This window comes from Acidaminobacter sp. JC074 (assembly GCF_022496765.1).
Lineage (GTDB): Bacteria > Bacillota > Clostridia > Peptostreptococcales > Acidaminobacteraceae > JABXKX01.
Window position 1 is genome coordinate 57,672 of the sequence record NZ_VANV01000018.1, and the last position, 57,671, is coordinate 115,342.

Annotated in this window: 54 protein-coding genes (2 of these 54 cut by a window edge); 8 read left to right on the plus strand and 46 right to left on the minus strand. The window is 34.8% G+C overall.

Features of this window, described 5'->3' with window-relative positions; all coding sequences use genetic code 11:
• The 14 genes from EZV73_RS19640 to EZV73_RS19705 all read right to left on the minus strand — a co-directional run.
• A protein-coding gene (locus EZV73_RS19640) for a VWA domain-containing protein (protein ID WP_240842117.1) crosses the window boundary here: on the minus strand, positions 1 to 456 show its start. The gene continues 5,577 nt to the left of window position 1, outside the view; the window shows 456 of its 6,033 coding nt (coding positions 1-456); the start codon lies at positions 454 to 456; the stop codon falls past the left edge of the window.
• 33 nt (positions 457 to 489) lie between these two features.
• Positions 490 to 1,197 carry a hypothetical protein gene (locus EZV73_RS19645; RefSeq protein WP_240842118.1) on the minus strand — a complete coding sequence of 236 codons (708 nt, stop codon included), beginning with the start codon at positions 1,195 to 1,197 and terminating at the stop codon, positions 490 to 492.
• A gap of 45 nt (positions 1,198 to 1,242) precedes the next feature.
• A complete protein-coding gene (locus EZV73_RS19650; RefSeq protein WP_240842119.1) occupies positions 1,243 to 1,833 on the minus strand; it encodes an exonuclease domain-containing protein in 591 nt (196 codons plus the stop codon).
• Positions 1,834 to 1,864: 31 nt separating this feature from the next.
• Positions 1,865 to 3,802, minus strand: coding sequence for a hypothetical protein (locus EZV73_RS19655; RefSeq protein ID WP_240842120.1), 1,938 nt, complete (start codon positions 3,800 to 3,802; stop codon positions 1,865 to 1,867).
• A gap of 135 nt (positions 3,803 to 3,937) precedes the next feature.
• Positions 3,938 to 5,113 carry a PLP-dependent aminotransferase family protein gene (locus EZV73_RS19660; protein ID WP_240842121.1) on the minus strand — a complete coding sequence of 392 codons (1,176 nt, stop codon included), beginning with the start codon at positions 5,111 to 5,113 and terminating at the stop codon, positions 3,938 to 3,940.
• Between the two features lie 12 nt (positions 5,114 to 5,125).
• Positions 5,126 to 5,770, minus strand: a complete 645-nt coding sequence (locus EZV73_RS19665) for a GntR family transcriptional regulator (protein ID WP_240842122.1) — start codon at positions 5,768 to 5,770, stop codon at positions 5,126 to 5,128.
• A 57-nt stretch (positions 5,771 to 5,827) separates the two neighbouring features.
• Positions 5,828 to 6,715 (minus strand): thiamine pyrophosphate-dependent enzyme, encoded by an 888-nt coding sequence (locus tag EZV73_RS19670; protein ID WP_240842123.1) that lies wholly within the window; start codon positions 6,713 to 6,715, stop codon positions 5,828 to 5,830.
• Positions 6,715 to 7,884 (minus strand): pyruvate ferredoxin oxidoreductase, encoded by a 1,170-nt coding sequence (locus EZV73_RS19675; protein WP_240842124.1) that lies wholly within the window; start codon positions 7,882 to 7,884, stop codon positions 6,715 to 6,717. The genes EZV73_RS19670 and EZV73_RS19675 overlap by 1 nt, the downstream gene beginning before the upstream one ends.
• Complete coding sequence (locus EZV73_RS19680) at positions 7,884 to 8,183, minus strand: 4Fe-4S binding protein (RefSeq protein WP_240842125.1); 300 nt, start codon at positions 8,181 to 8,183, stop codon at positions 7,884 to 7,886. The genes EZV73_RS19675 and EZV73_RS19680 overlap by 1 nt, the downstream gene beginning before the upstream one ends.
• Positions 8,183 to 8,719, minus strand: coding sequence for a 2-oxoacid:acceptor oxidoreductase family protein (locus EZV73_RS19685; RefSeq protein WP_240842127.1), 537 nt, complete (start codon positions 8,717 to 8,719; stop codon positions 8,183 to 8,185). Before EZV73_RS19685 ends, EZV73_RS19680 begins: the two co-directional genes overlap by 1 nt.
• Positions 8,720 to 8,876: 157 nt before the next feature.
• A complete protein-coding gene (gene tkt / locus EZV73_RS19690; protein WP_240842129.1) occupies positions 8,877 to 10,802 on the minus strand; it encodes a transketolase in 1,926 nt (641 codons plus the stop codon).
• Positions 10,799 to 11,536 carry a GGDEF domain-containing protein gene (locus tag EZV73_RS19695; protein ID WP_240842131.1) on the minus strand — a complete coding sequence of 246 codons (738 nt, stop codon included), beginning with the start codon at positions 11,534 to 11,536 and terminating at the stop codon, positions 10,799 to 10,801. The genes tkt and EZV73_RS19695 overlap by 4 nt, the downstream gene beginning before the upstream one ends.
• Positions 11,529 to 12,278 carry an NRDE family protein gene (locus EZV73_RS19700; RefSeq protein WP_240842133.1) on the minus strand — a complete coding sequence of 250 codons (750 nt, stop codon included), beginning with the start codon at positions 12,276 to 12,278 and terminating at the stop codon, positions 11,529 to 11,531. The genes EZV73_RS19695 and EZV73_RS19700 overlap by 8 nt, the downstream gene beginning before the upstream one ends.
• Before the next feature lies 1 nt (position 12,279).
• On the minus strand, positions 12,280 to 13,221 hold the full coding sequence (locus EZV73_RS19705) for an L-threonine 3-dehydrogenase (RefSeq protein ID WP_240842135.1): 942 nt from the start codon (positions 13,219 to 13,221) through the stop codon (positions 12,280 to 12,282).
• Between the two features lie 181 nt (positions 13,222 to 13,402).
• Between EZV73_RS19705 and EZV73_RS19710 the strand changes: the two genes are divergently transcribed.
• Complete coding sequence (locus tag EZV73_RS19710) at positions 13,403 to 14,122, plus strand: phosphatase (RefSeq protein WP_240842137.1); 720 nt, start codon at positions 13,403 to 13,405, stop codon at positions 14,120 to 14,122.
• A 5-nt stretch (positions 14,123 to 14,127) separates the two neighbouring features.
• On the opposite strand, the gene EZV73_RS19715 is transcribed toward EZV73_RS19710, so the two are convergent.
• The 14 genes from EZV73_RS19715 to EZV73_RS19780 all read right to left on the minus strand — a co-directional run bounded on the left by EZV73_RS19715 (position 14,128) and on the right by EZV73_RS19780 (position 28,792).
• Positions 14,128 to 16,050: an FtsX-like permease family protein gene (locus tag EZV73_RS19715; RefSeq protein WP_240842139.1), complete on the minus strand. Its 1,923-nt coding sequence runs from the start codon at positions 16,048 to 16,050 to the stop codon at positions 14,128 to 14,130.
• On the minus strand, positions 16,040 to 16,807 hold the full coding sequence (locus EZV73_RS19720; RefSeq protein WP_240842141.1) for an ABC transporter ATP-binding protein: 768 nt from the start codon (positions 16,805 to 16,807) through the stop codon (positions 16,040 to 16,042). The genes EZV73_RS19715 and EZV73_RS19720 overlap by 11 nt, the downstream gene beginning before the upstream one ends.
• On the minus strand, positions 16,800 to 17,516 hold the full coding sequence (locus EZV73_RS19725) for a biosynthetic peptidoglycan transglycosylase (protein ID WP_240842143.1): 717 nt from the start codon (positions 17,514 to 17,516) through the stop codon (positions 16,800 to 16,802). Before EZV73_RS19725 ends, EZV73_RS19720 begins: the two co-directional genes overlap by 8 nt.
• Positions 17,517 to 17,610: 94 nt before the next feature.
• Positions 17,611 to 18,606, minus strand: a complete 996-nt coding sequence (locus EZV73_RS19730) for a HAMP domain-containing sensor histidine kinase (RefSeq protein ID WP_240842144.1) — start codon at positions 18,604 to 18,606, stop codon at positions 17,611 to 17,613.
• Positions 18,603 to 19,262, minus strand: a complete 660-nt coding sequence (locus tag EZV73_RS19735) for a response regulator transcription factor (RefSeq protein WP_240842145.1) — start codon at positions 19,260 to 19,262, stop codon at positions 18,603 to 18,605. Before EZV73_RS19735 ends, EZV73_RS19730 begins: the two co-directional genes overlap by 4 nt.
• Entirely contained in the window at positions 19,259 to 21,328 is a 2,070-nt protein-coding gene (locus tag EZV73_RS19740) for a diguanylate cyclase (RefSeq protein ID WP_240842146.1), read from the minus strand. The genes EZV73_RS19735 and EZV73_RS19740 overlap by 4 nt, the downstream gene beginning before the upstream one ends.
• 93 nt (positions 21,329 to 21,421) lie before the next feature.
• On the minus strand, positions 21,422 to 22,453 hold the full coding sequence (locus tag EZV73_RS19745) for a PotD/PotF family extracellular solute-binding protein (RefSeq protein ID WP_240842147.1): 1,032 nt from the start codon (positions 22,451 to 22,453) through the stop codon (positions 21,422 to 21,424).
• Complete coding sequence (locus EZV73_RS19750) at positions 22,454 to 23,224, minus strand: ABC transporter permease (protein ID WP_240842148.1); 771 nt, start codon at positions 23,222 to 23,224, stop codon at positions 22,454 to 22,456.
• Complete coding sequence (locus EZV73_RS19755) at positions 23,218 to 24,030, minus strand: ABC transporter permease (protein WP_240842149.1); 813 nt, start codon at positions 24,028 to 24,030, stop codon at positions 23,218 to 23,220. The genes EZV73_RS19750 and EZV73_RS19755 overlap by 7 nt, the downstream gene beginning before the upstream one ends.
• Complete coding sequence (gene potA, locus EZV73_RS19760) at positions 24,024 to 25,064, minus strand: spermidine/putrescine ABC transporter ATP-binding protein (RefSeq protein WP_240842150.1); 1,041 nt, start codon at positions 25,062 to 25,064, stop codon at positions 24,024 to 24,026. The genes EZV73_RS19755 and potA overlap by 7 nt, the downstream gene beginning before the upstream one ends.
• A gap of 9 nt (positions 25,065 to 25,073) precedes the next feature.
• The gene (locus tag EZV73_RS19765; protein ID WP_240842151.1) at positions 25,074 to 25,613 is read right to left on the minus strand and encodes a helix-turn-helix domain-containing protein; all 540 of its coding nucleotides are present in this window, start codon (positions 25,611 to 25,613) and stop codon (positions 25,074 to 25,076) included.
• Between the two features lie 214 nt (positions 25,614 to 25,827).
• On the minus strand, positions 25,828 to 27,675 hold the full coding sequence (locus EZV73_RS19770; RefSeq protein ID WP_240842152.1) for a beta-galactosidase: 1,848 nt from the start codon (positions 27,673 to 27,675) through the stop codon (positions 25,828 to 25,830).
• Positions 27,676 to 27,746: 71 nt separating this feature from the next.
• Positions 27,747 to 28,637, minus strand: a complete 891-nt coding sequence (locus EZV73_RS19775) for a DMT family transporter (protein WP_240842153.1) — start codon at positions 28,635 to 28,637, stop codon at positions 27,747 to 27,749.
• Positions 28,634 to 28,792, minus strand: coding sequence for a hypothetical protein (locus tag EZV73_RS19780; RefSeq protein ID WP_240842154.1), 159 nt, complete (start codon positions 28,790 to 28,792; stop codon positions 28,634 to 28,636). The genes EZV73_RS19775 and EZV73_RS19780 overlap by 4 nt, the downstream gene beginning before the upstream one ends.
• Positions 28,793 to 28,849: 57 nt before the next feature.
• Between EZV73_RS19780 and EZV73_RS19785 the strand changes: the two genes are divergently transcribed.
• A complete protein-coding gene (locus EZV73_RS19785) occupies positions 28,850 to 29,935 on the plus strand; it encodes an ABC transporter substrate-binding protein (RefSeq protein WP_240842155.1) in 1,086 nt (361 codons plus the stop codon).
• Between the two features lie 139 nt (positions 29,936 to 30,074).
• Here EZV73_RS19785 and EZV73_RS19790 read toward each other — a convergent pair whose 3' ends face one another.
• A complete protein-coding gene (locus EZV73_RS19790; protein WP_240842156.1) occupies positions 30,075 to 31,979 on the minus strand; it encodes a sensor histidine kinase in 1,905 nt (634 codons plus the stop codon).
• A 254-nt stretch (positions 31,980 to 32,233) separates the two neighbouring features.
• Here EZV73_RS19790 and EZV73_RS19795 point away from each other — a divergent pair, with 254 nt between their 5' ends.
• Positions 32,234 to 32,413 (plus strand): hypothetical protein, encoded by a 180-nt coding sequence (locus EZV73_RS19795; protein WP_240842158.1) that lies wholly within the window; start codon positions 32,234 to 32,236, stop codon positions 32,411 to 32,413.
• A 14-nt stretch (positions 32,414 to 32,427) separates the two neighbouring features.
• Here the strand turns inward: EZV73_RS19795 and EZV73_RS19800 are convergent, their stop codons facing one another.
• The 9 genes from EZV73_RS19800 to EZV73_RS19840 all read right to left on the minus strand — a co-directional run bounded on the left by EZV73_RS19800 (position 32,428) and on the right by EZV73_RS19840 (position 43,942).
• Complete coding sequence (locus EZV73_RS19800) at positions 32,428 to 34,635, minus strand: DNA topoisomerase III (protein WP_240842160.1); 2,208 nt, start codon at positions 34,633 to 34,635, stop codon at positions 32,428 to 32,430.
• 217 nt (positions 34,636 to 34,852) lie between these two features.
• Positions 34,853 to 35,206, minus strand: coding sequence for a type II toxin-antitoxin system RnlB family antitoxin (locus EZV73_RS19805; protein ID WP_240842162.1), 354 nt, complete (start codon positions 35,204 to 35,206; stop codon positions 34,853 to 34,855).
• Positions 35,207 to 35,227: 21 nt separating this feature from the next.
• Entirely contained in the window at positions 35,228 to 36,304 is a 1,077-nt protein-coding gene (locus tag EZV73_RS19810) for a type II toxin-antitoxin system RnlA family toxin (RefSeq protein ID WP_240842163.1), read from the minus strand.
• Positions 36,305 to 36,314: 10 nt separating this feature from the next.
• A complete protein-coding gene (locus EZV73_RS19815; RefSeq protein WP_240842164.1) occupies positions 36,315 to 37,220 on the minus strand; it encodes a viroplasmin family protein in 906 nt (301 codons plus the stop codon).
• Positions 37,213 to 38,538 (minus strand): lipopolysaccharide assembly protein LapB, encoded by a 1,326-nt coding sequence (locus EZV73_RS19820; protein ID WP_240842165.1) that lies wholly within the window; start codon positions 38,536 to 38,538, stop codon positions 37,213 to 37,215. The genes EZV73_RS19815 and EZV73_RS19820 overlap by 8 nt, the downstream gene beginning before the upstream one ends.
• 489 nt (positions 38,539 to 39,027) lie before the next feature.
• A complete protein-coding gene (locus EZV73_RS19825; RefSeq protein WP_240842166.1) occupies positions 39,028 to 39,741 on the minus strand; it encodes an HAD family hydrolase in 714 nt (237 codons plus the stop codon).
• 52 nt (positions 39,742 to 39,793) lie between these two features.
• A complete protein-coding gene (locus EZV73_RS19830; RefSeq protein WP_240842167.1) occupies positions 39,794 to 41,542 on the minus strand; it encodes a glycerophosphodiester phosphodiesterase family protein in 1,749 nt (582 codons plus the stop codon).
• A complete protein-coding gene (locus EZV73_RS19835) occupies positions 41,542 to 43,098 on the minus strand; it encodes an amidase family protein (RefSeq protein WP_240842168.1) in 1,557 nt (518 codons plus the stop codon). The genes EZV73_RS19830 and EZV73_RS19835 overlap by 1 nt, the downstream gene beginning before the upstream one ends.
• Positions 43,091 to 43,942 carry a CPBP family intramembrane glutamic endopeptidase gene (locus EZV73_RS19840; protein WP_240842169.1) on the minus strand — a complete coding sequence of 284 codons (852 nt, stop codon included), beginning with the start codon at positions 43,940 to 43,942 and terminating at the stop codon, positions 43,091 to 43,093. The genes EZV73_RS19835 and EZV73_RS19840 overlap by 8 nt, the downstream gene beginning before the upstream one ends.
• Before the next feature lie 120 nt (positions 43,943 to 44,062).
• Between EZV73_RS19840 and EZV73_RS19845 the strand changes: the two genes are divergently transcribed.
• A complete protein-coding gene (locus EZV73_RS19845) occupies positions 44,063 to 45,244 on the plus strand; it encodes a MerR family transcriptional regulator (protein ID WP_240842170.1) in 1,182 nt (393 codons plus the stop codon).
• A gap of 158 nt (positions 45,245 to 45,402) precedes the next feature.
• Entirely contained in the window at positions 45,403 to 46,479 is a 1,077-nt protein-coding gene (locus EZV73_RS19850; protein ID WP_240842171.1) for a transaldolase family protein, read from the plus strand.
• 177 nt (positions 46,480 to 46,656) lie between these two features.
• Here EZV73_RS19850 and EZV73_RS19855 read toward each other — a convergent pair whose 3' ends face one another.
• The 8 genes from EZV73_RS19855 to iolC all read right to left on the minus strand — a co-directional run bounded on the left by EZV73_RS19855 (position 46,657) and on the right by iolC (position 55,760).
• Positions 46,657 to 47,724 carry an enoyl-CoA hydratase/isomerase family protein gene (locus EZV73_RS19855; protein WP_240842172.1) on the minus strand — a complete coding sequence of 356 codons (1,068 nt, stop codon included), beginning with the start codon at positions 47,722 to 47,724 and terminating at the stop codon, positions 46,657 to 46,659.
• Positions 47,725 to 47,874: 150 nt separating this feature from the next.
• Positions 47,875 to 49,254, minus strand: a complete 1,380-nt coding sequence (locus EZV73_RS19860) for an aldehyde dehydrogenase family protein (protein WP_240842173.1) — start codon at positions 49,252 to 49,254, stop codon at positions 47,875 to 47,877.
• Positions 49,255 to 49,262: 8 nt separating this feature from the next.
• Positions 49,263 to 50,273 carry an inositol 2-dehydrogenase gene (gene iolG, locus EZV73_RS19865; RefSeq protein ID WP_240842174.1) on the minus strand — a complete coding sequence of 337 codons (1,011 nt, stop codon included), beginning with the start codon at positions 50,271 to 50,273 and terminating at the stop codon, positions 49,263 to 49,265.
• Between the two features lie 8 nt (positions 50,274 to 50,281).
• Positions 50,282 to 51,184 (minus strand): myo-inosose-2 dehydratase, encoded by a 903-nt coding sequence (iolE, locus tag EZV73_RS19870; RefSeq protein WP_330637175.1) that lies wholly within the window; start codon positions 51,182 to 51,184, stop codon positions 50,282 to 50,284.
• A 19-nt stretch (positions 51,185 to 51,203) separates the two neighbouring features.
• Positions 51,204 to 53,117, minus strand: a complete 1,914-nt coding sequence (gene iolD, locus EZV73_RS19875) for a 3D-(3,5/4)-trihydroxycyclohexane-1,2-dione acylhydrolase (decyclizing) (protein WP_240842175.1) — start codon at positions 53,115 to 53,117, stop codon at positions 51,204 to 51,206.
• Positions 53,118 to 53,120: 3 nt separating this feature from the next.
• On the minus strand, positions 53,121 to 53,912 hold the full coding sequence (locus tag EZV73_RS19880; RefSeq protein WP_240842176.1) for a 5-deoxy-glucuronate isomerase: 792 nt from the start codon (positions 53,910 to 53,912) through the stop codon (positions 53,121 to 53,123).
• Positions 53,905 to 54,744 carry a class II fructose-bisphosphate aldolase gene (locus EZV73_RS19885; RefSeq protein ID WP_240842177.1) on the minus strand — a complete coding sequence of 280 codons (840 nt, stop codon included), beginning with the start codon at positions 54,742 to 54,744 and terminating at the stop codon, positions 53,905 to 53,907. The genes EZV73_RS19880 and EZV73_RS19885 overlap by 8 nt, the downstream gene beginning before the upstream one ends.
• Positions 54,745 to 54,752: 8 nt before the next feature.
• Positions 54,753 to 55,760 (minus strand): 5-dehydro-2-deoxygluconokinase, encoded by a 1,008-nt coding sequence (gene iolC / locus EZV73_RS19890; RefSeq protein ID WP_240842178.1) that lies wholly within the window; start codon positions 55,758 to 55,760, stop codon positions 54,753 to 54,755.
• A gap of 217 nt (positions 55,761 to 55,977) precedes the next feature.
• On the opposite strand from iolC, the gene EZV73_RS19895 reads away from it, so the two are divergent.
• The 3 genes from EZV73_RS19895 to EZV73_RS19905 all read left to right on the plus strand — a co-directional run.
• Positions 55,978 to 56,736: a DeoR/GlpR family DNA-binding transcription regulator gene (locus EZV73_RS19895; RefSeq protein WP_240842179.1), complete on the plus strand. Its 759-nt coding sequence runs from the start codon at positions 55,978 to 55,980 to the stop codon at positions 56,734 to 56,736.
• 76 nt (positions 56,737 to 56,812) lie between these two features.
• The gene (locus EZV73_RS19900) at positions 56,813 to 57,508 is read left to right on the plus strand and encodes a B3/4 domain-containing protein (RefSeq protein ID WP_240842180.1); all 696 of its coding nucleotides are present in this window, start codon (positions 56,813 to 56,815) and stop codon (positions 57,506 to 57,508) included.
• Between the two features lie 24 nt (positions 57,509 to 57,532).
• Positions 57,533 to 57,671, plus strand: the 5' portion of a protein-coding gene (locus tag EZV73_RS19905; RefSeq protein WP_240842181.1) for a TetR/AcrR family transcriptional regulator. Its footprint extends 464 nt past the window's final position; the window shows 139 of its 603 coding nt (coding positions 1-139); its start codon is at positions 57,533 to 57,535; its stop codon lies beyond the right edge, outside the window.

Consider the following 57,671-nt stretch of genomic DNA (forward strand, 5'->3'; position numbering starts at 1 on the left):
ATCTCTACCAAGGATATGACCATTTAAAGATTTGATGTAGTCTTCAATATCGTACATAAAACGCTTGTTTTCATCTTCTGTAAAGTCATCTTTAAAGGCTACTTCTAGAGTGTATTGATCGCCATACCAAAAGTCAGATTGTCTTACAGCAAAATCATCTATATAAGAATAATAAGTTTCAGTTTGTGGACTGAAGTCTATACGCTTATAATTAGACGCCATGTTTAAAGGATTAAAATAGGGTTTATCAATTGACCAGTCTGAATCGTCTTGATCTAAAAACACCCATTTCTTTTCAATGACCTGAACCTCAAATGGCTGCAAGGTAACTTCTTCAGTTTCAACTTCCACTTGCGCCTCTTCTTGATTGATATTAACAGGCTCTGTAGCCTTATTTTCAACTTCATTAGAACATGAAACCAAAAGTAACAAGATTAATAATACCAACTTTTTCATTACAACACCCCAATTCAAATACACAAAAAGACACTATAAAGTGTCTTCTTCGTCTTCTACATCATTAGGTTCTTCAATTTCTTCTTCTACATTATCTGAGAATATTTCTTCAATTTCTTCTTTTTCAAATGTTTGTTCAAATTCCTCAATAACCTTCTTCGTCTCTTCTGACATTTCTTGAACAGGTTGGTCTTCAACTTCTTCTACTTCTTCAACTACCTCTTCAATAACTTCTTCTTCAACAATGTCTTCAACTTCAAGTTCATCTACTTCTTCATCTGCATCCTCAAGCATTTCAGGCTCTTTTGGATTGGCAACGTCTAAGCCAGAGTATTTAAGGTCATAATTAATTTGAAGTACTGGTGCTTCTTCATCTTCACTGTTGTCCTTGAATCTTTTAGAAATACCAGACTGAACAGCAGTACCATCCATCTCTACATGCCAGTGTTTAGGAACTTTAACAGAAATACCCGAAAATCTACCCAGGATATCCAACTGTGAAATGGCATTCTTCATTTTTGATTCTTTAAAGTCTAAGTCCATACCTGAGAACAAGCTGGCAACGGAATCCTTTTCAAAAGGCTCTTCGTTATAAGTGACTTTCTTACCCGCGAAGACTGCCTTCTCATTATAATCATTCATACGTTTACTTAGATTCAGAACTTTCATAATTACTTTTACTGTACCAGCAACCATACCTATAAGTGCCAGTATCTTAACTATTTTCTTAAATGCTTTCATTTCTACCTCCCTATCTAATATAATTATACGCTTAAATTTTCAATATTAAAACCTTTTGCTACTACATGCTTTATACCCATTTTTAAAAAGTTTACCAACTTTTATGTTAAAATGTTCTGCAACTTCATAGGGATCCGATCTTAAAGCACTAGAAGTTTGGATCATAATATTGGCACAAGCACACGCATCATCATAAGCATCATGGTGCTTAAAATCATATCCTAGATATTTAGATACTACATCTAAAGAGTGTCTGGCTAAGTTTGGCCACATCTTTTGAGCGACTTTGACTGTACACAAGTAATCACACGTTGGAAAATCAATGCCATACTCTGTTAGACAGGCTCTTAAAACACTGAAATCAAAAGATGCATTATGGGCTAGTACCAACTGATTTTCTATGTACTTCTTAAAAACATTTTCATATAGAACATCAAACTCTGGTTGATTTTCTACGTCTTCAGGATAAATACCATGAATTCCTATATTCATACTTGCAAAATACATATCTTTAGGCTTAATTAAATAAGCGAATGATTCCACTACACGATTGTCTTCTACAACTGCAATACCCAAAGCACATGCAGATGATCTTTTACTATTAGCTGTTTCAAAATCTATTACTGTATATCTCATAATTTCCTCAAGAAAAGCCAACTAAGTTGGCTTAAAATCTTACTGATCCATCTAATGACCATGAAGCCAATAGACTCAGTTTCTTAACATCCTTTAATTGATGACCTTCTAAATCTAGTAAACCTATGTCACTAGCAAGTGATACACTCGGTCCAAATACATAAACTTTACCTTTTTCAAAAGCTTGTGTTAATTGGTTTTGCTTATTAAGTAAGACAAATGCCAAACCATCAACTGGTCTTACACCAGCAAGCTTACCATGTTTGAAAGGACCTACAAATGCATAAGGTACTGTCCCTTTTGCCTTAATACCATAGTGAAGTTTAAAGTTATATTTTTCTCTGATAACTTTCTTGTCAGTAAACACATGTTTAAGCGTCTCTGATTTTTCTAACTTATCTGCAGAGATATAAGCAATTGTATGGTCACCTGCATTTGTAATCGCACCACCAGCTAATAGTACAGGCATACCAAATTCGATTAAGTCATTTAATGAAGCCTGGTCATTTTCTGTTAAATGTAAATACTGCTTCATATAATGACAATAGTGGCAATAACCTTGATCTGAAATAAAGTCATCTTCAACGTTGTATAAACCTTTAGAATCCACTTTACTACCAGATAGCTTATAACCAAATAAACCTTTTTTAACGTCAAGGCCAGTCTGGCCATAAGTTGATTGACTCGCTGATAAAGCGATAAAAGCTGCTACTTGTTCAAAATCACTTAAAGACTGAATGTTTACAAGCTGACCCTTGGCTTTCTTATCAAAAGACTTCTTAAACTTTTCAACCAAAGCATCTAACTTTTCAAAAGTCAAACTCTTAGAGCCTTTAAAGGCGATTCTAGAAGAATGATTCTTACTAGCCAACTTAAAGAGCTTGTATACAGAAGTATCACCTTTGTTAAGTTTTGGTTGTATATGACTAAGCGCTACATCTAACTCCTGTTTAGTTAATAAGTTTAGGTCAGAGACCTTGGTATCATTTTCAAGAGTATCATAAATAATTGTTCTTAACTTGGTTAACATTAAGAATAACTCATCATTTTTAAACTTGAACTTTTGACATACAATGTCTAAATGAATGTCCCAGTCATTTTCCTTAATAAAGAAACCTATCTCATATGGTACGTCTGTAGACGTCATAGGATTGATGGATCCTTTCAAGTCTTTGAAATCATCGTACATATCAATCACTACTGAAGCATATTGATCTTTTTCTACCCAATCATTCTTAATGAACTTATTCACTAAGACATTAGGGTTTTTCTTTAGCTGATACGATTTTTTACCCTTAGTGTTACCCACTAAGGCCATTTCTTCATTAAAATAGTTTGTCTCAAACTGAAGATCTTTTCTTCTAGCTGCCTTGTAATAAACGCCAACAACACCAGTCATAAACTGCATCAGGGTTAAGTCATTTTCCTTTAAATGCTGGCGTACACGTTTTGTTAGATTTTCATCAAGTGTTAAAAGCTTTTTAAAGCTTGTATATTGACCTGACATAAATGCTGGTTTAAATGACTTATGGTTTGATTCTAGCCACTTTGAGTAAGATGTACTTGTTTGCTTGTACTTGCCTTTGAAGTACTGTTTTTCGATTGCCTTTAAAACATTCTTTACTGATCTCTCATCAAAAATAAATCCATTGAATCTGTAATAAAATCCTCTTAAATTACCGTGAAAATAAATCAACTTGAACTCGGCTGCTGATTTCATAGCCTTCTCTTTTAAGCCACCTAAGGCATCCTTTAAACCCATTTGGTCTAATGTATGAATCTCTTCGAATGTGTACTTGGTATCACCTTCTACCAACTTGTTATCTTTTAAGACCATCTTAAAAGCATCATGAAGGCTGATAACCTCTTCTAAACTTTCAATAAAGTACTTAGTTGACAAATCATTATCATACAGGGCATATCCTTTATGCGTGTAGTTGATTGTCTTGTTTTTAAAATTCTTCTTCATTTTTACCCCTTTTTCTTCTGATAGATTTATTTTACCATTAATTTATCATAAAAGAAATGACTCATTAGAGAGTCTTTAAAGAAAATACAGTGACTTTTTCATATAGACGAAAAAAAGACTCCGAAGAATCTTTGATTAAAGTTCATTTTGCAACAACTGACCTAATCTCTTGATACCAATAACGATATTTTCTTCATTCATATTAGAGAAGTTCAGTCTCATTGTATTTCTTGTGTCTGAATTTGGGAAGAATGATCCACCAGGTACAAAGGCAACCTTCTCCTCTACCGCCTTAACCATCAACTCTTTAGTGTCGATTGTTTCAGGTAGTTCTACCCATATGAAAAGTCCACCTTCAGGTATAATATATTTAGCCTCTTGAGGGAATGACTCTTTCATTGTGTCTAACATCAGGTTACGACGTTTTTTGTAAACTGAAATAATTTTATCGATATGATCATCTAATGAGTAATCATCTAGATAAACAGATAATTCTCTTTGACTCATAGATGAAGTCTGTAGATCTGAACCTTGTTTAACCATAATATACTTGTTTAAAAGTTCATGATCAGCACAAACCCAACCAATTCTTAAACCTGGCGCGAATGTTTTAGAGAATGTACCTAAAAATACAACTCTACCGTCATCATCCATAGACTTAAGTGCTGGTAAGTGTTGGCCCTCATATCTTAGTTCACCATAAGGATTGTCCTCCACAATAACTAGGTCGTATTTCTTAGCTATTTCAAGAAGACCTTTTCTTCTCTCTAAAGACCAAGTCTTGCCAGAAGGATTTTGAAAATCAGGAATAACATAAATAAACTTTACATTTTCATTGTCATTGATGGTCTTCTCTAAGTCTTCAAGAATCATACCATCCTTGTCAGTGGCAACTTCTCTGAACTGACATTCATAAGCTTTAAATGCATTGATAGCACCTAAATAAGAAGGACTTTCACATATAACAATGTCGTCAGGATCTAAAAATACTTTTCCAGAAAAATCTAGACCTTGCTGAGAACCACTCGTAATTAAAATATCTTCAAAAGATGCCTTAATGTTCATTTTCCCCATACGTTTGGCTATATGTTCTCTTAGTGGATTGTAACCTTCAGTCGTAGAATATTGAAGCGCTTCTCTACCTAAGTTTTGAATCACCTTCTGTGATACGATTTCCATGTGTTCTACAGGAAATAGTTCTGGTGCTGGTAAGCCACCTGCAAAAGAAATGATTTCTGGCTGTTGCGTCAGCTTTAAAATCTCTCTTATTTCAGAAGCCTTCATGTTTTCCATACGTTTCGAAAATTTCATACACTTTCCCCCTTATATTCTTGTGAAAAATCTCCTCGACATTTGTTCTAAGAATTCCCTAGTGTGATCTTCTGTGTGTTTTCTTGCACCTTCCTTGTCATGGTTCTTGATACAGTGAGCCATAACGGTCAAGGACTCTTTAAACCAGTTGACGTCTTCTATAACATATTTTATGAATTGAAGAAAACGTGCTGTTTTAATATTGAGTTCTTCTAAGGTGTCTATTAGAATTGGATTGTTAGAAGCTTCCCTAACAATCCTGTGAAACCTTTGGTCAGCTTTGATGCAGTCCTTGTAGTCATCTACAATATCATAGTGATTAAATTTATCGATGATTTCAAAGAGTTCATCAACTTGTGCTGTTGTAGCTCTTGTTGCAGCCAGTTCGGCAGCGAAAGCCTCTAGGTTCATTTTTACCTCGTATGCATGTTTAACAGATTCTAAATCCAACTGAGTTACAAAAGTACCTACACGCGGCCTTAGATCCAGTAGACCTTTCTGTTGCAATTTGAGTATGGCTTCCCTGACAGGCGTTCTAGAGACATTGAACTCCTTGATGAGTTCTTTTTCATTTATGGCATCTCCAGGCCTGTACTCCATCTCAATGATACGACGTTCTAATTCTTTATATATACTTATATTTGCTGGTAAATTCATGTGGCCATCCTTTTGTCTTTTTTATATTATAGCTTAAAACAAATGGGATACCAACTCCTATAGCCAGTTCTTTCTCATTTTAGCCCATTTCTTATCTCTATGCGCTTTTATAACTTCTATGTCAGAATCTTTCAAGTGTTTAAATCTACCTTGAACTTTTAAGTAATCTTCAACCGATGCAAATTCCTTAGGATTCTTGTTAAGCTTGAACTCACCATTTTCATACTCAGCTAGATAGATCAAACCTGAATCAACTGCCTGCTTTGCAAGGTCAATTGTAATATTTGATTCATGACCCCAGCCTGTTGGACAAGGGGCAAATATATGAAGGTATGATGTACCTTTTGTATTTTTACACTTTTCAATTTTAGCCATTAAGTCATCTAAATAACCAACACTTGCCGTCGCCGCATAGGCAATATCATGCGCTGCAACAATTTCAAACATGTTCTTCTTCATGGTTACAGAACCAGGAAGATTATCACCAGCAGGTGAAGTTGTTGTTTTCGTACCGTATGGTGTAAGGCCTGACTTTTGAATACCTGTATTCATGTAAGCTTCATTGTCATTACAAATATAGATGATATCATCGTTTCTATCAATTGCACCTGATAAAGCCTGCAAACCGATATCAGCAGTACCACCATCACCGGCAAATCCTACTGTGTGTGTATCTTCAATACCTAAAGCTCTAAGACCAGCTGACATACCTGCAGCTACTGCACCAGTTGATGCAAATGGTGTAATAATAGCGTTCGTTGTAAAGGCCATATTTGGATATATGAATGAAACGGCAGACATACATCCTGCTGGTAAAGCAGCAAAAGTTCTATCGCCTAAAATTTTCATTGTTAATCTAACGGCTAATGATTCACCACAACCACCACATGCCTTATGTCCGTAGAAAAATTCTTGGTTTGTTAAATTTCTTGCATTATGCTTCATTAGACATCACACCTCACATTCATGTAATTTACTTTGTCAATAGGTTCGTCACTCATTAGCTTCTCATAAACTTCAGTAATATTCTCTTTTGTAATATCACGGCCACCAAGACCACCAATGAAGTTATATGATTTAGGTGCATTGTCCATATCTAAAAGTGCAGAGTTTACATTTGTAAACATGGTACCTTCGTAACCAAAAGATATATTCTTATCGATAATACCAATTTTCTTCACATTCTTAAGTACATCTCTGACTTCCTGAACTGGGAATGGTCTAACATATCTTAACTTTAAAACACCAACCTTATGGCCTTCAGCACGCATCTTGTCAATGACAATTCTTACAGTACCTGTTACAGAACCAGTTGTCACCAATACATAGTCAGCATCTTCACACATATATGTGTCGATCATACCATTGTAGTATCTACCAAACATGTCACCAAAAGACTTGTCCACTTCATTGATGATTTTTCTTGAAGCTTGTAGGTCTTTTTCCTGCTTGATCTTAAACTCCATGTTGAAGTCGTTACCTGCAGAGATACATAAGGATTTAGGATCATTTACATCCATAATCTGTTTGCTTAACTGGATTGGTGGTAAAAACTCATCTACCTTTGTTTGTTCTGGAATATCTACTAACTCATAAGTATGTGTTAATACAAATCCATCTAAATTGACCATCATAGGCGCTAATACTTGTGGATGTTCTGCTATTTTATAAGCTTGAATCATCATATCTAAAGCTTCCTGAGCATCTTCTACATAAACTTGGATCCAACCAGCGTTTAATACAGCCATAGAATCCATTTGATCTCCATATATATTCCAAGGTGTTGCTAGTGCTCTATTGGCATTCATCATAACGATAGGCATTCTAGCACCTGATGCATATGGCAGACATTCAGACATGTACAACAAGCCTTGAGATGAAGTTGCTGTAAATGCTCTAGCGCCTACAGATGATACACCCATCGCAGCAGCTAAAGCTGAATGTTCCGATTCTACGTGCATGTATTCAGCTTTTAAAGAACCATCTTCAACCATCTCAGACAATCTTTCAACTGCAATTGTTTGAGGCGTAATAGGATATGCCGAAATTACATGAGGTTTTGCAAGTCTTACACCTTCAGCAACGGCATCGTTACCTGATATAAATTTCTTCATTACTTGTCCTCCTTAACCATTTCAATACACTTAGGTCGACATTCATGAGCACAAACACCGCAACCTTTACAATAATCATAATCTATTTCTAATTTATCACCTGACTTATCAATAACACCATCAGGACATACTAAAAAGCATCTTAAACACATAACACATTTGTCATGGTCAATAACTGGCTTATACGTTCTCCACCCTGCATTGATGCTTACCAAATGGTCACTTGGACATGTTGAACCTACTGGATAAGCATCTACATTAACAGGTTCCTGCCATTTCTTAACTTTAGGTCTATTCATTATTTGCCTCCAATCATTTCATAGGCTTTTTCTATCAATATATTATTCTTATCAGCTATGCTAGGCTTCATTGAAGCAGAAATCGCATCCTGACAGTTCTTTAATGATACCAGATCACCTGACGCAATTAATGCACCCATCATTGCTGTATTTGTAATCGGTCTTCCTAAATATTCTAAGGCAAGAGATGTTGCATCGATTGTGATGACTTCAACGCCATCTACATGATACTTATCTGGTGTTGCCGTATTAACTATTATTTTAGTTGTTTCCTTTAAGCCACTGAGTACAGCAGGTCCCCAAAGCGTCTCATCTAAAACAACAACATAATCACATTGACTAACTTCAGAACGATCTGTGATTCTATTTTCATCAATTCTTGTAAAGCCTAATACTGGTGCCCCTCTTCTTTCAGGTCCGAACGATGGGAATGCTTGTGCATAATGTCCACCATATACTGATGCTGCCATCCCTAAGAGTCTGGCAATTGTAAAAGAACCTTGACCACCACGGCCATGCCATCTTACTTCTATCATAGTGCCTCCTTATATACTTCTGATATATCAACGTTATATTAATGATAACTTTTAGGAAAACGTTTGTCAACAGACATAAAAGAAACCAGCTAGACCTGGTCTTTAAAAATTATTAACATTTAAAAATCCTTCCACCATTAAGTGGAAGGATTCATTCTTACTCAAAATATGAAACAATGTTTTCTACTGTAAAGCCAAACTCCTCAAAGAGCCTTGTAGCTGGTCCTGAAGCACCAAACCTATCTATACCAAGTACATCATCTGCATACTTGTACCAGCCAAGTGTAGAACCCGCTTCAACTGCCAATGTATAGACTGGTGGTAATACCTTTTCAATATAGTCAAAGTCCTGTGATTCAAAGAGCTCTATAGAAGGCATAGATACAACTTGAATGTACTTGCCCTTTTCCTGAAGAACTTTTGCAGCTTCAACGGCTATATGAACTTCTGAACCACTTGCTATAATAACACCTTCAGGGTCTTCTACAGAATGAATGATGTAGCCACCCTTTAAGGCTTGATCAGACGAATTTTCTAGAGCCGGAAGATTCTGTCTTGTAAGAATCAAGGCATATGGTCCCTGGTTCATAAGAGCAGACTGCCAGCCTACCATGGTTTCATAATAATCTGCTGGTCTAAAAACTGTTAAACCAGGAATAGACCTAAGCATCCAAAGATGTTCTATTGGTTGATGGGTTGGACCATCCTCACCAACGCCAATAGAGTCATGCGTAAAGACGTAGGTTAGGTTGATGTTCATCAGTGAAGCCAGTCTGATTGCAGGCTTCATATAATCTGAAAAGACTAAAAAAGTACCTGCAAACACTTCTAAACCACCATGAAGTGACAAACCATTTAAAATAGAACCCATGGCATGTTCTCTAACACCAAAGTGAATATTACGTCCCTGAGGCGATGCTTTGAAGAAAGACTCCAAACCGTTCATATGCGTCTTATTAGATGGTGCCAAATCAGCAGAACCACCCATAAAATTCTTATTCAGTTCTGCAATCATATTGATGGCTTCACCTGAAGCAGACCTTGTGGCTATGGTTTTATTCTTTTCCTTTAAAGCTTCTAAGTCAAGTAAAGTAACCGTACCTGACATATAATTCTCAAGCTGGGTAGCCAGTTCTGGATATACATCTTCATAATCATACCAGAGTGCTTCCCACTTCTTATAATTTTCTGCCAGTCTCTCAACTGAAGCATCATAATATTCTCTTACATCTTCTGGTACAAAGAATTTTTCTTTAGGCCAATTGAAGTTTTCCTTCATCTTATCTAATATCTCTTGCCCCAGTGGCGCTCCGTGAACCTTATGAGTGCCTTCCATACCTGGTGCACCATGACCTATAACAGTCGTTACAATGATGATAGATGGCTTATCAGACTTCTTAGCAGACGTAAGGGCAGTTTCTAAAGCAGGTATATCGTTGCCATCAGAAACCCAAGATACATCCCAGTTCATAGCCTTAAAACGTGTGGCAACATCCTCATTAAAGGCAAGGTCTGTAGAACCTTCAATGGAAATACTGTTGCTGTCGTATAAGACGATAAGTTTATCTAAGCCCCATTCACCAGCAATAGAAGCTGCTTCATAAGACAGGCCTTCCATTAAACAACCATCACCAACTAAAACATATGTATAATGGTCTATGACTTGACTGCCATCCTTGTTAAAAATACTTGCAAGATGTTTTTCAGCCGCCGCCATACCAACACCATTTGCAAGACCTTGTCCTAATGGTCCCGTGGTTGTTTCTACGCCTATTGTATGTCCATACTCAGGATGACCTGGTGTCAATGAATCAAACTGTCTAAAATTCTTTAAGTCATCTAAACTTAAGCCATAATTATAAAGATGCAATAAACTGTATATCATGGCAGAGCCATGACCAGCAGACAATATAAATCTATCTCTATTGATCCACTCTGGTTCTCTAGGATTATGATTCATTATCCTATCCCATAAAGTAAAGGCCATGGTTGCAGCGCCTAAAGGTAGGCCTGGGTGGCCTGAGTTTGCCTCCTGAACAGCTTCTGCTGACAAGACTTTAATAGCATTAATAAACTTCTTCAATTTAAATCTCCTTTCCCTAATTTTTTAGCTTGAACAAGCTGCAAGTCTGCTTTCTTGATTAAACCTGCAGCAGTATCATTATCATTAAATGCAATACCAATACTCATGGTAATTTTCATTTCATCTTTTATAGGCATTTCTTCTATGCCTTGTTTGATTTCATCGGCAATGGTAATGGATCTTTCTAGAGTACCGTTGTTAAGAACAAGTATGAACTCCTCTCCACCATATCTGCCCAGAATATCAGTACTATCAGAGATACCCTTTAAAAGTTTTGCAATTTCACTGATTAAAAGATCGCCATAGGCATGGCCAAACTTTTCATTGATTCTTCTAAAACCATCTACGTCCATTAGTAAGACCGCTAGTGGATCACCATTCACATGTTTTAAACGATTCTCAAGATAGTCCACTACATAACGGTTGTTATACAAACCAGAGAGGGAATCCATATCTCTTCTTATTCTGACTTCTTCTTCTATCTCAACAAGTTTTCTTCTATCCTTGGTAATCAGTCCATACATAATCATAAAGACCAAGGGATAAACAAGCCAAGTTGGCTTCATAAAAGAAAGACAAATAATAGACAAAATAAGAATCATGGTATATACTTTGTCTCTTGATATCATAAAAAAACTAGCCAGTAAAGTAATCGGTAAAAGCCAGGAGATATTTATATATCCACTAATTATGTAGGTACTTATCAGAAGTACCATTATCAAATAATCATTCATGCCTATCACCTACTGTCATCTGTAGATGATGGGTCTTCTTAAAATCATCTTCGATGGTCCTATCATAGTAATCTACTTGTTGACCATCATAAAGAATCACCTGTTGATAAACTGTCCCGTAGGTTCCAAAAGTTACAAATAAAGATGAAAGTCCTTTTTCTGCGGAATAATCCAGGCCTGTACTTGGCAGCACGGCATCATCTGCTAAGGTCTTATCTTTTAAGATTTCAAACAAATCATCTACCTTAACTTCATCAACTTGACTTAACTTTCTTTTACCATTTTCTACTTTAAACCATGGTGTATTAAGGTGGGCATTACTGAGACCATAAACCCCAGGCTCTAATGTCTGACATGTAGAGAGATGACTCGAATAATAAATTAAGTCATCAAAGCTACCCAAAATTAGATTAAAGCCATTGTAGTTTTGAATTTCAGCATGAACGGACTTTAAGTAGTCTCTCGGTGATAAATCACTTTCTAGATAATTTGTAATCAAGTGGCCTCTTGTGGAAGTATTCTCCTTGATGGCCTTCATATCTCTGTAATTGGTTAGAAAGCCTATACGTCCATTTTTATGAAAGCCAAACCAGGTACCGCCTTTTTCAAGATCCTTGCCCATAAGGACTTGACCATGAAACTTGGCCCTCTCAGTTGGCCGTTTATAAAACTCATCTCGGTTTCCTAAGTAGATCAAAGGAAACTTAGAATGAGTCTTGTAGGCAAATAGTATTGTGCACATGTTACACCTTGACCTTATTCAGCATGTCTTTAACCATCATTTCAAGATCATATACGGGTCTAAACTGCCATTCATCAATTGCTGCTTGACTGTCTATAGAGTTAGGCCAAGAGTCTGCAATCTTTTGTCGCATAGGATCAACTTTGTATGTCATAAGAAAATCTGGAATGTATTTTTGAATTTCAGCTTCTATCTCTTTTGGACTAAAGCTCATAGCAGAGACATTGTAGGCATTTCTATGTACCAGCTTATCTGGGTCTGCTTCCATCAACTTGATAACACTGTTAATGGCATCAGGCATATACATCATATCCATGTAGGTGTTCTCTTCTAAATAACATTCAAATGACTTGTTTTTTAAAGCTTCATAAAAAATATGTACAGCATAGTCTGTCGTGCCACCACCTGGCATAGCCATATAAGAAATCAAGCCAGGAAATCTTAAGCCTCTTGTATCAACACCATACTTTTCATGATAATAGTCACATAAAAGTTCACCAGCAACCTTGTTGATACCATACATGGTATTAGGTCTTTGAATGACTTCTTGAGGTGTGTTGTCCTTTATTGTTGAAGGTCCAAATGCACCAATAGAACTAGGTGTAAAGAATTGACACTTCAGCTCTCTTGCCACTTCAAGTCCGTTTAATAAACCACCCATATTTAGGTCCCAAGCCATCAAAGGTTTCTTTTCTGCAGTCGCAGATAAGAATGCCGCTAAATGAATGATGGTATCTACATGATACTTAGTAGCGACTTCAAAAAACCTTACCTGGTCTCTTACATCTAAGAGTTCAAATGGACCAGTGTTTCTGATTGGACTGTCTAGATGATCTCTGATGTTAGAAGCAATCACATTGTCATTACCATAAATCTGTCTTAATTTCATTACAAGTTCTGTTCCTATTTGTCCTGTTGCGCCTGTTACTAAAATTTTCTTCATGTGTGTCACCTCCTTATAAACTTATACCCATAATCTTCAAATAATCTCACAAAACAAATGATTCTATTTATGACTTAAAAAGTTTGGACTAAAATGAATTATTTTGAAAAGGTTTTCCCATCTCAAACAATTGAATATATGAGAAAACTATGTTACAGTTCATGTGGAAAGAAGGTATCATATGAATATAATAGATTTACATACACATACTGTGTCTTCAGGACACGCTTACTCTACACTTGAAGAAAATGTTAAAGGTGCCCTCAGAAAAGGGATTCAAATTTTAGGTATGTCCGATCATGCTGGCTCACTTCCTGGTGCACCCCATGTTTTTCACTTTCATAACTTAAAGATTATTCCTGAATATATTGAAGGTGTCAGAGTCTTAAAAGGTATAGAAGCCAATATCATTGATTACAAAGGGACAATTGATGTAGAAGATGAACTCCTAGATAAACTGGATTATGTCATTGCATCTTTACATCCACCTGTCATTACGCCAGGCAATCTAGAAGAAAACACTGATACATTAATAAAGACTATTCAAATTCCGCAGGTAAAGATTATTGGTCATCCTGATGATGGTCGTTATCCCATTGATTATGAAAGAGTTGTTAAAGCCGCTAAAGCTCATGATACACTACTTGAAATCAACAACGCCTCTCTAACGCCAAGCGGTACAAGACAAGGTACAGTAGAAAATTCAAGAAGAATTCTTGAACTTTGTAAAGAACATCAGGTTTCAGTTATATTGGGTAGCGATTCACACATATCTTACTCAATAGGTGACTTTGACAAGTGTTTATCACTTATCAAAGAAGTTGACTTTCCAAAAGAATTAATCGTCAATAACGACATCCATAAATTAAAGAAGTATTTAAAAAAAGACTTAGATTTCTAAGTCTTTTAGCTTTTGTTTAGAACCATTGATTTGATGGTTATGTAGGTGATAACGAAATAAGAACCATAGATGGCCAAAACAAAAGTCGCTGTGATTAAGATGTTTTTGAAAACATCCAAATTACCAAAGATTTTTACCACTTTACTAGAAACACTGATACCAACATATGAATGAACAATGGCTAGTAGCAATGGTAAAAGAAAATAAGTAGATATCTGTATTAAAATACTGTGTTTGATCTGCTTTTCTTCTACCCCTAACTTCATGAGCAAATCGTATCGTCTGGCATTATCGCTTGCCTCACTTAATTGCTGTAGTGATAATATAATCACACTGGCCATGATAAAAACAATACCAACATATATGGATATATAAGTCACCATTACCGAAATACTTAAGGAATTGGCGATGATTTCTTTTTTAGAAAGTATTTGATAAGAAACCGTTCCAGCTTCATTAAACTGTGTATTGACTTGATCAATAAAGGCCCTTTCATCGTCGACAAAGGCGTTGATGATTTTTATATAAGGTTCTGATTCAATATAAGAATCGTCAACAATCAAGATACCCACTTCATCAGACTGCATTTCATTTAAATACCTTTCCTTAATAACATGTGATAAAGTCAAATTACTTTCATTTAGATGTATTGTCATCTTCTTAAGATCATTATAAGTTGAATCCATTAAATCACTTGTATAAAGGAGTACAAAGTGTTCTTTAGATAAGACAAGCGGCTCTAAACCTTGTAGAGCTCTTGATTTGTTAAATTCTGAAAGCTTAATTAAATTAAATGAAGCTTTACTAAAGACATCAAAGTAATCATTGTTTGTATCAAAATCTATGTAATCCCCCATAATCATGTCAGAAGGATAAATATTGATTAACTCAGACTGTCCTGGCAGCTTAGTCCTGTCAACTTGTGTATCCATGTACAACTTTAAAGACACATCAAAAGGTTGAGATGAGACCAAAGATTCATTGATGGCTATTGCAGTCCCATTACCTGTGGCAAAGGTACCAATGGCAATCAAAAGCATAATAGATATTATAGCCATAATGGCAAAGGTTGAATTAACTTTTGAATATATCTGTCTTAAACTGAATATATTCAGTTGATAATAAAAAATCTTTTTTACCTTCTTAATCAAGGCATAAAATATGGGTGCTAAGCCATAAAAAAATAAGAAAGACCCTATAATACCAAACAATATGGCCTGCATAAATACTAAGTTGATTCTTAACATACCGTTTATTGTGATACAGTAGTAGGCATAAGCAAGTGAAATCAATGAACTTATAAACACAAGACCTATAAGAATAGGATGTCTAACCCTCTGCTTTTGATTTTTTTTACCATAAAGTAAATCAATGAGCTGGACCTTAAGCATATTGAAGGTATTTAGTACCATAACAACTAAAAAGACCGTACCAAAGGCAATCATACTTTTTAGAGTTGCCTGACTTGAAAAGATGAAACGAAATGCCTTTAAGTCCACCAAAAACATCCTTGCCGTGATGATGGATAAAAAGTGTGAGCCAATAAAACCTATGGCAATACCAACAATTAATGAGATGATACCCGTTAAAAAAGTTTCCACAAATAAGATCATTGATATCTTTAGTCGATTCATACCTAGTGTCATGTAAATACCTAATTCTTTTTTTCTACGTCTGATTAAAAACTGATTGGCATAAACCATCAAAAAAGCGATGACAAAAGTAAGAAAGCCTGAAACGTATTCTAAAGAGCCTGTTAAAACATCAAATGCCTGTACGCCGGGTTGGTCAAGTACCAACATGGCCTTTTGACTTTCCATAGAATTAAACATATAAAACAAGGAAATTGAAATGGCTATGGTTAAAAAGTATATCAAGTAGTCTTTATAACTTTTCTTTATATTGTTTAAGGCTAGTTTAAATAGCATCTGAAATATCTCCTCCTAATAATGTCAATACATCTAGTATGTCTTTATAGAAGGTATTTTGAGGCTTACCACCCCTTTTTACTTCATTAAAAAGTTTACCATCTTTAATAAAGAGAATCCTGTGGCAATAGCTTGCCGCTAGAGGGTCATGGGTAACCATTAAAATTGTCGCTTGAAACCTCTCATTGATGTCCTCAAAAGTATTTAAGAGGTTACGAGAAGATTTTGTATCAAGAGCCCCTGTAGGTTCATCTGCCAGTATCAACTTCGGATTGGTGACCATGGCCCTTGCACAGGCAATACGCTGTTTTTCGCCACCACTCATCTGATAAGGATACTTATGTAATATATGTTCAATCTTAAGTATGGCTGCTATTGATTCAACCCTTTCTTCTATTTCTTTTGGCTGAATCTTATGGATGGTTAAAGCCAGTGCGATGTTTTCAAAACCAGATAAGGTATCTAAGAGGTTGAAATCTTGAAAAATAAAACCTAGAGAGTCTCGTCTAAATGTAGACAGTTCCCTTCTCTTGAGCTTGGTTACATCTTTTTTGTCTATATAGATATGACCAGACGTTACCTTATCAATTGTAGATATGCAATTAAGTGTTGTTGTTTTACCACTGCCAGAGGCTCCCATAATACCAACAAACTCACCTTTGTCTACTGTAAAAGATATACCCTTTACTGCCTTGGTGATGTTGCTCTTAAAACCATAATATTTTTCTATATTGTCTACTTCTAATATCTTACTCATGGTACAACCCCTTTTTTATTTCAGCTATAATTAATTTTGCATCTTTTTCTTTTAACACCTTGTTGTTGATCATTGAGTTAATCACCACTTCTGATCTAACAACAGCATTGTCGTAATACTTACTTAGACTTAAGTTGACTGGTGACTGTGGCAAACCAGACAAGAGGACTGCTTCACTATCCGTTAAAGCCATAGGTTCCTTGTTAAAGTAATGTTTGCTCGCACTGGATATGCCAAAACATCCGTCTCCATAGTTGATGACATTCACATACAAGGCAAGAATCTCATCTTTAGAATACATTCTTTCTATCTTCTTTGCCAAGAAGTATTCTGTTGCCTTTCGCTCCAAAGTCTTATCAAAGGATAAAAACAAGTTTTTAGCAAGCTGCTGTGTGATTGTAGAACCACCTGTTCTGTATTCTAGATACCTGATATCAATAAGAATGGCTCTTCCGATTGAAATCATATCGATACCATTATGTCTGTAAAAACGTTTATCCTCTGTAGACACAAAGGCCTCTAACAATGTATGAGGTATTTGATCTGCTTCTACATAATCATCCTTTAACATGATATGGTTGATTGTTTCCTCTAAACCAATGTCATTTACAATGTAACTATAATTGATATAACCCTTAATTGCCAGACAACCGACAAACAAGGATATAAGAAATACTGTCACGACCAAAAGTCTTCTAAAATGTTTCATAAGGACCTCCTGTATTAAGATTACAAAATAAAGGTCCATCATGCCATCGATTAGTCTTACACTAAACTTACAATTTTGTAAGAAAAAATCGGCTTTAGCCGATTGTCGTTGAAACAGGGAAATGAATGGATACACAAGTACCCTGATCACTTTTAATACTAATAGCCAACCCAAGCTTATGGCAGAGTTTTTTACAGAGGTAAAGACCAATGCCAGTAGATTTGTTTTCATGTCTACCATTAGAACCAACAAAGCCTTTGACAAAGACATCGTCTATCTCATCTTTCTTGATGCCGATACCGTTGTCACAGATATTTAAAGTGATGAAATCCTTGTTGACTTTTTCTGTAAAAGATAATTTCATAGACATATTTGAATACTTGATGGCATTGATAATGATTTGTGACAAGACAAAAGTCAGCCACTTACCATCTGTATATATGGTCGATTGTAGATCAATCTTTAAATCACATTTGGCTTCAATTAATAGTTTCCTATGTTTTCTAACTGCGTCTTTTACAAGTTCATCCAGTGGATAAGGCTTAATGATATAGTCTTTTTCTACGTGGTTACTCCTTGCATAATAAAGGGCTTGTTCCACATAGCCTTCTATTCTTTCAAGCTCAAGATAAAGATTTTCTTCTAAATTAGCCTGTTTGTTTTCAAGCATCAGATACGAAGCCGAAAGAGGTGTTTTGACTTCATGTACCCAAGATTCAATGTAATCTCTATAGTCTGTCCACTGAGATTTGTAAACATTGATTTCATCATTCATGGATTTGCAAGCATCCGAGACTATGTTTTCTAAAGTCTCCCCTTCGTAAAAATTGGGTCTTTCTATAAACTCACTGATCAGATACTTTCTATCTAAACCTTCTAATTGGTCATTTATATTCTTATAAAACCTAAAACGTCTAAAGTACTCATGGGTTAAATACAAAACATGACAAAATATCATAAAAATCATCACAAATATAATTCCTGACCTGTTAATACCCATGGTAGCTAAGAGGATTTGCAAGAGAATCAAAGATGCGATATGGGCTATGAAATACATTTTTTTATCTAGAATAAATTCTTTTATACTCATATGATATACCCTTGTCCTCTTTTGGTAATGAGAATATCTTTTTTCCCTAAAAGCTCAAGTTTCTTTCTGATTCTGTTGATATTCACAGTTAAGGTGTTGTCATCTATAAACTCATTGGACTGCCATAAAACATCCATTATCTTGTTTCTAGAAACAATGGTATTTTCATGATTCATCAAAAGATGGATGATCTTTAATTCATTCTTAGTCAAATCAACTTTTACATTGTTACAAGACATAGATGAATCTGATAGGTTTAAGTGTATGTCCTTAACAGTTAAAACCTCAGAAACGCTGGATGTACGTCTTAGTATAGATTGTATCCTTGCTAAGAGTATTTGCGTGTTATAAGGTTTTGTTACAAAATCATCAGCACCATAGTTCATACTCATCAACTCATCAATGTCGCTGTCACGACTTGTAACAACAATAATAGGCAGGTCTGATAACCTTCTTACTTCCCTGCAGATATGATAGCCATCTATATTAGGCAGGTTGATATCTAACAATACCAAATCAGGGTTTATATCCATAATTTCATTTATCACATTTGTAAAGTCTATAATTTTCTCAACAGAAAATCCATTTCTACTCAAGAAAAGAGACAGTTCGTCTCTAATCTTTATATCATCTTCTACAATTAATATCTTTTTCATCGGACCTCATCTTTAACAAAGGCAATGGTGTTCTTGCCATTGGCTTTGGCCTGGTAAAGTGCTTCATCTGCTAAATAAAATGCTCTTTGATAATCTTTCTTGCCCTTTTGAACAAGGGTGTATCCAAATGAACATGTCACATACTTAGACACTTTCGATTTTTTATTAGGTATAGACAGGCTTTCAACAGCTTGTCTTGCTACTTCTAAGAGTTTATGAATCTCTTCTTCTTTCATATATGGAATGATAGCTACAAATTCATCACCACCATACCTAAACATGCGATTATCACCTGTATCAAGATATTCTCTTAAAACATCTACTATTGATATGATACATCTATCACCATCTATATGACCATAGGTGTCATTGTATTCTTTAAAATGATCAATATCCATCATGACAACTGAAATATACTCTTCTTTATCCACATCTCCTCTGAAAAGATCTTCAACGATTTCAGATAAAACATGCCTGTTCTTGATACCTGTTAGGGCATCTGTCTTTGACAGTTCCTCAAGCTTTTCATTGGCTTCTTTAAGTGCATAAGTCCCCTGCCAATTTTTCATGGCAACACCTATAAAGGATGCCAGCATGGTGATTACTTCTAAATCATATTCTGTATAGTTGTATTGTTCTTTAGACTGAATATTGATGATACCAAAGATTTCATCCTTGTATTGAATAGGTACGACAAGCATAGAATCCATCTTATTGCCATACCACTTAATATCGGGTACTTCCTTGTATCTCTTAAGTTCTTCAGGCGTTAAAACATCGTTTAGACGAATGGCCTTTTTATTTCTAATAACCCATGAACTGAATGAGTTTCTATTGTCTACACTGACAAAGAAAGGTTCTAGTCTTTTATTGTCCTCAAGGACCCACCTATATTCTATCAGGCCATCAATGACCATACCGAGTGCAAGTGAGTTAAAGCTCATAATCTTATCAACATGGCTATGAATGGCTAATAAAACATCGTCTAATTTTTCTGAAGAAATGATTTGCTTGCCAATTTCAGATATAGACTTGGTAGAACTGTAAAGTAGCTCGTACTCATTGGCCTTCTTTTCAGTCTCATAAACAGCAACGGTTGTTGAAAAATTCTCTTTTTGTCTTAATCTTTTTTCTTTTTCATCATTCATGACAAATGTAAAAAATGATTCATATGTCTTTAATATCATTTTCTGGTCGCCAAGAGCTTTATAACACTCTAAAAGAATGTCAAAGTCTCTTGCTTGGTATTGAGTGATGCTATTTAATTTCACAATGGCATCCTCATACTTGCCTAGAGATTTTAAACAGAGACTTTCTTGGTAGTAAACATCTTCTAAGTATCCAATAACTTGACTCATATACTGCTCATCACAATTAACAAATATATCTTCTGATTTCTTTAAATGAATTAAGGCATTGTCTACATCACCTAATAACCTGTATGTCAGGCCCATGAGTGTATGACCATAACCGATTCCCAAGATATCATCAATGGCTATAGATGTCTCAATCACCTTGACGGCGTTTTCTTTGGCCTCTTTATACTTGCCCCTAGCAACATCCACTTCACATTTGTTAGAAAAAATCGTGTTATAAAGTCTCTGTTCGTAAAGGGTGTATTCTGATTGTTTATCAAGTATTTCAAGGGCCTTGTCAAGCATGGTATTGGCTTCTTCAGCTGCACCAATCAATAAATAGATATCACCTAAATTGTTATAGGCCCTAGCCGTTTGTTCTACCTTTAAAGCTGAAATATAATGCTTAAAGGCAGTATCGTATTGGTACTTCATCCTATAAAGGATCCCTAGAAAAATATTGATCTCAGATACCATGTGGCTGTTGCCAATTTTCATAGCTTCATCGATGGCCTTCATGGCAAAAGAAACCGTTTCAGCATCTTTTCTTAAGGCTGCAGCGATAATGGCTTGTCTGTAGTATTCATACTCCAAACCAATCTTTCTGGCATCCTCTTCTAACTCACTTAATATACTGACTCTGTCGTCTGGTCCAATATTATTTATGCGTCCATATTCTTCTAGTACTTGAATTACTTTTTCTTTACTCATATATGCTCCAGTATGTCTTTTTTCTATTATACCAATAAGGTCTTATAAAAGTAAAGAAACGCTTACCAATGTAAGCGCTCTGTTAAAATAGAATTATTGTGATGTTATCTCTAACCAAATATCGTTGTAAATATTAATGGCATCACCTAAATCGATGAATACTTCCATATTCTCTAATTCATTTAAGTTAGGGTATGCAGCTGGATTGTTCTTCATCTCATCATCTAACATCTCAAAAGCTTTTGTGTTAGGTGTTGAATAACCCACGTAATCCGTGTTTAAAAGTGCAATATCAGGTCTTAACATAAAGTTGATAAACTTGTGAGCATTTTCAACATTGCCAGCATCTTTAGGAATGACCATTGAATCGATCCAAAGATTTGAACCTTCTTTTGGAATGGCATAAGCTAGATTGTCTTTCTCACCCATTAAAGTAATGGCATCACCATTCCATGTCACTAGAAATGCTGCTTCTTCATTTAACATCATGTCTTTGCCGTTGTCTACAACGTATGCCAGTACTAGTTCATGTTGATCTAATAAAAGTTGCTTTGCCTCTTCTAATTCATTCTCATCTGTTGTATTCATAGAGTAACCTAAAAGCTTTAAAGCTACCATGATTGAATCTCTTTGAGAGTTGTTCATAAGTATTTGACCAGCGTATTTCTCATCCCATAAGATGTTCCAAGAATCTACTGGATCTGTTACCATATCTGTATTGTATAAGATACCATTTGTACCAAAGAAATATGGCACTGAATACTCATCATTTGGATCAAAGGCCTGACCCTTGTATTCGCTACCTATATTCTCGTATTGATCTATTTTACTAAAGTCGATTTTTTGAATCATATCCTCATTAATCATTTTTGTGATCATATAATCTGATGGTACACATACATCATACTGATTACCACCATTTTTTAACTTGGTATACATCAACTCATTTGTTTCAAACATTTCATAAACTACCTTGATACCTGTTTCTTCTTCAAACATGTCAATGATGTTTTCATCAATGTAATCACCCCAGTTGTATACATAGACAACCTCATCCTTGCTTTGGCATGAAATCATTGAAATTGCCATCACTGCTACTAAAAATAAAACTAAGATTTTCTTCATTTAATTTTCCTTCTTCTCCCTCATATTGATGATCAGTAGCAGCCCCATAACTACTACAAACATAATTGTACTCAATGCATTTATTTTTGGACTGATACCTCTTCTAGCCATTGAGAATATTGCAATCGACAGGTTATTAACACCAGAACCTGTTGTAAAGAAAGAGATTACAAAATCATCAATAGAAAGTGTGAATGCTATTAAGGCACCAGTAATTACACCAGGCATAACTTCTGGCAAAACTACTTTAAAGAATGCTTGAGTAGGTGTTGCCCCTAAATCAAGTGCTGCATCTACAATGTCTTTAGGCATTTGTCTAAGTTTCGGCAAGATACTTAAAATAACATATGGGATACAGAAAGTAATATGGGCAATGAGCATCGTTAAATAACCAAGTCGCATATGTAAAAACACAAATAGTGCCATAAGTGAAACACCTGTAACGATATCTGGATTTAACAATGGAATATTATTAACCGTTAAAAGCATCTGTTTAGGACGACTTTTCATCCTAAAAATACTGTATGCTCCAAACAGTCCAATAATTGTTGAAATAATAGATGCTAAGACTGCGATAGACACTGTGTAGCCTAAGGCACTCATAATCATCCTATCCTGGAAAAGCTCCACATACCAATGTAGGGAAAATCCTTTCCAGTTACCACTATACTTACCTTCATTAAATGAAAAAACCATCAAGAAGATAATTGGTAAATATAAAAATAAAAATATACAAAACAGATAAATGTTCCTAGAGAGCTTTTTTACCATAATTGCCCTCCTTCATCATCTGCATATCTGTTTGTAAAATATACGGATATTAAAATCATCAGAACAAGCACCATTGACAAGGCTGACCCAAAGTGCCAGTTAGACATAAGTAAAAACTGCTTTTCTATTTGATTACCAATCATGTTGAACTTACCGCCACCAATTAAGTCTGGAATGACGAAAGATGAAACGGCTGGTAAGAAAGTCATGGATACACCTGAAACGATGCCGGGTACTGATAGCGGCAAAACAACTCTAAAAAACACATGGACACTATTAGCCCCTAAATCCTCAGCAGCCTCTAAAACACCCTTATCTATCTTTTTAATAACTGTATAAATCGGCAGTACCATAAAAGGTAAAAAGTTATATACCATAACAAGAATAACTGCAGTACCTGTAAACATAAGATGCTGACTTGGCAAACCGACAAAATTTAATAGATTATTGATGACACCATTTTTTCCTAGTATGGCCTGCCATGCATAAGTCCTAAGTAAAAAGTTCATCCACATAGGAAGGACCAATAAAACAACTAAGAATTTTTCAGTTTTCTTAGAAACTTTACTGATAAAGAATGCTAAGGGATAGCCTAATAGTAGACAGATAACCGTTGTCATAGTCGCTGTAAAAAGTGAACGTTTTACAACATTTAAGATTCTTGCATCAAAGAATAATCTAAAGTTTGAAAGACTAACACTGCCATCAGCTAAAGTAACACTGTAATAAGAAATAATCAGTATGGGTAATATAATAAACATAATGGTCCATATAATGTATGGTATACCACCAGCGCGTTTTAGCATATGGTCACCTTCTTCATAATATGGAAGTCCTCAGGCACTACCTTAATATAAACCTTATCATCAACATTAACTTTTTTAGTGGTATGTACCATCCATGTTTGTCCATTATCATTAAAAATAATCTCATAATGAACCCCCTTAAAGACAACCGACTGAACCTGACCTGAAAATGTAGCTTGATCAGCTTGACACAAGTTCATATCCTCAGGTCTTATTACAACATCTACCGCTTCATCTGTAGAAAAGCCTACGTCTACACATTCGTGCTGACGACCATTAATCTCTACTAAACAGTCTTTTTTCATGATACCTGAAACAATGTTTGACTCACCGATAAAGTCAGCCACAAAGGCATTTTTAGGTTCATTGTAGATGTCAATTGGTGAACCAATCTGTTGAATGACTCCATTTTTCATAACTACAATGTTATCACTCATGGTAAGGGCTTCTTCTTGATCGTGAGTTACATAAATAAATGTGATACCAAGCTCTTGCTGCATGGCCTTAAGTTCTATCTGCATCTCTTTTCTTAATTTTAAGTCCAGTGCCCCTAAAGGTTCATCTAATAAAAGCACTTTAGGCTCGTTAACCAAGGCTCTAGCAATTGCTATTCTCTGTTGCTGACCACCAGAAAGAGCATCAATTTTTCTTTTTTCATAGCCTTCTAAATTCACAAGCTTTAGCATTCTTTTGACTTTAGAATCTATGAGCTTTTTAGGTGTTTTATTAATTCTTAAACCAAATGCTATGTTTTCATAAACATTTAAATGTGGAAATAAGGCATACCTTTGAAAAACCGTGTTGATTTGTCTTTGATAAGGTGGTACAACTGTTAAATCTTCACCATTAAAAAGTATCTCGCCATCATCAGGCTGCACAAAACCGCCAATCATTCTAAGTGTGGTTGTTTTACCACAGCCACTAGGACCTAAAAGGGTCACAAATTCATTTTCACGTATGTATAAATTAATTTCATCTACTACTTTTTCATTGTCATAGATTTTAGTTAAATTCTTTAATTCAATTAGATTCATATTACACTCCTAAAAACTAGGTGGAGAGCTGACCATTAAAATGGTTGCCACATTTTTCCCGTCATTGTATACCTTATGAGGTATGTCTGCTTTATAATAAAAACTTTCACCCTTTTTGACTTTAAAAGTTTTACCCTTGATATCAACCATAACGATACCAGACATAACATAACCAAATTCCTCACCATGATGGGCATCTTCATCAAAAAGAACACTGTCAGGCTGGAGTTTGACTAAAATAGGTTCCATTTCATTTTTTTGAGCATTGTAAACCAACCAGTTAATTTCCACACCATCTTCATCAGACTCTTTGACAAATACATCTTCTTTTGTAAAAACGTATTGTTCCGTTTTTTTCTGACTAAAAAAATCTTCAAGACTTGTGTTAAAGACATCTAGTATATCAGTTAATGTTGCTATAGATGGTGATGTCAAATCTCTTTCCAATAAAGAGATAAAACTCTTTGAAAGCTCACATCGATCTGCAAGTTCTTCCTGTGTGAGACTATGTGTTAAACGCATATTCTTTATCTTTTCTCCGATAGACATAAATACCTCTCTATAAATTCAACTTTTAGTTTACAAATACTAAACATAATTTACACAAAATCGATAAAAAAATCAAGTCTTTTTTTCAATATTTTAAATTCTGTGTTGAGTAATAGTAAACTCACAAAAAAAGTGATGTACCCCATGATACACCACTTGCTCATCCATTCACTTTTTATAGAATTATTTGCTATTTTCTAAAAATTCACTATCTTTATAGATGGATTATTTTATAGCCGTAAGGTTGAAGCTTATAATTTATGCCTTCAAAATCGAGACTCTTATGTAGCCCTGTAAAATTTAAAAGATAAACATACTTCTTTCCAACTCTAACAGACACCCCCTCATCTGAATCATAGCCTTTAATCTTTATAATTTCATCGAGCACTTTTGAATAATCATCAAATCTACCACCAATATAATAAGCATTGCCATGACCTGTGGAATTTTTCGTAATCAAGACATCGTCATCAAACAAAAGGTCAGCAGTTAGGACTTTAACTTCATCCTTCCATGAATAATGACCTAATAGGTTAGACTTTGTTTCTTTTAAAACATGATAGCCTAAAACCTTTATGCCAAAAACATCCGACAATGAAGACATATAGCCCTTAGAAAATACCGTGTCACTTTCATCCACTATGCCAGAAAAGGCACCCATAATCAATTGACCACCCTTTTTTACATAATCCTTAAACACCCCTTCATCATGCAACATATAAGCATTTGGAACTAGGACATAATCATAATCTTCTAAAGTTTCGCCATTAAAGACAAAATCCACTGGTATGTTGTTATCATAAAAATAAGCATAGTAGTCTCTGACGATATCCATGTATTTCATATCAGCAGATGGACCAGGCTCATACTCAAGGGCCCACCAGTTGTCATAATCAAAGTAAATGGCAACTGACGCCTTGAAGTCATCTTCTTTCATAGAAGACAAGATATGACCCAATGCCTTTACCTCCCTATATGTTTTAGTTTCTGTCCCATTATGAGGTACCATGCCAGAATGAAACTTTTCAGCACCTTTCAAGGACTGACGCCACTGAAAAAACATAACCCCTTTGCCACCATGTGCTAAAGCCTGCATACTGTATAATATCATTTCATTTGGCTCTTTGTTGGGATTTTTACTACGCCAGTTGACTTGATCTGGCGCTTGTTCCATAAGTACAAATGCTTGTTTCTTATAGGACCTCATCAAATCATGCGTCAGAGCATTCTTCATATAAGCTCTAGAGTCAAGTGGATCAGGATAGGAATCCCATGAAACAAGATCCATTTTCTTAGCCCATTTATAATAATCCAAGGGTTTATTGTCATTGCCCATAAAATTGCTAGTTACAGTCATATCAGGTGTATATGCCTTTATGATGTCATATTCCATGAGGAAAAGTTCATAGGTCGACTCTGACATAAATCTTTTATAATCAAGAACCAAGCCAGGATTAGGATCTGCAGCAGTATGTCTTGGTGGGATTATATGAGAAAAAGAATAATAACGTTGAGACCAAAAGGCAGTCCCCCACCTTTCATTAACCTCTTCTAATGAATACTTGCCCTTTAACCATACTCTGAACTTTTCAGCACAAGTATCACAATAACAGATGGATGTATGGTCTGAATACTCGTTGTTGACATGCCACATTTTTAAAGCTGGATGTTTGTGATACCTTTTAACAATTGCCTCAACCAAAAGTTTGGCCCTTAGTCTATAATGGGAACTATTAGGACAATATGTTTGTCTAGAGCCATGCCAGACTGTGTTCATATGCTTGTCTTTAGGCAAAACGTCTTCATACTTCATGGATAACCAGGCCGGTTGCGCTGCCGTTGCAGTCGCTAAGTCAACTGATATCTTGTTTTCATAAAGTAAATCCATCATTTCATCAAGCATACTAAAGTCATAAACACCTTCACTGGGTTCTAAAAGTGCCCAGCCAAAAATATTTAGATTGACCATATTTACTTTGCATTCTTTCATTAAAGTCATATCTTCAAGCCATACATCCTTTGACCACTGTTCAGGATTGTAATCTGCACCATATATTATCATATCCACTCCTCTTGCACTATTATCTTAACTGTTTAAATATTACCATAAATAAATACATAAAAAAAGACATCTTATACAGATGCCTTACTTCTTGCAAATAATATAACTGATACTATAATTACGACTCCGCTGATAATATTTAAAGGGTTGATGGCTTCCTTTAATATCAACATGGAAAGGATAATCGAAAAGAATGGTACCAAGTTGATAAAAAGTGAAGCTGTGCTCGGTCCAAGAGCCTTGATGGATGCCTGTTGTATGGTGTAACCCATAACAGTTGGAAAAACTGCCATATAGATGATGCTGTAATAATCCCTAAAAGGAACATTTAAACTGTCATAGACTATCATTTCTCTTATGGCAAATGGTAATAAGATAATGACACACATTAAAAGTGTATAAGTCGTCATCTTTAATGCAGACATAGATGTATTCGATTTTTTTATAATCACACCATAAGTAGCCCATGAGATGGTACCGCACAACATCAAGAGATCTCCCCTGTTCATATCCATATTGAAAAGAACAGAAAATTGCCAATTGGTGATAATGGTTAAAACCCCTATGAATGCTGTTATAATATAAAGGCTTTGTCTTATAGTTAACTTCTCTTTTAAAACAAAACTGGCTATAATAGCTGTTATAATTGGCATGGATCCATTAATAACAGAAGCATTAGATGCTGTTGTATATTTTAAGGCTGAAAAAAAGAACAAATGATAGAATGTCATACCAACCAAGCCAAGTATAAAGACAAGCTTTAAATCCTCTTTCTTTATTTTGATGCTAGCTTCTTTATAGGCCATGATAGGAAAAAGAATCAAAACTGCTAGGCCAATTCTTAAAAATGTCATCACCACTGGTGAAAATGTGGCTGTACCTAGTTTTCCTGCAACAAAAGCACCTGCAAACAAAAAAGTTGCAAGTATCATCAATAAATAATATCTTCCCTTTCCTGTCATTTTCTTAGTTCCTTTATATATCTGTTTAAAAACTTTACTTTATTCTTGCCGATCTTGTAGCCTTTTTCAAGTACTGCCCCAACCACTCTTCCCTTGTGGTAATTGCTTTTGGCCTCAGCAATTACAGCATTTTTTACTTCTTCCTTGATGTCCATGTGTAACCTTTCTGTTTTATGCACCAATATTAGGGTAAAACTTATATGAGGTGCTTTATGTATAAAAAATTAATTATTCTATCCATTATATCATTATTTTTAATATCCTGTAACTCTAATCGTGAGATACGTGTTGGTTTTGCCGGCTCCTTATCTGGACCTAGTCATGAAATCGGTATTGCTGCTAAAAACGGCTATCAATTGGCCATAGACGAACTCAACAGTCATCCTGACTATGAGTCCATTACATTTGTACCAGTTATTAGAGATGATGGCTCTGATCCTGAAAAGGCTCTTGAAGTAGTTACAGACCTGAAAAATGCTTCTGTAGACGTTGCCATTGGCTTTATCACCAGTAACATGTACCCTGCTGTTGTAAAAGCCAATGAGGAAAATCTTCTTCTGATCAGTCCATCAATGTCCACACCCAAACTTTCTGATATGGATGATAACTTCTTAAGGGTAATTTCTTCAATGGAATTTGAAGCCAGAGAGCTTGCTAGACATACCTTAAATATCGGTGTCAATAAAATTGCCATTATATACGAAATGAGCAACGATGTTTATTCTGTGAAATATCATGAAGAGTTTGTAGATGAGTTCGCCATTAGAGAGAGTGAAGTGGTTTATGAGACAGCTCTTGATCATAAAGATTATGATGCACTTGTTAGTCAAATTATAGAAAGTAAGGCTAACGGCCTTTGTCTTGTAACATCTGCACACACGGCTTCTGAAATTTTACAACGTTTACAGGTTAGAAAGATTGACATTCCAATTGCCCTCAGTCAATGGACCATGTCTATGGAACTCATTGAACAAGCTGGACAATCAGCTGATGGTGCCTATGGTTATTCGACCTACAATAAAAATCTACTTACTGAAGACTATCAAAGTTTTAGAGATTTGTATTATGAACGTTTTCAAATAGAACCAGCATTTATCTCTATTACGACCTATGAGGCTACTAAAATATTATGTGAAAGCTTAACCAATCATGACAATATTAATAGTATCAAAAAAGATATTATTGGCAAAACTTATACAGGTCTACAAAATGATTTTGCCATGAATGAGTTTGGTGACTCCTCAAGAATATTCTACTTGGTACATATAAAAGACGGTTCAATCATACCTTATGAATAGGAAAAACTCCCAATTACTTGGGAGTTTTCCTAATTAGAAAGAGTTTGACATCGTAAAAAACATTTTATCGTACTTAAGATGTTATATTATTAACGAAGTCTATCTCTATTATATCTGATAATTCATCAAAAGACCACCCTTATTCGAGATTAAATGGCAAGTCAATTATAAATTCTGTTCCTTGCCCAAGTTCACTTACACAAGAGATGTTGCCTTGTAGATTTTGTTTAACAGAATTGTATACGATATTGAGGCCAAGACCCGTGCCACCAGCTCCTCTTCTAGTTGTAAAGAATGGATCGAAAATCTTCTTAATATTATCTGGTTCTATGCCTCGCCCATAATCTTTTAAACTTACTCTGACATAATCAGTCATTTCAGTCACGTGAATATCAACATAACCCCCAACAAGATCATAAGCATGTATTTTTGCATTCATGACTAAATTAATGATGATTTGATACAAAGAAAGAGGTATGGTCTCAATTTCTATGGTCTTAGAACATTCTAATCTTATTTGTATATTGTTCTTTTTCATCTGAGGCTCTAAACTCTTAATGATATTTTCTAAGAACTCATACAAGAGAATTTCTCGTTTTTCAATGTTTCTTTGCTCAGCCGAAATAAGCTTGAAACTAGAAATCAACTCAATGGCACGATTGATATTATCATAAATTAATGATTCGCTTTCTAGTGAAGCTTTAAGATGCTGTTCGAAGTCGCCTTTTTTAAGTAAACCTGAATCATACTTCTCTTTTACCTTACCAGTGCTTTCTTGTAAGTATGTCACGATTGTAAGAATGATGCCAAGCGGTGTGTTAATTTCATGAGCAAGACCAGCTACTAAATCACCTAGTGATGCCAGCTTTTCTGATTCTATAAGTTGCTCTTGAGTAAGCTTTAGATTTTCAAGTGCAATTTCAAGTTCTTGATTGGTTGAAAATAACTCATTAGTTCTTTCTATAACTCTGTTTTCTAACTCACGATTCATTTGCTCTATCTCATAAGACTGGTTTAAAATTAAGTCCTCACGGGTCTTAACTTCAGAAGCCATATGTCTAAAGTTTTTATTTATCTCGTTAAATTCAATAAATACACTGTCTTCATCTGCAATAGCATAATGACCTTCTGCAACACTCTTTGTATTGGTCACTACCTGGTCTAAATTTTTAAAGACGATGTCAAAAACTTTTCTACCTAAAATGGTAGAGATCGATGCAAGACCAATTATAATGATACTTAAATAAGTGATGTACTTAACAATTCTTTGTTGTAAACGGTCATAGGGTTCATAGATGATGATTCGCCAACCTTGATACTCTGTTTCTCTCATACTGGCATAATAACGTTTAGAGTTATAGGTTACAGATTCAAAATCCAAACTGTCACCTAATACATGGGGGTCTGTTACCCTTTGAACAACTTGATTATAATCTGAATGCATGATATAGACACCTGACGAATTGGTAACACCAACTAATAAGTCAGGATCATTAATATTTTCTATTAGCTCATGTTCAATGGCAGAAAGGTGAATAATACCAAGTAAGACCTTATCCCCCATAGGCACGGCATAATTAACAGACACGAGATTTTCTCTAGTATAGATATATGTTCTCGACCAAGCCTCTGATTGACCAGCTGCTATTTTTTCAAATGCCGTTTCTCTAGAATAATCAAAACCGATGATATCATCCGTATCTGGATAAGTCTGCAAGACAGTACCATCACCATCAATAAGTAGTATATGGTGAAAATAGCGCCTATTGTTGATAAATGACTCAGCGAATTCTGAATTGATGTTGCCATCATTAAGAAGAATGGAATCTCTCATCAACCGCATATCTCTTCTAGGCTCTTCAAAAAAAGTCTCTATATTATTTTGTATGTTGTTCATAATCTGTTGGTTGTAGTCCATTGTCATTTCTACAATGTAACTTCGGGTATAACCTAAAGCAACAAAAGTAATGATAAATAAAGGCACTATTACAACAGCTAGAAACAGTGAATTTAATATTGATTTTATTTTTAGACTGTATTTCATTAAGACCTCTCATAAACATAATTACTTATATTTTACCCATATCTGAAATTTTAATTCAAACTTTTATCAAATATTTAGTTTATTTTCCACCTTAATTCTGATATAATCATATCTAATTAGGAGGAGTTATGTTAGGAAAAAACAAAGATTTTAATCAAGAGTTGGTTGAATTAATTGAAAATTCAATCATCGAAAGAAAAGGCAATATCTGTGATACATGAGATGCCGTAAAAGTTATGTCACTCCCGTGGGGCGTGAAGGAATTCGTAGAACTTGATCAAGCGGATAGCTATGGCGAGTTTGTATCAAAGTTAGTTGAAACATCAATTGACTTACCAAGTGGTAATGTTGCCAACATTTTGAAGGCAGATGTTAAAACTAAAAAAGATAAGTGTCTTTTAATTATGAGATATCAATTAACAACATTAAAGTAGCTCCCATTCGGGAGCTATTTTAAATCTAAATTCTTTAATTTTGAAAACGGATTGTTGGTGTTTTCCTTTGCCATTTTTTCCTGTTCTTTTTTATACTTCATGTAATCGCGCTTGCCACCAGATTTACCAGATTCTTTTTTCCTTTTCTCAAAGCTAGTAAGCTTTTCTTTATAACCACATTTGCATACAAATATTTTCTTATCATCACTGCCTCTAAGCTCCATTTTCTTATGACACTCAGGACATCTTGCATTGGTTACTTTAGATATAGAAATTCTGTGATTACAATTTCTATCCTGACAAACTAAAGATTCACCATGTTTTGTCTTCTTTTTCATCATCAACTTGCCACATTCAGGACACTTGGTTGATGTGATATTATCATGTTTAAACTTAATGCCAGAAGCATTTATATCATGGATGATGGTCTTGGTGTAAGATCTCATTTCATCTATAAAGTCAGTGTACTTCATTGTGCCCTTTGAAATGCTTTCAAGTTTCACTTCCCATTCTGCTGTAAGAGCAGGAGACTTGAGCTCAGTAGGCGCTACGTTTAAAAGCTGCTTACCTTTACTAGTGATGTGTATACCATTTTTCTTGGTTTCAATCAGCTCATTGTTAAAGAGCTTTTCGATGATATCAGCACGTGTGGCAACTGTACCTAGTCCACCTGTCTTTTGAAGTGTAGACTTTAGATTTTTTTCGCCTTCGGCCATAAATGCAACTGGATTTTCCATAGCAGAGAGCAAAGAAGCTTCATTGAAGTATGCTGGTGGCGACGTTTCACCTTTAGTCAATGTGTACTGTTTGATATCTAAATGATCACCTTTTTTCAAATGTGTCATCTGTTTTTTTTCTTGGTCTGCAGACAGTTCTTTAAAACCTAGTTGAAGAGGATTGTTAAACTTACATCTAAACGTTTCCTTATTTACAAGAACTTCTACTACAGTTTCTTCATACCTATATGGTGGCATAAGAACTTCTAAAAAACGTTTTACAACCAGTTCGTAGATATTTCTTTCTTCGTAAGACATATCCTGTACATTAACCATTTCCTCCGTTGGAATTATGGCATGATGGTCTGTAACTTTCTTATTATCAACATAGTGTTTGCCAGCTTTAATTGCTTCCTTACTCAACTTAAACGCATGACCTCTGTAGGGCTGAATAGAAATACTTCTTAAACGGTCCTTAATGGTTGCTACTATATCGTCTGTAAGAAATCTCGAATCTGTTCTTGGATAAGTCAAAGCTTTATGATGTTCATATAAGCGCTGCATAAGTCCTAGGGTCTTCTTAGGTGAATAAGAAAACTTTTTATAAGCGTCTCTTTGGAGTTCTGTTAAATCGTATAGATGAGGTGCATATGTCTTCTTTCCCTTTTTAGAAACAGAAGTCACAATCGCCTCTTTTGACTTAAGGTCCTTCTCTATGTTCTTTACAAAATCTAAATCATAAAAACGTGTATGTTTATCTTGATACCATGTGAACTTTAAGTTACTTGCATCAAGGTCTAAACCGTAATATTTTTTTGGTCTGAAAGAGACAATCTGTTTTTCTCTTTCATGAATCATTGATAGTGTCGGCGTTTGAACACGACCACATGAAAGTGATGTATTGTACTTGGTTGTTAAGGCTCTTGTGGCATTGATACCGACAAGCCAGTCACCTTCTGCACGTGCAATAGCAGACCTGTACAAGTTTTCATACTTTCTGCCGTCATGTAAATGATTAAAACCATCTTTAATGGCTTTATCTGTAACCGAGGAAATCCAAAGTCTTTTGATTGGTTTTTTAACTTTAGATTTGGAAATGATCCATCTGGCTACCAACTCACCTTCACGACCAGCATCTGTTGCTATGATAACTTCCTTAACATCTTGTCGGTTAAGCTGCTGCTTAACAACATTAAACTGCTTAGATGTTTTTCTCATAACCACCGTTTTTAAATGATCTGGTAATATAGGCAAGTCTTCTAAATGCCAGTTGGCATACTTTTTATCATAAACATCGGGATCTGCTAAGGTCACCAAATGACCTAGGGCCCAAGTTACTATGTATTTATTACCTTCTATGTAGGCGTGGTGTTTTTTAGTACATCCCAGTACTCTGGCAATTTCTCTACCTACAGAAGGCTTTTCTGCTAAAACTAATGCTTTCTTAAATTTAGGAACTAAAATTTCCTTATCCTTATTTATCGTAGTTTTTGTTTTTAAGTTCATATTTAAATAACTCCTTATTTTAAAATCACTATATTTCGTAGTGATATAACTATATCACATTGGCATCATATTTGAAATTTTAGAACCTTAAAATCAGTTTGCATATTGTTGTATACATCATGACATATAGCTGAATATAATAATATGTGTAACCTTATTTTAAAAAATTGAGTAGATATATCAAACCATTGTCCATAACACAATAAAATCACCATCATTAGATGGTGATCTCTCTGTCAATTATACTTAAGGTCGATTTCGGTAAAATGCCAAAATCATAGTTCAACAAATTCCTTTTAAAATGTATCGTTGATTCTTTTCTGATATTGTCTTTTTTTAGTAACTCTAATATTCTAGTTGAGCCAACAAATACCTTACCATCAAATTCCCACTCAATGTATCTATTATATTCTCTACCAACTGTCAAAAGTAAATCAAATATAACTTTTCCAGCAAATTTAAGGGCCATTAATTCTTGTTCAATATCTTCAGTAAAATTAAGTGGGTTAACATAACTTGTTGAATAAATGATTACAAAGTTATCTTTTATAACTACATCAAAATTATTCATTTTACCCTCCTTTTTAGTAACTTAGATTATATCATAGTATTTCTTAATTAGCAAAAATACGTTATCAACTATGTTAACAGCTTGCTGTCTTCTTGTCAACATTCTTGTCGCATCTAGATTATTTGCAGCATGAAACAAACTGTGTCGTTCTCTCTTATATAAGTTGTAGGTTTCATTTAAAATATTAATCTTATCTACAGATACAATCTTATGTTGTGCATCTGGTATTAATTTATACGTATTTGAATTATTAACTTCTTCAAACATGATAAAACTGCCATGTTTGTTACAAGATATACCATGATCCTGTAATACTTGTTTCAAGTGACAATCCAGACCCTTTAGTGCAGGGAGACATATATACTCATATACCTCCTCTTCAGTGTATATATTTGATAAAGAGTGAGAGTTAGATAACTGTTTTTTAACAGTATGATGAATTTTATTGTAAGCTCTCTCACCTAGTTTCGCAATAAGTTGATTGTTATGTACTTCAAAGTTCTTCTTAATATTATGTTCAAGTGAAATACTTGATACTTCTATGTCATCTGGTAGCAAATCAGTGGCAATGGTTAGTGCTTCATTAAATAGAAGAAAAGGTTTCCCTTGTACCCTTAGTCTTCCATTAGAATAAAAATGAATCTGGATTTTATCTCCATGTAAACCATCAAAATAATGTATTCTTTCATTTGTGCAATCTTTACAGTTACTATCGACACTTGCTTCACTTTCATTTAGTAATTCAATAAAAGTTTCATAGTTTTCTACTGGATAATTCGGTATGCTGAAATTATTGATTGTCTCATCTTTATCATACTGTGCATGCTCAAGTATATAATTAGCTAACATTATTTTAATATCACGAACTTCTGCAGAACCATTATTAGGCTGTAATGTAGTTTTATCACCATTCTTAAAATACATATCTAAAAACATTTGAATACCATTAACAGAAAAATTTAGTCTATGTTGTGTACCATTTAAGCAAATAATGTTGCCACAGCTCCATTTCTCATAGTTATCCTCTAAGAACTCCTTCACTTGTCCCTCAATAAGTGCTCTATTTAAATATAAATCATGATATTTTGACTTTGCCATATATCCCCCTTTAATACTTTATTATGTATTTAAACTCTTCTTCCTTCACATTTACAACCCAACTCATAGTATTGATATCTGTATCTAAGTGTATTGATAAATTAATAATTTCTTTAATTCTTCGTCCTTCATTTTTCCAACATAATTTTACAAACTTGTTTAAATTTTTTTCAGAAAAATAATATTTATTACTTGTTATATAACATAAAGAATCTTTTTTCTCAAACATACTCTCAAAAGAAGAAACTATATTAATATTATCAGTTAAGTCAATATAGTTGTTATAATCGGTTCTATTTGCTGATATATTTCTTTTTTCTGAAGTAGTAATCCAAATGGCTTCTTTAGCTAATTGGTCAGCTAGTTCATTATAATAGTCACCTGTATGAGCTTTTACTTTAGTAAACTTTACTTTTACTTTTTTAGAGATATCATCATAAAACTTTTTATATTCTTTGGTACCTAGTTTATTGGCTTTCCAATCACCTGTACACCAACTTCTTATTCCTTCGTAATCATAATGTATATTAATAGCAGTAATTGAATGTTCAGCAGCATACTTCATAGCTAACATTGCACCAAGTAACTCTCCTGCCACATTATTCATAGTTACCAATTCAGTATTATTACCATTTTCTTGTAATTTTACTTCGCCCGTCTTGTCAAGTATTACTACTCCACATGAATATATTGAAAGATTGCTGTCATAACTACCATCTACGTAAACATCAATATAATCAATAACTTCTTTTTCAGTATCAACTCTATTAAGATAGGTTTCCGCTTCATTAATCGTCAAAAAGCTCTTATACTCTGCTCCACTAAATCCATTTACTTGTTTGGAACACTCACCCCATGTTTCAAAAATACCTCTCTGTTTACCTTTACGAACAGCATAATATTTTTTTTTAGACATCACAATCACCTACCTTTTCGATATCATAAGCTTCATAACTATTAGATTTTTTCTTGCTTTTTCGAACTTTATATTTGACACTCATTCCTTCATTAAGATAATTCAAATCAAACAAGACATTCTTTATACTGAAATAATAATTACCCGAATGATGTTTTATAAATCCGAATCCTTTATCCTTATGTAAGTTAATTATTTCATTTTCATTAATATCCTTGACAACTTTTTTCTCTTTTTCGTTATTAACTATACTAATTAATTCATTTAACTTTAATTCTTCATCTTCTATAATAATTAGATCAGCGAACTCCCTTTCTAAATCTTTAAGAAAAGTACTCGCTTCTGGATAAGAAGAATGATATTTTTCATATTTAATGTCAATAGCTTTCTTTAATGTGCCTTTGGTATATTTATAAAGACCTACATTATATAATGCAATTGCTAAAGTATAATAATACTTATGAAGCGATTTTTTATCTACAAGTCTTTTATTTTTTTTTGCATATAAAATAGCTTGTTTATTGCGTCCAAATTGAATAAGTAATTCCATTTTTAATATATGTTTATAAGGCTTTCTCAATTTGTCAATGTAATCCAAGGCCTGTTCGTCGTTAATTTTAGAATAAAATAGCACCTTTAAGTGATTAATATTGCTATGATTTTTCAATTCCTTTAGTAACAAATCAGCTTCTTCAATTTTATTATTCTCAATACAGACTTTTGCAAGTGAATACGATGTGTCTTTGTCAGGTTTCAATTCATTAGATTTTTTTAAACTGTCGTAAGCATTTCTATAACGACTATTATGCAACATTAATTTGCCTACTCTATAGTGACTCCTAGCTAATTTTGTTTTCTCTTTATCATCAAGTACATGCTTGGATTCTAAATATAAGATTACATCATTATATAGGTTCATTATTTCGTTATAAAGCGAACTATTATAGTTAACAAATTGAACTGAATTTTCTAGGGAGTAGCCAAGTTTATATTTAGCACTATAATAGTCTTTGTGTATGGAGATTGCTTCTCTAAACTCATTGATTGCATTTTTCCAATTTTTTTTCTGATAATGTTGATGGCCTAAAGTATAGTGCAACTTTGCATTATTAGGCCATAAAGAAATCATATCAACTAAGACATTTATAGCACTGTCATAATCACGATCACATGAATAACACCACGCTAACTTTTCTAACTTATTAAAATCCTTACTTTTAAAGAGAGAATCGTATTCATTACAAAGAATGCTTATTGCATCTTTCCATTTTTTTTGACTTTCAAGTGTTAATACATTGTTCCAATCACTATCTTTCATCAGCTCCTCCATTATTTAATATTACAACAAAACTTTAAATAATTCTAAGTGTGAAAAAATTTTATATAAAATCTTAATATTTGAATTATAATGGTACCTTACATTCATTTTTTTTAGAAATTTTACATAGTTATAAGACATTCAAACATGAGTTCAGCAGAAAGAGGAATACTAAGATATGCCTTTCAATTACGTATTTTAGTATTGGTCAACTGGTTTGTACTTTTCAAGTTTTCCATTAAAGGCGATGTTTTCTTTGACCCCCTATTAAATAAAATAGAGTAACTCATATCGTTGTTCTTATATAAAAACTCTATCTCTACAAAAAATTTGATTTGTCTCCAACTATAATATTTCCAATAAAGCACTTCTGAATATACATCTCTCCATTTCCTTTACTTGTACCTCTGCAACTACAAACTCTAAGGAAACTAGATCATCATAATTCTCTGTACTCTCTATAACTTCAAGATGTTTAAATTAACTCCTTTATAAAGCTCTTGTAAGGCCCTTTACAAATTTAAGAAAATCCTTGTAAGTCCCCATATAATCCGTTGGTATTTTTTCCTGTGGCGTCCGGTTAATGATATGATTGTTGATCAAGTAAGTCTTGGCACCCATCTTTCTGATAGAAAGGTCTTCTTGAACATCATTGCCAACCATTAGAACATCCTCAGGTGATAAATCGTTTTTCTCCAGGACTTCTTTGTAAAACTCCAGATAGGGCTTACAGTGTCTATTGTCTTCAAATGACGTCACATGAGAAAAATCATTGATATCTAGACCGGCCCATGCAATCCTCTGCTCATTGGCTCTCATCGGAAAAATTGGGTTTGTCGCTATAATTAACCTATAGCCCTTGTTCTTTAATATTTGAACAGCTTCAACCATATCATCAGATGATGATGTTGCTGGTTTAACCTTATGAAAACCATCTTCGTAAAATTCATTAAACCTTGGTATATAGGCATCTAAGCTTCTTGGCATGGATTCATCAAAGTGTTTAAAAAACTTATTGTAATTGGTATCGTCTTCCCTGCTTTTAACCACATGAGAAACTGATTTCATAATTTGAGGAAAGATGGCTTTAGCCTCTTCATAATCATGAAACTTTTCTGTTACTGCATTGGCGTAAAGATTCATGAAATGTTCTGTATTCATAGGTAACAGTGTACCGTCTAAATCAAATAATATTGCTTTCATTTTCAACCTCCGTCTCACCTATTATAACATAAAAATAGAACTCCGAAGAGCTCTATCTATTATTAATCAGTTCATATAGCTTATGATCGTAATCCGTGATGATGTTGTCTACACCAAAGGCCAGCATTTCGTTCATATCATCTACTTCATTAATGGTCCATACATGGACTTCTCTACCTGCACTATGGGCCTTAGAAACAAAGTCTTCAGAGACATTTGAGGCTTCTACACTGTAAAAGTCCACTTCTAAAGCATCAAGATCCCCCAGTGCCACAAACATAATATAACCCGTCTTAATCTTTGAATTCAATGATTCCATTGCTAGTAAATCCTCATAATTTAGTGATGTTACAACACAATCATCAAGTTCGTATTCATTAATAAGGTCGTTTAATACACCATAAATTTCAGGACTGTTGCTGGCACCCTTGATTTCTATGTTAAGGGCAATTTTTCCCTTGGTCAGCTCTATGACTTGTCTAAGTGTAGGTACTGGTTCTCCTTTAAAAGATTCGTCAAACCAACCCCCAGCTTCTAGTTCCTTTATTTCATTTAGGTTAACTTGATCAGGCCTTTTATCTAGGCCAGTAGTCCTTTTGAATGAGGTATCATGCAGTAGGATAATCTCCTTATCTTTTGTTAGCTGTACATCTATCTCAACATGAGTTGCCCCATTTTTCATGGCAATTTCTATAGAAGACAGTGTATTCTCTGGCGCTTCAAATGAAGAACCACGATGGGCGGTTATGCCAACATCGTACTTAACAGCATAAAAGCTTTCATACAAATAGAAGTTGTACAAATAAGTTCCGATTATGACAACCACTACCGTTAGTGTAATCAAGACCCTACTGGCAAGTATTTTATTTAATAGACTGACTTTGGAAGTTGTCTGCATTTCAAGTGGTTGTAAGTTGTCTGTGAGTTTGTGATATAAAAGTGTCATTTGTATCATGGTCAGCGGCAGTGATATGGAAGCGACAATTAAAAGTAAACCCATAAAGATGCTGAAAACCAATTCCACTTGTAGTTCTTCACCAATTGGTAATAGAAAAACGCCTATGGCAAGTAGAACCATCACAAAGATAAAACCTATAACAACTAGGATTGTTAAAACAACTTCTGCTGTAAAATACTTAAATAGCTCTTTAAGATTGTTTTTTAAAATATTAGCAGCTCTTTTTAGAAACCTTTTGTTTTCCAGCTTCTCAAGTAAGAGAACATGCAGACAAAAGATGTATCTCACTGTTAAAACTGCAATTAGAACCACTGCTAATGACAGCATGGTGTAGTAAAAGTCATTCGACTCTATTACCTGCATGATAAAACCAGGTATCTCAAGATCGCCAAATATGGATGTCTTCATCTCTGATTCAAACATAGGTGCAATCACAGAAAAATATAAGACGATAATCAAGCCATCTATACCAAATAAGTATTTGACCCTTTTGATACTGTAAAAAGTTATGTCTCTAAATCTGATTTCTTTTCCAGTCGTTACTTTCTGATGTGTCAGTACAATAAGACCACCGAGCTGTATCATAATCGCCATAAAACAAACAAGAATGGTAACAGTCACCAAGACAAGGCCGTGTGGTGATACTAAAAACTTCTTTAGAAGACCATTAGTTACATAGTTTAGCCCCTTAGCCTTCATAAGTGCATTAAAGACAAGCCTTAAGCCTGGCATCATTATCAGACCGATTACAATGGAAGTAATCAGTTGATAACCTATATAGGAGTTTAAGTTTTTCTTGAAGAGATTGTAACCTTCAAGCTGAATTTTAAAATAATCTTTCATTAATCAATGTCTTTTCTTTTTGGGTAGTTGACCTCATATGCATAAGCTGCTTGAATCAAGACTTGATCGTCTAGTGCTTGACCAACAAATGTTAAGCCATAAGGTTCTCCGTTATCTCTATATCCTGAAGGTAGCGTTATGGCAGGATATCCAGCTGGTGCATAAATGCCTGACAATTCGTTACTCATGGATAAAATAAGATCCAGTTCATAGTCAGTAAATGCATCATCTATAACTTTTCTAGATGCCATTTTATTGTTTTCAATAAGCTTGTCAATGCCTTCATATTGGCCCTCTAGGGCATTTGTATGAAGTACTTGCCCAAATGGTATCACATCTGGGTGTTCTTCATTGTAAGCATGTATCTCATTTAGTGATTTAAAAGTAGTCTTTACATCAGGATTATTTAGAAAAGCTTTTACATCATAAATTATACCATGATTTAATACCGTCATCATATCTACATTTTCAGGACTGGCCATTGCTATTTCAATAACCTTTGCATCAAGTTCAGTTAACTCTTTTACTATTGCAGCCATTTCGTCAGAACCATTGTTCACTAGACCAATGGTTTTTCCTAATAAGAAGTCACTAGAAATTCTTGTATCAACTTGATAATCCTTGACTATTTCGGTTGCAGGATCTTTACTATCCACATTTAAAATACTGTTAAAAACAAGATTTAAATCAGAAACATGTCTAGCTTCTACGCCAGCAGTATCTTGTGCATCTGCAATTGGAATGATCAGGTCTCTACTTAATAATCCTATGGTTGGTTTTAGGGCAACCACACTATTTTGACCGGCTGGAAAAATTAATGAACCGGCTGTTTCTGTACCTATGGTCACAGTCGCCAAATCCAGAGCAGCTGCAGCAGAAGAACCCGAACTTGAACCACCTACATCAAATTTACCATAGGCATTCTTTGTCTGACCACCTAATGCAGAAAAACCGCTAGAAGATGGTTGAGATATAAAGTTTGACCATTCACTTAAATTTGCCTTTCCTATAATAAGTGCGTCTTCTGACTTTAAATCAGCGACCAATTTTGCATCTCTACTTGTTGTTAACTCTTTTAGAGCATAAGCGCCTGCAGCTGTATTCATATTTATAGCAGCGATGTTATCTTTAACCAGTACAACAACACCAAATAAAGCGCTGGTGTCACCTGCTGCTATTTTTTTATCGACTTCTTTTGCCTCTTCCAATAAGTTTGGATTAAGCTGAATAACTGTGTTATAGTCTTGGAACTTTTGAATCCTTGTCAAGTAATACTTACATAAGTCCACGCTAGTAAAGGAGCCTTTCAAAAGTTCTTCTTGTATCACTTGAATAGACTTACCATGAACCAGTGAGTAGACCTTGTCATATTGATCAAATGAATCAAGATCATAAGGTGAAAAATCTAAATCTCGTTTGTATTCACTGATGACTTCCTTTTCTATTTGAAGGGCTACTTGATCAAATGAAGCCAAGTAGTTCTTTACAACAATAAAGCCAATTATAAGTAGAACGATAATAACAATAATTAAACCTAGTAATATCTTTTTAAGCATGCTTTAACCTCATTTTTCTAATACAATAAACAATACCTAATATAAATATAAGCGAACATAGTATAGAACCTTCTATTCCAAAAGCTCCGCCTGAAATCAGATCCATCTTGTCTTTTGGCACAGACTCAAAGAATGAACCTCCAGGTACAGTGGTCCCACTTACCTTAACACCAAATACAGAACCCTGTACCCAGTTCCACGCGCTATGGAAACCGCATATGCCCCATAAACTCTCTTCTTGTAAAGCGTAAAATGCAGCGAAAACACCAAATAAAACCAAGTTAATCACTGGAAGAATTGTAATACCAGGATTTAAACCATGTAAAAATGCGAATAAAATACTTGAAACAACTATAGCTAATTTTACATTGTATCTTGCACCTACTATAGGTAGTACCCATCCTCTAAATACAACTTCCTCTGCAGCACCTTGAATCAGAAATCCTAAAAGGATTGTCAAAATTGCTGGTATAAAGGAAGCCTTAAAACTCCAAGTCATAGTCATACCGCCAAGTAGTGTTGCCAGTAAAACAGCTAAAGAGAACATGGCTAGACCAAAAGCAAAACCCAGTAGGTATTTCTTATGGCCCTTTTCTTCAAAGCCCATTGATCTAGGACCTCTTTTTTCTATGACTTTCACATATAAAAAAGTCACTAGAATAATTGGTAAGAAACCAAGTATTAAGTTGTTAAAGGCCGTTGACTGGAAATCCTTTAAATTTGGTATAAAAAACATAGAACCTAAAATGCTGCCTATGATCACAAAAGATAAACTAAATAATGATGCCAAAACAACATTTGGCTTATATTTAGCTACATTTGCATTTTCAATTAATTTGCTCATTTACTAACCCCTTTCTCATCTCTATATACTATATACTATACAGTTGACTACATGGCAATAATGGAGATATAATTAATATTACCTTAACCACGCAGTATACTGCATACTTTTGGAGGTTTTATGAAAATAGGTGCTTTTTCACAAAAATTCGATACTAAAAAATCTACTATCCGTTATTATACAGATATTCATTTACTCATTCCTAAAACAAGTGGTACATATCCTGATTATGATGAGTCATGTATAAAAGATATGGAAGATATCGTCATGTTAAAGGAGTTTGGTTTTAATATAGAAGAAATTCAGAGATACAAAACATTAGAAAGATTTTACTATAACACCAATCATCAGGTCTTAAAGGATATGATCCATCAGAAAGTTTCTGAACATAAACTGTCTCTTAAGAAAATTGAAAACCAGATTCATGATATGGAAGATTATATGGATACAATCAATACCAATAAAACCCATGCTAAACTCGGACTTCATTTTTCCATGTTAAATGAACTTAAATGTCCTGAGTGCAAATCGCTTTTTCAAGTGGAGAATGCCAGTCTAGTCAATCAAGTCATACTATCTGGCAATTTAAAGTGTAATTGCGGAAGCATTTATGAAATAGTGGATGGTATCATACTTACTTCAAATAATATGTCTGATATTAATAAAGTCAGTCATAATGATGATGTTGATAAAGTAAATTTCTTTAATAACACACACCATGCTTTAATGAAAAAAGCAGGACAAATGATATCTGATAAGCTTTCAATGTACGATCATAGAAATGGCATCCTTTTTATTAACGCTGATTTAGATGTTTTAATCATGGACTTAAAAAAGATATTTAAAAGTGATGGCAAATATTATATGTGTTCTTCTAGTCTAAGTGGATTGATCAGTTTAAAACACCATATGGAAGCTTTGAATCTAAAAGGCAATATTGTTTTTATCTATGAGAAAGACCTATATCCACTAAATATGAAAGCAGATGTTATGATAGATAATGCTGGTAATTTAATGGATCTATTAGCAGGTGTCCCTCTTGGACATCAATATAATACCAATGCTGATAACATTACATGTAAGTCCCTAATCCTACTCCACATGTATTCAAATGAAAAAGTTGATGTTAAATCTCTACCTTACATATCTGAGAAACCCTACCTTGATGTTATTGAAAATGTAGGATTTGAACTCATCAATAGTAAGGAGATAGGCGTTTTTGATCTGGCAGATGGCTTAATTTTGGATATCGAAAACATAAAAAAACTCAATATGACATATAAATTCTTTCAAAAACTGTAGTTTGCTACAGTTTTTATTATGTTTTGGGTATATTTGTGCATCTTTTGGTGATGTATTTACATTTAATGAGTAACTTATAGTTGCTTTTTGGGTAACTTTAAGGTTATAATAGGTATAGATACAGACAAAAGATAATAAATATTAGGAGGTCTCATTTAATGAGTAAACAATTCAAGTCGCCTTTACATGAAACAGCTATGACGACACCAACAGATTTCTGGAACGATTCATGTTCAATTCCAGAATTAACTTATGCTATGGAACACGGTGCAGTTGGTGCTACAACTAATCCTGTAATCGTAGGTAATGTACTTAAAAACGAAATGGATAAATATGAAGCTCGCATTTTTGAGTTGATTAAAGACATGCCTGAAGCAACTGAAGATGATATTGCATGGACAATCATCGAGGAAATGGCTGTTGAAGGTGCAAAAATTCTTGAGCCTCTTTATCATGAGACAAAAGGTCAGAAAGGTAGAATTTCTATCCAAACTAATACTAAGTTTTATAGAAGTGCTAAGTTAATGGCTGATCAAGCTGTTGGTTTCCATCAATTAGCTCCAAATATGCAAATCAAGATGCCTACTACTTCTGCTGGTATTGAAGCATTTGAAGAAGCGACTTATAGGGGCGCAAGTATCAATGCTACGGTATCTTATACAGTACCTCAAGCACTTGCTGTAGCTGAAGCAGTTGAAAGAGGCTTAAAGCGTCGTGAATCTGAAGGTCTTCCTACAGAAGATATGCATCCAGTATGTACAATCATGGTAGGTCGTTTAGATGACTGGTTAAAAGATGTTGCCAATAGAGACCATATCATTGTTGATCCTGCTTATTTAGAGATGGCTGGTGTTGCAACATTTAAAAATGCCTATAAAATTTATAAAGAAAAAGGTTATAGAACTCAATTACTAGCAGCTGCATATAGAAACCATCACCAATGGTCTGATTTTATCGGTGGCGATGTTTCTTTAACAATCCCATTCAAGTGGCAAAAGCGTTTTAATGGGTCTGACATCACAGTTGAAAACAGAATGGATAATCCGGTAGATCCTAAAGCCATTGAAGCATTAAAGAAGCACTTCCCTGACTTTGTAAAAGCTTACGAAGCAGATGGTATGACTGTTGAAGAATTTGATACATATGGTGCTGTTACAAAAACTTTAAAACAATTTTTAGCTGGTTACGATAGCTTAATCGAAATGATTAGAGATCGTATGGTTATCATTAAATAGTGAACAATGTCATCGACTGTCCCTAACCTTTGGTGATGTTATTCTGGAGTAGAATTCATTAAACGTTCCTTCGTTAAATAGTTACTTCTGCATTTAAGTTTTATTTGCTACTCCATATAGTTTATGTAGAAAAGACACTCCGGTGTCTTTTTTACATAAAAAAAATACCCGAAGGTATTATATTTCAAAGTCCACTAAAGGATTGTTACCATCCCACTTGTAAGAAAAATAGCTTTCCACCTCTTGTTTGGTCACCTCTTCTAAAGCATTAGGTTGCCAGTCTGCATCTTTATCCTTGTCTACAAGTACTGCCCTAACCCCTTCAAAGAAATCATGTGACAACATGAAGTTCATGCTCATATCAAGTTCCATTACAAGACACTCCTTGATGGATTTACCTTGACCTCTTATCAATTGCTCTAAGGTCACTTTAAGTGATGTCGGAGACTTTTGACTTAAGGTCTCGTAAATATCTTTAAGATAAGGATCGTCTAAATTATCTTTTAATGACATCATTATTTCTTCTAAACTATCATATGAAAAGTGTTTTTCTAGTAGATGATAGTGTTCTCTTAAGTGACCCTTATCTTTAACTTCTATTTTATATTTAGAAATCAGCTTATTTAAGTCCTTATCTGTCTCACGCCACTTCATTTGATTAAGATCATCTTTTAAATTTAACCATGCATTAGAATCAATCATGTAGTCTGCAGCATTTGAAAATAAAATATCATCTGGTCTTATGACTTTAGAAGTAAGGGCTAGATACCTACCAAGATGACCTGGAGATTTATTTAAGAAATAAGATCCGCCTACATCTGGATACAAGCCTATGTTCATCTCAGGCATGGCCCACTTGGTCTTTTCATTGATCAAACGATGACTACCTGCCACTGCAACGCCTACACCACCTCCCATAACAATACCATTCATATAAGTGAGTATGGGTTTTGGATAGGTATGCATCAAAAGATTCATACAATATTCTGTATAGAAAAAGCCAAATGCATAAGTTTCTATGTCTTCATTTCTCTTTTCATAAAGATGTACCACATCTCCTCCCGCAGAAAAGGCCTTTTCACCGGCACCTTCCATACAAATTAATAAAACATCTTTATCCTCTTTCCATAAGACCAGTTGTTCGTAAAGGTCTTTAATCATTTCATAAGAAAGTGCATTAAGCTTTTCAGGCCTATTTAAGGTAATATAACCCACATGATTTTTAACTTCAAATGATATACTCATATCTAATCCTCCGTAAATGATTTAAAGAGCAGTGAAAACACTGCTCAATAAACTTGAAATATAAACTTTTTACTTATATAATGAAACTACTTAATATTTATTATTTTTTGGGGTAGCACACCTTTTCTGTATTTTTAGTGCTACTTTTTTTTATTTCATTACATGTCCAAAAAGTTCTTCATCTGTAGGAATGACTTCTGGGATTGGCTTAGATACCCAAGTTACATTGATAAAATGCTTGTATGAGATGTTCTCAGATGAGATATTGCCACCCCATGAACCACAACCTAAAGTCAATGTAAAAGGCATACCGTTGTCCCAGTTACCACTGTTACCATAACATTGTGGTTGTCTGATCATAACACGGCTTGTCTTTGTCTTTAATCCGATTTCTTTAACTCTTTCTTCATCTGTTGTATGAAGACCACACGAGTGACCAGATCCTTGATAGCCTGTGATTTCATTCACTCTATCGATAGCAGCATCAAAATTCTCAGCTTTATAAACTGTTAAAACGACTGACATCTTCTCGCCTGAGAATGGATAATCACTACCAACACCATCTTCTTCAACCATTAAGAAAGAAGTACCTTCTTTAACTTTTAACTTTGCCATCTCAGCAATTTTATCAGCTGGTTGAGCAATAACATGTCTGTTTAAATGACCATCTACCCATAGCGTATTTTGAATCATAGTCTTTTCTTCAGCATTCGCTAGGTGACCACCAACATTTTGTAATGCTTCAAGTAACTCATTGTAAACTGATTCTACAACCACAATCGAGTTTTCTGAAGAACAAGAAGTTGCAAAGTCAAATGTCTTAGATGCCATAATTTTCGCAGCTGCATCGTTTAAATCAGCTGTTTCATCTACAATAACAACAGCATTACCAGCACCCACACCATATGCAGGTGTACCAGATGAATAAGCTGCCTTTACCATACCTGAACCACCTGTTGCTACTACAAGATCACATTGTGACATCAACTCACTTGATAGTTCCATTGAAGGTTGATCGATAGCGATTAATAAATCTTCAGGTGCATCGTATTTTCTTAAAGCATCTCTCATAATTTCTACAATACGTGTATTTGTTTTTTTCGTTCTTGGATGAGGTGCAAATACAATGGCATTTTTACCTTTGATAGCATTCATTGCCTTAATAACTGGTGTTGCTTCAGGATTTGTACAAGGTACCAAAGCACCAATTACACCTACAGGTTTTGCAATCTTGTACAAACCTCTTTTTTCATCTTCTTCGATAATACCAACTGATTTCTCACCAAGCATGTCTCTTAAGTTACCACGAACTTTTTTCTGTAACTTAACATACTTGCCTTGGTAATTTCCTAATTGTGATTCTTCAACTGCTAGTTTTGCAAGTTCTTCAGAGTTTTCTTCTTTAACAATTTCCCACGCAATCGCTCTTACAAGTGTATCAATTTGCTCTTGTGAGTAATCTGCAATCTCATTCATTGCCACTCTGCCTCGTTCAATTAAACCAGCAATCATTTGCTTTTCATTAGACATTTTGCCTCCTATTTAATTTCACTAATTTTAACCGGTCTGCCTTCTAACAATGACTTTTTAGCTGCTAAGCCAATCAATACTGGCGCTAAACCATCATTTGCGTTAACAGGTACTTGAGTATCATTTTCAATTGCCTCAACAAAACATTTAAGTTCATCAGCAAAAGATTGCATGTATCTTTCTAAGAAGAAATAAAGTGGCTTTTCACCTTTTACACCATCTTTTGTAGAGATAACTGCTGTCGAACTAGAATCGTTAGAAACAGCTACAGCACCTTTTGAACCAAATACTTCTGCTCTTTGATCATAACCATAAGCCGCTTCACGACTGTTATCGATCACAGCTAAAGCACCATTTTCTAACTTCATCGTCACAATTGCTGTATCAATATCACCTGCTTCACCAATTGCTGGATCAACTAAAACATTGCCATAGGCATGTACTTCTACGACTTCAGAACCAGATAAGTAACGTACCATATCAAAGTCATGAATGGTCATATCTAAAAACAAACCGCCGGATACTTTTACATACTCAGCTGGTGGTGCTTCTGGATCTCTAGATGTAATCTTAATGATATGCGGTTCACCTACAACACCGTCTTTAACTGCTTGTCTGACTGCTCTAAAGTTATGGTCAAATCTTCTGTTAAAACCAACTTGGTACTTAACACCCGCTTTTTCCACTGCTTTTAAAACGGCATCAATTCTATCTAAATCATGATCGATTGGCTTTTCACAGAATACATGTTTACCTGCTTCAACAGCTTCAACAGAAATAGATGAATGTGTATCTGTAGATGAACAAACTAAAACTGCTTCAATTTCATCATCTTCAAGAATTTTATGATAATCCTCATAAACATTTTCAATACCCATTTCTTTCGCCCAAGCTCTTGTTTGGTCATTTAAAAACGGATCAGCAATCGCCTTCACTACAGCAGAAGGCACATACTTTGTGATACTCTCACCATGAACCTTACCAATTCTTCCTGCGCCAATAATACCTACTTTTAACATAATGCCTCCTATAATCCTGTCTTTTCTCTGATGAAATCTCTTGCTTTTAGTGCGTATTCTAGTGGGTTTGCAATTGCAGGATCTTGCTCAGCTTCTACAACCATCCAACCTTCATAGTCATGTTTTGAAAGTACATCAAAAGTATGGTCAAAAGAAATCACGCCATCGCCTGGTACTGTAAACACACCTGCTTTAACACCTTTTAGGAATGACCATTTCTCTTTTTTTAATTTATCTAAAACATCTTGTCTAACATCTTTTAAATGTACATGAATAATTCTGTCCTTGTAAGTATCGATGATATGATCTACAGAAGCTTGACTACCTTCAGAGAAATACATGTGGCCTGTGTCAAACAATAAGTAAACATCATCATTTGTCATGGTCATATACTTTTCAACTTCTTCAGGTGTTTGTACGCCTGTACCCATATGATGATGGATAGATACTTTCATACCTTTTTCTTCAGCTAACTTAGCCAGTTTGTTGTAACCATTCGCGAGATTTTTCCATTCTTCATCTGTGAAAACGGGTTTTTCATCAAAAATTGGCTTATCTAATCCCTGAATACTATGACCTTGCTCAGAACAACCGATAACCTTAGCACCCATGGCATGAAGAAAATCTCTATGTGCAACAAAGGCGTCTAATGTTTCCTGTTCAGGTTTTGTTGTAAAGAAGGTAGAAAACCATGCATTACAAATCTGAACGCCTCTTAAATCCAAGGCTTTTTTCAGTTCATCTGTATCTGTTGGATACTTGTTACCAACTTCACTACCTGTAAAACCAGCTAAAGCCATTTCACTCACACATTGCTCAAATGTGTTTTCTCTACCCAACTCAGGTAGATCGTCATTAGTCCATGCAATTGGCGCTATACCTAGCTTTACACGATCTTTGTTCATCTTCATTTCACATTCCTCCTGAAGTTTAATATTTTCTTGCTTTCTTTAACTCATTTATCATGTCAACATGTGACTTTTCTATGGATGCCTTCTTTGATACTTCAGGAACCCCAACATGCCACCATGCACCATAACCGTTTGTCATTGTTTTTGGTAATACTTTTACATCAATTAGAGTAGAAACTGTCTGTTTTTTTGAATCCTCAATGGCTGCATAGAACTCTTCTTCACTAGCCACAGAATATGTTTTACATCCATAACCTTCTGCTACTTTTGCAAAATCAATTGGCACAAGACCGCCTGTTAAACCATCTTCTTCTCTGTATCTAAACTCTGTACCAAAAGAGCCCATACCATTTGACATTTGAAGGTTGTTGATACAACCGAATGCCATATTATCAAATAAGACGATGTTGATCTTTTGTCTTTCCTGGATACTTGTAACAAGCTCAGAATGTAACATCATAAAGGATCCATCACCAACCATGGCATAAACTTCTTGATTAGGAGCAGCTAGCTTAACACCTAATGCACCTGACACTTCATATCCCATACATGAGTAACCATACTCCATGTTGTAGGTGTTTGCCTTTTTTGGTCTCCATACTCTTTGTAAACAGCCAGGTAAAGAGCCAGATGCACCAACTACGATGGCATCATCATCCAAGTACTTATCTAAAATGCCTAAGGCCTTTGTCTGTGTTAAACAAGATTTAGTTTGCTCATAAAACTCTTCAAGTACATGATCTAAATGACCTGCTACTTCAGCAGTGAAGTCCTCTGTATAAGTAACAGAAAATAACCTCTCTAATTCTTCTTTCCAAGCCTCTTTAGCTTTTTTAATATCATCTGTGTAAGACGACTCATAACCACTTAACTTATCTGATAAGGCTTCTAATGTTGCCTTTGCATCACCTACTAAACGCGTAGCCCCCATTTTATAAGCATCAAATTTAGAGACATTTATGGTTAAAATTTCTGCACCTGCAAACAAAGACTTAGAAGCAGTTGTAAAGTCAGTTAGCCTAGTTCCAAGAGCTATAACAAGGTCTGCATCTTTTGCTATGGCATTAGCAGCTGAGTTACCAGTTACACCAATACCACCTAAGTTGTAGACTTCATCATATGGTAAAGCACTTTTACCAGCTTGAGTTTCACCAAATGGTATCTTAAACTTTTCGCAGAACGCTTTTAAAGTAGAAGCTGCTTCAGAGTATCTTACGCCACCACCACAAACGATGATTGGTTTCTTCTTTGATTTGATAAGCTCTACAGCTTTGTTTAAAGCTTCATCTGATGGTTTTACCCTATCAAGACTGTGAACCATTTTTTCGAAGAAGTACTCTGGAAAATCATAGGCTTCTGCTTGAACATCCTGCGGAAGACAAATGGTAACCGCACCAGTATCAGCAGGATCTGTTAAAACTCTCATTGCATTAACCATAGCAGACATCAACTGCTCTGGTCTATTTATTCTATCCCAGTATTTAGATACTGGTTTAAATGCATCATTTGTAGATATCGATAAATCATGAGGTTGCTCAATTTGTTGTAAGACTGGATCTGGTTGGCGCGTTGCAAACACATCACCAGGCAAAAAAAGTGTTGGTATAGAATTGGCACTTGCCGTAGCAGCCGCTGTTACCATATTAGCTGCCCCCGGTCCTACTGAAGAGGTACACGCATAGATTCTTCGTCTATGACTTTGCTTTGCAAAGGCAACTGCCGCTTGAGCCATACCTTGTTCATTTCTTCCTTGATGCACCACTAGATCACCAGGGTCTTCTTCTAAAGCTTGGCCAAGGCCCATTACATTACCATGACCAAAGATGGTAAATACACCTTGAACAAATTTTTCTTCTTTACCATCTAAAGATATATATTGTTGATTTAAAAATTTCACAAGTGCTTGTGCAACTGTTAATTTAATAGTCGTCATTCTTTACTCCTTCTCAGGCCAAATTTTTACATCTGAATCCAATAACCATACATGATCTTCATCATCTACACGCTCTGTCCATGGGTTGTTATCCAAGTGACGAATCATCCAGCAGTAATACATGGCATAACCAGGCGCTGTTGTTTGAGGATGTACAAGTCCTCCTGGAATAGCAGACATGGAGTTGTCTGTAATCTTATGAACATCTTCTCCAATGATTGAACAACCAAAACCTTGCGGTTTATTGAATCTATAGTAGTAGATTTCTGGTTGCGGATGATGATGCGGTGGATACGATGACCATTTACCAGGATAGTTAATAACTTCTCCCATGACCATATTAGAATAAGGTGCGTTCTTATAGTCAAAGACAGTTCTTACAACTCTTCTAGATGTATCGCCTAGAACGCCGTCACCAAATACATCTGACGTGCAATCTTCTGGTTTATAAAACTTAGAATCAAACTCACGGTCATTGGTTGTCTTTTGAACAAGAACTTCAGCCGTTTCTAGAGCTTTCAATACAACTTTTTTTGACTTGCACACATGTAAACATGTAGGATCTTCGTCAAACAAAGATGATCTAGAAGCTTTCACTCGATTATCTTCATATGTAAACTCAAGTCTTCCAGCCATTATAAGAACTGCAACTTCTTTTTCAGATTCCTCGATAGTCAAAGTTTCATTTTCTGACATCTTATATACATCTACATCCATCAGCATGTCGCTGTGTAATCCATCCATTTCAGATAAGATGTTTCTGCCATGTGTAATGGCATCTAATTTTCTAAGCATTTTCGCCTCCTAAAATTCTCATTTTATGCATGACCACTTGTTCAACTTGTTTCATAGGTTCCTTAAATAACTTGATCCTATCAAACTCAAGTGGATTTTTATTAAACTCATCTCTCATTGTGTGACCAAAAGCCATCCTGATAGCTGTACCAATATTGACTTTGCAAATACCTTTAGACGACAGCTTCTTAAGATCAGAATCTTTTACACCTGTAGAACCATGAAGTACAAGAGGTACATGGGTCATGGCTTCTATTTGTTCTAAAAGTTCATACTGTATAACAGCTTCTTGTTCTGTCATCCTATGAAGGGTCCCTATAGCAACAGCAAGAGCATCTACACCTGTTTTTTCAAAGAAAAGCTGAGCTTCGGAAGGATCAGTATATGAAGCATTTGAGTTTAGAGCTGGGTCACTGTATCCAACGGATCCTATCTCACCTTCCACACTCGCGCCATACTTACTCGCCAGGTCTACAACTGCCTTTGTATTTCTAATGTTTTCCTCTAGCGGTAATGCTGAACCATCATACATAACTGATGAAAAACCAGCTTCTAAAGCTTTCTTTACAACTTCTATGGTCTTACCATGGTCTAAGTGAACCACAACAGGTACTTTTGCCTTTTCTGCAATTTCTATCAACATTTTACCAAGGATCTTAATGGGCATATGATTGATAGCATCAACATTTGTCATTAAGATAACTGGTAAGTTTAACTTTTCAGAAGCTTTAACCACACTAATGGCATCCTCATAGCCATAAACATTGAAACCTGCTATTGCGTATTTATTCTTATAAGCTTCTTTGAGGATTTCTTTTAGTGTAACTAACATGGCTCCTCCTAACTTTCATCTTCTTTAACAGTCTTTATAAATGATAAGAGCATTTCCTCAGATGGCATGGCATCTGAACAAGAATGGCTAGATACCAACATAGCAGCTGCTGCACTACCGCATTCCAAACTTTCTGATACAGACATGCCTTTCATTAAGAAATGAATAAATGAAGATGCATAAGCATCACCACCGCCAAATGATTTGAGAAGTTTAGCAGGAAAAGGTTTTACCATATGCTCTAAACCATCACATGTATAGCCAACCGAACCTTCCTTACCATGTTTGACAACAACAATCTTCGCCTTGTAATCAAACCACCTGTTGGCAGTTACTTTATCATCCTTATTGTCTGGGTCTACTATTCTCTCACATAGATCAAATTCTTCTCTTGAACCAATAATGATGTCTGATACCTTGGCTACCATTGAATAGTAAACCGATGTATTGTCTATATGTTTCCATGAGTAAGGCCTGTAGTCTATATCAAAGATGATGATGACCTTATGTTTTAAAGCATATTCTATGGCCTTCATGACAGCTTCTCTTGATGGTGATTGAGAAAGTGCTGTACCTGATACTAAAATACACTTTGCTTTTTTTATATATGATTCCTTTATATCTTTAGGATGTAGCTTTAAATCTGCCACATTGTCCCTGTACATTAAAATACTAGATTCTGTAGGGCTTTTAATCTCTGTAAAGGCAAGTCCCATAGGAGCGCCTGAATTGTCTATTGTGATACCACTTGTATCGATACCTTCAGCCTTAAAATAGTTTAGGGCAAATCGACCTAGTTGATCGTCAGAGACACGACCGATGAATCCGACCTTTCTACCAAGCCTTGCCATACCGATGGCAATATTAGCAGGTGAACCACCAACATATTTTGTAAAAGTTTCTGACTCTTCTAACGGTCTATGAATTTTGTTGGCATTAAGATCAATACCGATTCGACCAATGGGAATGATGTCAATGGCCTTCTTTTCTGGAAAAACTAACTCACATGTTTTCACAATTTACCCCTTTCAAGTGTAACTTTTGGTTATATCATTGGTATTTCTTTGTGATTTAAGTGCTCGTAGAGCATCTTTTGAGTATCTTTTGATTATATATTAACATTTCATCTTGTAAAAAACAATAACTTTTTCTATAATAGTATTAAGAAACTTTTCAGAACACTAATTGAAGAAAAATAAGTTATAAATTACTAAAAATCCGGAGGACTAGAAATTGAAATTAGAGAGAATAAACAGTATAAAGAAATACCTTATTGAACATGAAACAGCATCCCTTGATAAACTGTGTGAAGTATTTAATGTCTCCAAGAATACCATCCGGCGTGATGTTGCTGAACTTGAATCACTTAACATCGTAAAAAAAGTTTATGGGGGTGTTACCCTTAATAGAAAAGAAGAAACCATTCCTTTTCAACAACGTAAAGAGCAAAATGTATCTGCCAAAACAGAAATAGGCCGACTTGCAAGCGAACTGATCCAAGAAGGCGACATCATCTTTATTGATTCAGGTTCAACGACTGTTGCACTTATTCCCTTCTTAAAATACAAGGAAAATGTTACTGTTGTTACACACAGCTTAAGCGCTATTAATGAAGTGTCTAAACTACAAAACTTAACCTTAATTTCAACAGGTGGTTTTCATCAAAGAAAAACAAATTCCTTTGCAGGTATCTCTACTATTGAGTTTTTAAAGAATCTGAATATCTCAAAGGCCTTTATGGCTACAACAGGTGTTTCTATAGAAAAAGGTGTTACCAATACCACTTATCTAGAAGCGGAAATAAAAAAGACACTGATAGAAATCAGTGAAACTATTATTTTAATGTCTGATAAAAGTAAGTTCGAAAAATCTTCATTTATGAGATATTGTGATCTAGACCAGATAAACTACTTTATAAGTGACGAAGAGCCACCTCAATCTTTTCTAGATTACTTTAAGCAACATTCAATCATATGTAAATATCCAGAATAAGTACTAAGCCATTCATAGAGTGGCTTTTCTTTATGCATTTAGGAATATAAGTTATAATGTTATAAAGGAGGCATATATGTATATAGAAGTTGATGAGAAAATATTTGAGTTATTTCCTGAAACACAAATCGGGATTGTAAAACTGCATTACCAGCCAGGTCAGGCTAAAGACACTGAATCACTACTTATGGAATATGAGAACCTTGCCAGACAGATCCATACAAGTCCACTACTAGAAATTGGTGAACTCTCTCAGTGGCGTACGACATATAAGACTTTGAATGTTAAAAAAGGTGTTAGAGTATCTGTTGAGTCACTTTTAAAGCGTGTCATTAAAGACAAGAAGCTACCAAACATCAACCCACTTGTTGATATTTATAACTGTGTTTCACTCAAGTATGCCCTACCTTTAGGTGGAGAAGATTTGAGTGCTGTTAAGGGCAACATACACTTAACCCTGGCTGATGGGAATGAGTCCTTTACCACAATAGGTTCTGATATCAATGAACCACCCGAAAAAGACGAAATCGTTTATAAAGACGATTTGGGTTGTTTATGTAGAAGATGGAACTGGCGTGAAGCAGACAGGACTAAGTTAACTGATCAAACACAAGACGCGATCATCGTTTTTGAGGTTCTATCGAAAGCTTACAGACCAATTTTAATAAAAGCTATGAGCCATTTCGAGGAACTTGCCAAATCCTATCTTAATGCATCAACTAGAGCTAAGATATTAGAGGTTCATGATAGACGAATGATGCTTGACGATTAAGGCTAGGCTCTATACAATATACTTATGAACAAAATACAGGTAATTGAAAAAATACAAGCACTCTTAAAAAGAAAGCGTGTACAAAATCTTTCTATCAGAGAGATTTCAAAAGAAGTGGGTATCTCTACAGGGTCATTTTATAATCTATTTCAAGATAAAGACG

Bases quoted from the DNA above. Each gene is read 5' to 3' on its own strand.
- EZV73_RS19660 (WP_240842121.1), bottom strand. From the start codon at position 5,113: ATGAAATTTTCGAAACGTATGGAAAACATGAAGGCTTCTGAAATAAGA.
- iolD (WP_240842175.1), bottom strand. From the start codon at position 53,117: ATGACGACTATTAAATTAACAGTTGCACAAGCACTTGTGAAATTTTTA.
- EZV73_RS19695 (WP_240842131.1), bottom strand. From the start codon at position 11,536: ATGAATGATTATTTGATAATGGTACTTCTGATAAGTACCTACATAATT.
- EZV73_RS19745 (WP_240842147.1), bottom strand. From the start codon at position 22,453: ATGAAGAAAATCTTAGTTTTATTTTTAGTAGCAGTGATGGCAATTTCA.
- EZV73_RS19885 (WP_240842177.1), bottom strand. From the start codon at position 54,744: ATGTTAGTTACACTAAAAGAAATCCTCAAAGAAGCTTATAAGAATAAA.
- EZV73_RS19785 (WP_240842155.1), top strand. From the start codon at position 28,850: ATGTATAAAAAATTAATTATTCTATCCATTATATCATTATTTTTAATA.
- EZV73_RS19740 (WP_240842146.1), bottom strand. From the start codon at position 21,328: ATGAGTAAAGAAAAAGTAATTCAAGTACTAGAAGAATATGGACGCATA.
- EZV73_RS19825 (WP_240842166.1), bottom strand. From the start codon at position 39,741: ATGAAAGCAATATTATTTGATTTAGACGGTACACTGTTACCTATGAAT.
- EZV73_RS19735 (WP_240842145.1), bottom strand. From the start codon at position 19,262: ATGAAAAAGATATTAATTGTAGAAGATGATATAAAGATTAGAGACGAA.
- EZV73_RS19680 (WP_240842125.1), bottom strand. From the start codon at position 8,183: ATGAATAGACCTAAAGTTAAGAAATGGCAGGAACCTGTTAATGTAGAT.
- EZV73_RS19880 (WP_240842176.1), bottom strand. From the start codon at position 53,912: ATGCTTAGAAAATTAGATGCCATTACACATGGCAGAAACATCTTATCT.
- EZV73_RS19670 (WP_240842123.1), bottom strand. From the start codon at position 6,715: ATGAAGCATAATGCAAGAAATTTAACAAACCAAGAATTTTTCTACGGA.
- EZV73_RS19810 (WP_240842163.1), bottom strand. From the start codon at position 36,304: ATGGCAAAGTCAAAATATCATGATTTATATTTAAATAGAGCACTTATT.
- EZV73_RS19805 (WP_240842162.1), bottom strand. From the start codon at position 35,206: ATGAATAATTTTGATGTAGTTATAAAAGATAACTTTGTAATCATTTAT.
- EZV73_RS19665 (WP_240842122.1), bottom strand. From the start codon at position 5,770: ATGAATTTACCAGCAAATATAAGTATATATAAAGAATTAGAACGTCGT.
- EZV73_RS19655 (WP_240842120.1), bottom strand. From the start codon at position 3,802: ATGAAGAAGAATTTTAAAAACAAGACAATCAACTACACGCATAAAGGA.
- EZV73_RS19750 (WP_240842148.1), bottom strand. From the start codon at position 23,224: ATGGTAAAAAAGCTCTCTAGGAACATTTATCTGTTTTGTATATTTTTA.
- iolG (WP_240842174.1), bottom strand. From the start codon at position 50,273: ATGTTAAAAGTAGGTATTATTGGCGCAGGAAGAATTGGTAAGGTTCAT.
- EZV73_RS19815 (WP_240842164.1), bottom strand. From the start codon at position 37,220: ATGTCTAAAAAAAAATATTATGCTGTTCGTAAAGGTAAACAGAGAGGT.
- EZV73_RS19700 (WP_240842133.1), bottom strand. From the start codon at position 12,278: ATGTGCACAATACTATTTGCCTACAAGACTCATTCTAAGTTTCCTTTG.
- potA (WP_240842150.1), bottom strand. From the start codon at position 25,064: ATGAATCTAATTGAATTAAAGAATTTAACTAAAATCTATGACAATGAA.
- EZV73_RS19765 (WP_240842151.1), bottom strand. From the start codon at position 25,613: ATGTCTATCGGAGAAAAGATAAAGAATATGCGTTTAACACATAGTCTC.
- EZV73_RS19710 (WP_240842137.1), top strand. From the start codon at position 13,403: ATGAATATAATAGATTTACATACACATACTGTGTCTTCAGGACACGCT.
- EZV73_RS19860 (WP_240842173.1), bottom strand. From the start codon at position 49,254: ATGTCTAATGAAAAGCAAATGATTGCTGGTTTAATTGAACGAGGCAGA.
- EZV73_RS19650 (WP_240842119.1), bottom strand. From the start codon at position 1,833: ATGAGATATACAGTAATAGATTTTGAAACAGCTAATAGTAAAAGATCA.
- EZV73_RS19900 (WP_240842180.1), top strand. From the start codon at position 56,813: ATGTATATAGAAGTTGATGAGAAAATATTTGAGTTATTTCCTGAAACA.
- iolE (WP_330637175.1), bottom strand. From the start codon at position 51,184: ATGAAGATGAACAAAGATCGTGTAAAGCTAGGTATAGCGCCAATTGCA.
- EZV73_RS19770 (WP_240842152.1), bottom strand. From the start codon at position 27,675: ATGATAATATATGGTGCAGATTACAATCCTGAACAGTGGTCAAAGGAT.
- EZV73_RS19755 (WP_240842149.1), bottom strand. From the start codon at position 24,030: ATGCTAAAACGCGCTGGTGGTATACCATACATTATATGGACCATTATG.
- EZV73_RS19855 (WP_240842172.1), bottom strand. From the start codon at position 47,724: ATGAGTATATCATTTGAAGTTAAAAATCATGTGGGTTATATTACCTTA.
- EZV73_RS19850 (WP_240842171.1), top strand. From the start codon at position 45,403: ATGAGTAAACAATTCAAGTCGCCTTTACATGAAACAGCTATGACGACA.
- EZV73_RS19645 (WP_240842118.1), bottom strand. From the start codon at position 1,197: ATGAAAGCATTTAAGAAAATAGTTAAGATACTGGCACTTATAGGTATG.
- EZV73_RS19835 (WP_240842168.1), bottom strand. From the start codon at position 43,098: ATGCTTAAAAAGATATTACTAGGTTTAATTATTGTTATTATCGTTCTA.
- EZV73_RS19705 (WP_240842135.1), bottom strand. From the start codon at position 13,221: ATGAAGAAAATTTTAGTAACAGGCGCAACAGGACAAATAGGAACAGAA.
- EZV73_RS19790 (WP_240842156.1), bottom strand. From the start codon at position 31,979: ATGAAATACAGTCTAAAAATAAAATCAATATTAAATTCACTGTTTCTA.
- EZV73_RS19685 (WP_240842127.1), bottom strand. From the start codon at position 8,719: ATGATAGAAGTAAGATGGCATGGCCGTGGTGGTCAAGGTTCTTTTACA.
- EZV73_RS19715 (WP_240842139.1), bottom strand. From the start codon at position 16,050: ATGCTATTTAAACTAGCCTTAAACAATATAAAGAAAAGTTATAAAGAC.
- EZV73_RS19800 (WP_240842160.1), bottom strand. From the start codon at position 34,635: ATGAACTTAAAAACAAAAACTACGATAAATAAGGATAAGGAAATTTTA.
- EZV73_RS19720 (WP_240842141.1), bottom strand. From the start codon at position 16,807: ATGAGTAAGATATTAGAAGTAGACAATATAGAAAAATATTATGGTTTT.
- EZV73_RS19840 (WP_240842169.1), bottom strand. From the start codon at position 43,942: ATGAGCAAATTAATTGAAAATGCAAATGTAGCTAAATATAAGCCAAAT.
- EZV73_RS19730 (WP_240842144.1), bottom strand. From the start codon at position 18,606: ATGAGTATAAAAGAATTTATTCTAGATAAAAAAATGTATTTCATAGCC.
- EZV73_RS19845 (WP_240842170.1), top strand. From the start codon at position 44,063: ATGAAAATAGGTGCTTTTTCACAAAAATTCGATACTAAAAAATCTACT.
- EZV73_RS19830 (WP_240842167.1), bottom strand. From the start codon at position 41,542: ATGAAAGATTATTTTAAAATTCAGCTTGAAGGTTACAATCTCTTCAAG.
- EZV73_RS19780 (WP_240842154.1), bottom strand. From the start codon at position 28,792: ATGGACATCAAGGAAGAAGTAAAAAATGCTGTAATTGCTGAGGCCAAA.
- EZV73_RS19675 (WP_240842124.1), bottom strand. From the start codon at position 7,884: ATGAAGAAATTTATATCAGGTAACGATGCCGTTGCTGAAGGTGTAAGA.
- EZV73_RS19725 (WP_240842143.1), bottom strand. From the start codon at position 17,516: ATGAAACATTTTAGAAGACTTTTGGTCGTGACAGTATTTCTTATATCC.
- EZV73_RS19775 (WP_240842153.1), bottom strand. From the start codon at position 28,637: ATGACAGGAAAGGGAAGATATTATTTATTGATGATACTTGCAACTTTT.
- EZV73_RS19820 (WP_240842165.1), bottom strand. From the start codon at position 38,538: ATGAAAGATAGTGATTGGAACAATGTATTAACACTTGAAAGTCAAAAA.